We start from the raw sequence: 57,671 nt of genomic DNA, 5'->3' as shown, positions 1-57,671 counted from the left end.
AGTTTAAAACCGTAGAATGCGCGAAAGAAAAAGAAGTGGTGGCTGCATAACGACCCCAAAATATACCCCTTAATTCCCAATATGAGCTTGCAAGTTAATCACCTGACTAAACAGAAGGTTAGCTTGCTTTTTTATGGCCCAAGTTAAATAATATCAGTCGTACTCACACTCTAGTCAAAATAGATTCTGTTCAGCATTTTAAGCACTGATATAACAGGCATGGATAATAACTTGATTGACAAATAGTTTGATTATCAAATATGATTACTATCAAATACTTTGACTATCAAACATTATGAACACTCCTGCCATCTTGCCTTTAAAACATTCTCATCAGTTTGGTTCTCACCACACTAATGGTGAAAAACGAACCTTTTATGTCCTTCTTCTCACCGTCATCGCGATGTTTGTTGAGATCATCTCCGGTAAAATTTTTGGATCAATGGCACTGCTTGCCGACGGCTGGCATATGGGGACGCATGCTGCGGCATTCTGCATCACTCTGTTTACCTATCGTTATGCAAAACGACATGCCCATAATGACAGCTTTTCATACGGGACGGGAAAGGTCAGCGTTTTAGGTGGCTTTAGTAGCGCTGTCGCGCTTGGTATTGTTGCATTAATGATGTTTTCGGAATCTTTGGTTCGTCTTTTTGATCCTCAACAAATTCAGTTTAATGAGGCTATTTTTGTTGCGGTCATTGGTTTAATCGTCAATTTTGCCAGTATGGTGCTATTGCATAATAACAACCATCATCATGACCATTCTCACGATCATCACCATGCCCACCATCAAGACCATAACCTTAGAGCGGCTTATATGCATGTTTTAGCGGATACGCTTACGTCGATTTTGGCCATCATCGCACTCATCGTAGGTAAATATGTAGGCTGGAACTGGTTAGACGCGGTGATGGGAATGGTGGGTGCTATCGTAATTACCAAATGGGCAATAGGACTTCTTAAGCAAACCAGTCCAATTTTGCTCGATACCGCTATTGATAAAAAATACCGCGATTCGGTCATCGCAGCCATTCAGCCCCATGCGGATATTATCGACTTACATATTTGGAAAGTGAGTGCCGACCACCATGCCGCCAGTCTCATTTTACGTTCAAAGAGCAATAAAAATATTGATGATTACAGGCAATTACTAAGTAAGTTTGATAAGATTCACCACCTCACTGTTGAATTGCATAGCGCTAAACCTGCATGAATGATCTGACTTCTCTCAACCAGTTACTGACCGAATTCTATGATAAAATGTCGTCCTGGGAGCAATCCGTTGTAAAAGAAACGGGCTATACTTTGGCACAGGTCCATACTGTTGAGGTGCTGGGTAATCATGGCGCTTTGCGCATGAAGGAATTAGCAGAAAGGCTTGGCATTACCACCGGAACACTCACGGTTCAGGTTGATAAGTTAGTGACGGCAAACTTAATAGACCGTTGTCCGCATCCGGAAGATCGGCGATCAATTGTTGTTTGTCTCACGGACAAAGGTAACCAATTGCATGAACAGCACAATCAGCTACATTTAAATCTGGTGCGAGAGCTCACCCGAAATATCAATTTTTCTGCAGAAAAAGTGTTGATCCAGTGTCTTAAAAAAATGAATAGAGAGTTTTAAAAAAGTTGATAACGTTGAAGAAAATGATAAACCGTCTCACCCTACTAATAACGTTGAGTGCATTCATGCTTTCAATGTTTTCGGTGATGCCTGTTTATTCTTCAACAAAAGCAATGCCTCACAGTCTGAGTAGCTCATCTACTGAAAATGCTACGTATGCAAATCAAAACATGGCATCGGACCACCACTGTCCTGATCATCTTGTCGTCAGCAACGTCTCTCAAGGTGAGTGTTGTGATGACAACGGTATTATTCACACATGCTGTGGAACGGCCTGCTCTGGATTATATTCAACGACAACCAACCATATTGCTCATAGCAACTCCGTAAGTCGATCACCTCGAATACATTATATTCCCCAAAATGCTCCTCCATCTTGGTTTCAGCCCCCCTTCAGACCCCCGATTTCATAACACTATTCAAATCTAAACCAACAGAAATCAAGTGACAGAGTACCTATTGAAAAACCAATACGGCGACGATGTTGATTGACGACACTGAAATTCCGTTGATTTAGTCTATCGCAACAAAAAATGATGACTTAAGGTCCATTTATAAAATGAAACGAGAATAGTAAGCCAATGAACTGGTTACATAAATCGACTATATATGCCGCTGCACTAATCAGCTTTTCTGCCTTTTCTTCAGGTGAAGATACGTCCGATATACCAACGTCAGACTCATCTGATTTTGAGAAAGGTCAACACCTTTTCAGAACCGCTGGTGGTTATGGTTGTTCTACCTGCCACGGACTTTTTGCACAAGGAGGGGGAAATGCTGGTGGCAATATTCGCGGCAAAGGGCTAGACACCTTAAATCTTATTTTGGAAAAAGAACCGACAATGAAGTTACTCGGACCAACGCTTACCACAGAGGATCGCCGGCTACTTTCCATCTATGTTGGCGAGCTTGGTGCACTGAACCTTGTTGAATGGACGATCGAGAAAGAAGAGATTCTTCAGAACGGGGAATTCGCCGCCAATATAGATAATCAACTGGTTATTTTGAATAAGACATTTGAACCCGTTGAGCTAAATCTGCTCGGGTTTATTAACCGTAAGCCCATATCTATTAAACCGTATGAAACCAAGGCGTTTCAATGGAATCCAGACGGGAACACTCTGGATTTAAGACCATCTAATTATGAACTAAAAGTTCAAAAAATTAACGAACTAAAGTAGGACACTAATATGACCAGAATAGTAAAATTCACCCTCATACTTATCGCAATGCTGAGCTTTTCGGTATTCGCAAAGCCCACTGTTGAACTATACAAATCACCCACCTGCGGTTGCTGCACTGAATGGGCGGCCATTATGGAAGAGAAAGGCTACAAAGTTAACGTTCACCACAGCCGTGACTGGACATCGGTTAAGCAAGAATTTGGAATGCCGGGCCAGCTTACCTCATGTCATAGCGCCGTCATTGACGGCTACATGATAGAAGGCCATGTACCGGAATCTGATATCGCTAAGCTACTTAGTGAGAGACCGACAGATATCTCGGGGCTTTCCGCGCCGGGTATGCCTCAGCACTCTCCAGGAATGGCTGCGCCGGGAGCGGAGTATAAGGACTTCAATGTTGTCGCTTTTGATAGACAAGGTAAGATGAAACTTTATAAGAAATATTAAGAACCCTCAATGCCGCTTCTATAGGGCATATAAAACTCGTCATCCTCACGAAAGTGTACTGCGATTCAGTTAGTGCTAATTACTTCACTATTCCCGCGAAAACGGGAATTTTGGTGAGTTTAGATCCCCATTTTCATGGGGATGACATTGGTTTTCGTGAAAATAGGCCAATTTTTGTCGGGATGACAGGTTGAAATAATCTTAACTCAACAGCATTCCAAGAGAGTAGAGGCCAATGTACTCTAGTGATCTAGTGATCTAAAGAATATTTTTAGGCACAATTCGACGAATGTTGACACCCAATTGCTTCGATCTGCTAACCCTATTATCAGGATTGAAATCTTTGGTGATTCGCCATGCATTGTCTGGTTCCATCTCCAATAAGATTGAAGATCTCACATCTTTCGTAATCTCAGCGGATCGGATTATCGTCATACTCTCTGTATTCAAATTCGCGCTGCGTGGGTCAAAATTGTATGTTCCTATCGCAGTAATGTCATTATCCACAGTCATTGTTTTCGCGTGCAAACCAAAAATGGGTTTTGTGGGTAGTGTTTCGTACATATTCCCCGTCATCACCCTCTGTCGGACCTTTGCATCCGGTCTAAACTCAAAGATTTCAACACCCGTATTTAAAAGTGATTGTCGGTCTCGTTGGTATCCACTGAATGCCTCTAGATTGTCATTTGAAGCAAGGCTATTGGTGAGAATTTTTATTTCTATGCCTTTATCTACCAAACTTTTCAGGTATGTCCTGTCTGCCTTTGTGGTCACTAAATAGGGCGTTTGCATAATGATCGATTTTTTTGCGTTCTGAGTTAACTCAATTAATCGATCTCGGGTTAAGCTTCCACCGCCAAGAAACTGGCTACCATCATTTTTACTAGGTATGTCTGACACATACTCAACATCATCAAGCCAGACAAACTTACCTTCTCTGTTTAGTTGTTCGAACGTATCAGGTACCTGTTCTATTTCTGCTCGGATAGCTAAATGAAAGTTCTCAGGATTACAAGCATAGGAGTGTAGCCGAGTAAAATCGGGATTTTCTTCAAAAGGATTATCTTTGACGAGATCTTGCACAGGTACGCTTAGATCATACTGCCAATACTGCTCAAAGGAAGTGTGTAGATCGGTTACCACTTTTCCTGCAAGGAATACATCTCGATCGCGAAAGTTATATTGGTGATCGAAACCAAAATACTCATCCGCTATATTCCGGCCTCCGGTAATCGCAACATGCTTATCTACAATAAAAACCTTATTGTGCATTCGTTGGTTGAATCCATGAAAATCGAACACTAACGTGCTGAGTTTATCAACAATGTTCTTGCCTATATTCGCATTGGGATTGTAGATTTTAATCTCGATATTTTCGTGAGCAGAAAGCATCAATAATTCGTCCCCTCTCGCCTCGATCATGATGTCATCAACTAGGACACGAACTTTGACACCTCTTTCAGCAGCCAATACCAAGTAGTCGCTCGCAATTAAACCAACATTATCCGTCGAAAAAATAAAGTATTGAATGTCGATGGTTTCTTGCGCATGTTCCGTTAACCACGCTCGGGACATCATCGCTTCAGCACCTTGTTCTAGTACGTAAACGCCTGTTTGGCTTTTCATTTTAGATTCGAAGACCGAACTGTACTTAGTCAGTGGTTCTCGCTCAATCACATCTTGGTTTTCACAATAATTGATATCTAAAAGTGGAACGCTATCAGGCGTTGAGTCGCATCCAGAAAGTAGAAAGGTCAACATTATCGCGGAGAGTGTAATCAGCAGGGTTTTTATCATATATTGAGTTTTTAATTAGATGCTGGAGTTTGATGCCCTAAACTTACACGTAATTGAAAGGAATTACTAAAACTTGTTAACTAATTGTACTCTCCGGTAATTTTACGAATACGACACAGACAACCATTAATTTTGGCGGTAAATATGTCGATTGCTGCCCAACTTATGCGGCGATCAAGCCCTTATTTCATTCAACGTTATAATTGTGGTAAATAAGGCAACAGTGAAATGTTCAGACTCATCTATCTCTCTTGGCCTAAAACCCTTAGAATTTAAGCGTGACCGAATCCAAAACACATCAAATAGAGACCTTACATGCTACGCAAAATAATTGATAACACTCTGCCCCTAACCTTTGGCGTGCTATCTATCATGTTGGTTCAACTTATAGACAGTATTTTCATCGGAAGATTAGGCATAGATGCTCTAACTGCTCAAGGGTTAACGCTACCATTTCATACAGTTATTATCGGGATCCAAGTCGGTATTGGCGTTGCAAGTACCAGCATCATTTCCCAAGCGGTTGGATCTAAAAATATTGAAGCGGCAACGAAAACAGCAACCATTGGTGTCATTATCGGTGTACTTGTTTTATCTATGCTCAGCCTAACATTATGGTTAAAACGCCCATTTTTCCTTTCTTTGTTTGGTGACTTTGATAACAGTGCATCAGGTCTAGGCGTTATTAACGCGCTGCTTGATGACTATTGGTCTATTTGGTTAATAAGTGCGGTACTTGGTGCCTTGCTCTATTTTATCTCCGGTGTATACCGCGCCAATGGTGAAACCAAAACGCCAGGATACTTCCTTATTCTCGCTAGCATGATCAATCTAGTTCTTGACCCGATTTTTATGTTCACTTTTGAGATGGGAATAAAAGGGGCGGCATTAGCGTCTTCGGTCTCATTTACCATCTGTATTCTTATCATGGTTTTTCGAGTCCAAAAAAAACAATGGTTCTGCTTTTCTCTATTCGAGCGGAAAACCATAGATTACAGTCGGGCCTTAATGAACATGGCGATACCGACGACGACTAACCAGATATTGCCCTCTGTAAGCGCGATGACCGTCACCTTTTTTATCGCTCAGTTAGGTACAACCAGTATTGCCTTTTGGACGCTGCTAACACGATTGGAAATGTTTTCGTTAGTGCTTGCGCTCTCACTTACCATGTCTATTCCCCCTATGGTAGGTCGCTATATTGGTGAGAAAAACACCGATAAGGTCGCCGAACTCGTCTTTACTGCTGCCCGTTTTGTTCTTGTTTATCACATCGTCATTGCTATCGCAGCGATGCTTGGCGCTTCTTATATTTCGGAGTTGCTCACCGAAGATACCACCTTAAGTTCTACATTGACCTATGCGTTAATATTCGTCCCACTGAGTTATGGGCCCCTTGGTTTGTGTATGGTCATTGTGTCGGTATTTAATGCATTGTGTGAACCCAAAAAAGCACTCATTCTTTCGTCTTTCCGATTGTTTGTGTTCTATATCCCTGCCACCGTGATCGGTGTAACACTGGGTAGTATCGAAAGCGTTTTATGGGGGGTCTTTATTGCCAATATCCTCGCAGGCACCACGGCATGGTTTATGTTCTCTCATCGCGTTCGTAAGCTGAATATGGAGTCCGATTATTGCGAAAATACCTGACGAGCTGTCACACCAGCCTATAAGTTATCACTATTTTGTATAAGAAATTTGATACCTATACCTAAAAAGAACGTTATGATATGCATAATTACGTTCTCTATTTCAGGTTCCTTCCTATGGATATGGCAACTCGACTCGATCTTTTTCTAGATGTTGTTCAACATGGTTCATTTGCTAAAGCGGCTGATTTACGCAACCTTGATCGCTCAGTGTTATCTAAACAGATTAAAACGTTAGAAGAAGATTTGGGCATTCGATTGCTCAACCGGTCCACTCGTTCACTTTCTTTAACTGACGCAGGCACGGAGATTTTAAAGCAAGCGGAATCAATGCGCGAACTGCTCTTAAATACGCAAAGACTTGCCGAGTCTTATCATTCCCAACCAAAAGGCCAGATAAAGATTACTGGACCCACACCATTTGGTTACCTTTATCTTACCAAAGCAATCAATTGCTTTATGAAGAAATACCCAGACATTCATATTAGTCTGCATTTGGACGATAGGCGCTCAGATATTATTGGCGAACAGTACGACATTGCATTTCGTGTTGGTATGTTGTCAGACTCAAATCTCATTGCGAAAAAAATAGCCAGTAACCCAATCGCTATTTTGGCATCTCAGTCTTTTATCGAAGAATATGGTGAACCAAAAACGCCAGAAGAATTAATTAAATTACCGGCCATAATTTACTCCAATGGTGAAACAACCATTAACAAAATCGATTTTTGTCAATCACCTGGTTGTGATGTAATGCAAACGTACACAATGAAAGGCAGGTACAAAGTAAACCAAGCCAAAGCTATCCTTTCTGCGGCTCAAGATGGCCTCGGATACGCTTCTGCCCCTTTATTTACTTTAGAGAGAAACATTAAGGAAATGGGGCTTGTACCATTATTAACAAATTACAAGATGCCTAAAACATACGGTGATATACACGCGATTTATCCCCATAGGAATCAGACCCCAATCGTCAAACTCTTTATTGAAACGGTACAGGAAGTCATTGGAACTCCCCCCATTTGGGAAAGCTATATCGATAACTATTCTTCTTTATATCGCTAGTTATATTGTGGACAATATGTCCATTGTGAATGGACATATAAACGTATTGATAAATAGCAGAACACGCCTATAATTCGCGCTGATTTGTTGGCAAGACGGTCAAATTACTTTGGCATTATTTACGCTATACCAAATCAAACACTGCTATTTCTTAAGATAATTATCTTACCTACCCTACTGGGTAGGTTTTTTTATGCCCGTTAAACAGCGGCAACGACAGAAATTTCGACAAGTAGAGCTTCTCTAGCCATCTGCGCTTGGACACAAGCTCGAGCGGGTGCATGACCTTCTGGAACCCAGTTGTCCCATACTTCATTCATCTGAGCAAAGTCTTCCATCGTTTTAAGGTATATCGTTGCTGATAGCAGTTTCTCTCTTGATGAACCGACACTTTCTAATAACTCGTCTACTTTATCTAACATGGTTTCGGTCTGCTCTTTAATAGTTTTAGTCGAATCTTTTGCAACCTGACCACAGAAGTATACCGTACCGTTATGGATAACAGCGCGACTCATGCGCTGCTTAGTTTCTTTTCTTTCAATCATTTTTATACTCAATTCTAGATACAATGAAGGGGTGATAGTGTAAGGAAATTCACGTCAAAGATCAGCTTTAAAATGTCTGATATTGTTGTAATCGGTTATAGATCATTCTAAGCACGACCCGACCGTTATACCGCCTTTAAAAAGAAAAGGCTTTGAGCAAATACTCAAAGCCAATACAAACGAAACCATCGGATTGGTTGTGATCTAATACATCAAACTGGGCAATAGCAGTGCAATAGATGGGAACAGCACAATAATTGCTAACCTCACCATATCTGCAACCCAAAAAGGTAAAATACCTCTAAAGATGGTGCCTGTACTGATGTCTTTTACTAACCCTGAGAGAACAAATACATTCAACCCGACAGGAGGCGTAATCAAACTGATTTCCGTTACGACCACCACAACGATACCAAACCATATGGGATCAAACCCAAGCTCAACGACAACCGGGAAGAAGATCGGCACCGTGAGCAGCATCATTGACATACTTTCAAATACACAGCCCAAGATAATATAGATGAGCAGGATAATCCCCATCGCCACTATCGGAGACACATTTCCGACTTGGATAAGCTCGATTAACGCGGTTGGTAGGCCAGCACGGTTAACGAAATTAGACAGTATTAATGCACTAATCACGACAGCAAAAAGTGACGCCGACGTTTTGGCGGTATCAACCAGAATATCTCTTAATATGTCATAGCTCAGTTTTCTGCGATAAAGTGCTAAAAAGAAAGCACCTGAAGCACCGATACCGGCCGCTTCTGTAGGCGTAAATACGCCCGCGTAGATACCACCCATAACCAAGACAAAAAGTAACAATGTAGAGAAAATGCCCTTTAATGCCGTCAATCGTTCTTTCCAGTCTGAACGTTCACCCGGTGGTGCACTTTCTGGTGAGCGATAAACGACCCAACGAACCGTAAGCAGGTAAAGTGAAATACCTAGCAAGCCGGGAAGAAAGCCCGCAGCAAACAATTCACGTATGCTACTTTCAGTCAGAAGCCCATAGATAACCAACATGACACTTGGTGGTATCAAAATGCCAAGCGTACCGCCAGCAGCAATTGACGCGGCAGCTAAACTATCCGCATACCCATAAGCACGCATCGGTGGCATGGCGACTTTTGACATGGTTGCCGATGTGGCTAGGCTAGAACCGCAAATGGCAGAAAAACCACCACAAGCAAGTATCGTCGACATGGATAACCCACCGCGACGGTGCCCAACAAACGCATTACAAGCTCTATATAACTCAGCGGACAAGCCCGCTTTCGTCACAAAGTTCCCCATTAGTATAAATAGTGGAATAACCGACAAACCATAATCTTGCCCAGTATCAATGATTCGACGAGCGGCCATAGACATGGCCGCTGTCCAGTTATAGTCATTGATGTACCAAAATCCAATAAATCCAACAACCCCCATGGCAAAGGCAAGCGGTAACCGTAAAAACACCATAATGATAAGAATGGTAAAACCTACAATGGACTCCATCATTCGCTGTTACTCCTTTCTGATATCGGCGTTCCTGAGCGGAAGATTGGTAATCTGGCCATGTATACAACTGCATTCATAAAGGTAAGAAAACCACCAGCAAACCCTGTAATTGAGATTAGATAGGTCACGTAACCCAGTGGAATTTCTAATATCTCAGATACTTCTTCATACTCAAGAGAACGACCCGCTAATTTCCAATTCATCATCGCGACCAATACCAGCGATACTGCACAAATAAGGTTTATGACTGCTTGGCGAACGTCAATCCAGCGGTCTGGGAAATAGGCGTCGAGTAGATCTACGCAAATATTCTCTTCTTTCCAAGACACAAGAGGGAAAGCCATAAAGACCATGACAGCGAGTAGAACCTCAATCATCTCAGTTGAGCCATCAATCGGTGAATTTAGAAAATAGCGTCCGAAAACATCGAAAAATGTAATACCCATCATAAGAAATAAGCTGAGCGCAGCGAGGGTCTCCAACCCTCGCCTTACAGCTATCGAAACATTTTCAGCTATCATAATGATTATAAGCCTTTATTAATTTGCTCTTGGTAATAGTCGAATGCAGCAGGGCCATCAACCTTGCGTTTCTTCGCTGTTTTATACCAGTCTTCAATAATAGCGGTTGTCATACCTTTTACTTCTGCAACGAGCTCTGGTGAAGCATCAGTAAACACATGACCACCTTCTTTAGCTTTGGTATAAGCGTTATTATCGTAATCATCCATCATCTTACCAAATAGACGAGAGAGCTTTTCCCCCGATACCGCTTTAATTGCCTCTTGGTCTTTCTTTGAAACACCTTCTAATGCATCGCGATTCATGACAATGGCAAAACTTCCGCGGTACAAACCACCAGGGAACATAAGTGTATTATTGGCAACTTCCGCTAGACGGAAGCTACTTAGAGCTTCTACAGGTAAGTAAGTACCAACAACAACACCTTGAGAAAGCGACTCATACACCTTAGTGGTAGAGATAAATACTGGCGTAACTTCCATCCCTTTCGCAATGGTAGAGATAACACCACCACCAACCCGAATTTTCTTACCTTTTACATCTGCAAGGGTTTCAACTTTCTCTTTAGTGATAAGCTGACCCGGACCATGTACACCCATAGCCAATACCTCTACACCACGGTGTTCTTTGCCTTTTTTAAGGTATTTTTCATAAGTGTTCCAGTAAGCTTTCGATGCGAGCTCTGAACTTACACCTTCTTTAAAAGTAGGAATTTCTGGAAGCTGTGTTAATTTGAAACGTCCAGCCTTATGGCCGTGGAAAATCCACGTTACATCGCCAATACCATCAGTTACAACATCAATTTGTGATGGTGGTGGAGCCAAATCATATTCAATTTTTACAGTGACACGACCTTCTGTCGCTTCTTCAATCCACTTGCCCCACGTTGGCCAAACGACCTTATTTATCCCGTGATTTGGCGAAGCCCAAGAGCTTATTTTTAGTATTTTCTCTGGTGCGGCATTAGCACCTGTTGAAGCGAGTAACAGTAAACCAGTGCTTACCATAAGAGATATTTTAGATTTGATCATGACACTTCCTTGTTTTACTTATCGTCGTTATTTTATTTATATTCGTTATCTAAATATCACTTTTTAGATACAATTCGATAACATGTTAATAATCTATCAAAAGACATATAGTTAATATGTTAACAAGATCATGTTTGTAACATTTAGTTTACTTTTAATCGGTAGACTTTAGTCTATATACAATTGGTAATCGGTAATGTAAGACATTAAAAAAGCTCCACTTATTAACGGTGGAGCTTTGTTTATTAGAGCGAATAAAAATCTCTGATTCGATTACACCATCGTTGGGTCAGGTTCTAATCCCATCAACTCTCGCCCTAGAATTTGTGCACAAATATCATAATCGGTGTAAGCATGTGCACCTGTCATATGCGAATCACGGAAGAGACGTTGAGCTTCATTGTCTAGGAACCAACTCATACCACCCATCGCTTCAAACAAACGATCCACGGCTTGAATACACATCTTCACTGCATACGCTTGATTTGTGCGCCAATAGGTCAATGTCTCACGAGTTGGATATTCTTTACGCTCACCATGCTCTTTATGATCTTGCCACGTTTTTTCTAACATGGCGCGAGCCGCAAATATTTGATGAGTCGATTCAGCAATACGCATGAGAGCTGGCGTAGCAGTACCTGCATTCGCCCCCGTATAAGCGCGGACACGATTCTTGGTCTTCTCTTTGTAAGCAACCAACATACGCTCGGCAATGCCTAAGCTTATCGCTGCAAACCCGCAAGCAAAATACGGACGATAAGGGGTGTAAAAAATATCGCTATCTGGGTACAGACCAAAGCCTGCTGATTCGCCTTCCATCATGCCTTTCGCTGTCTCGATACGGTGATCAGGGATGAAAACATCTCTCAGTACCAATGTTTTAGTACCGCTCGATTTCATACCAGCGGCATGCCAGTCATCAGTAATTGTGTATTCATGTCTTGGTACCACACCAAAGCAGTAGACTTTGTTACCATCCGCATCAAGTCGGTGGAATCCGAGGATGGCCCAGTCAGCATGGTCGCATCCGCTGCTCCAGCGCATGTCTCCGTTAAAGATGACGCCGCCTTCTGTATTTTCTGTTTTACCAAACGGCGCGATACTACTGCTTGCTGTTGCATCCGGATTCTCTCCCCAAAATTCTTGCTGTGCTTTCTCAGAAAACATGGCCATTTGATGGCTATGCGTGGCAAGTAAGCTACCGCCCCATGCTGTACCACCACATGCACCAGCAATCGCCGCGACACAATCGGTAAACTCAGGTAACGATATTTCAAGGCCACCATATTTTTTAGGTTGAAATGCTCGGAAAAACTTAATTTCTTTTAAGAGACGGATATTCTCTTCAGGTGGTGTTCGATCCATTTCAGCTTGAGCAGCATTGGCTGCAATCGTAGGTAGGATTTCTTTGATTTGCTCTAATAATGAGTTTTCACGTTTCATGGTTACTTCCTTTTAATCTTGCAACTTACCCAACAAATTCACCTAGTGGGTCGAAATAAATAATTTTGGCTTCTGAACATTTGTTATTATCATGTTAAATAAATAGTTATAAAATGGACTAAGCACGACAACAATTGCACTTTTCGCAGAAAGTAATTAACATATTAACTGTTTTGTACAAAAATGTGATCTGACACGGCAACACGAGTTATTACTAAACGTGAATGGGAGTTACAAAGTGGCAGGAGAAATCCCTAACATTATTATTGGGCAAGTTTACGATCAAAAGTATGCAGATGCGGAATTACATTTTGAATACTTGGACAATTTGGCGAGCTTCTTTGGTCGGAATATGCCTGTCCATTATCACGACCGATTTTATCAACTGCATATTGTAATGGAAGGAAAAACGCACGTTCATTTGGATGATAAACACTATTCTTTCAAGGGTATTACGTTGTTTTTCACCCCTCCAGCGGTCCCCCACTCTTTTGTGACAGAAGCCACTTCTACAGGTTATGTCCTCACTATTCAACAGCAACTAGTTTGGCGGCTATTAGACATGGAAAGCGGGATAAACAATATTATGGTGGATCAAATGAAGCCATTTTGTACTAGGCTTGAAACAGACAATCCCATTTTAGATTTTTTGACTCACCTAAAAAGGGAAATGGATTCTGGCGCGATAATGAAAGAGCGTGCAACTCAATCTATTTTGCAACTTGTACTTATCGAGGTAATGCGACTTTCTAATAGTTATAAGAGCGAGACCAGAAACCGCAGTGTGGATGTCACCATTTTCCATAACTTTAACCACCTTGTAGAAAATCAATACCACCAACATTGGGCATTAAGCCAGTACGCAGACAGTATAGGTATCTCTGTTTCTAGGCTTAATGATATTTGCCGTCGAGTCAGTGGGCTTTCCTCTAAAAAGATCATTATTGATAGGTTGATGCAAGAAGCAAGACGCCATTTACAGTTCACACCAAAAAGTGTGTCTGAAATAGGTTACGATCTTGGGTTTAGAGATCCCGCCTATTTTGCACGTTTTTTTAGAAAATACGCTCAGATGACTGCAACGGAGTATCGCAATCATCTTCAAGATTCTGAATTAAAAACAACGTCTATTTAGAATTACGATCTAAAAGACTAGAAAGGTAAAACATGACAAAATTTAAAGACTCTTTGCCACTGCAGTTGATTAAAGCAAGGGACGTAACCCTTGATTACTTTCGCCCTGTACTGTCAGCAAATGACTTAACAGTCCAACAATGGCGTGTGATGAGAATCATCTTTGCTTACGGCGAAATAGATTTTACGACTCTCGCGAGTGACTCTTGTATATTAAGCCCCAGCCTAACAGGTGTGATCAATCGATTAGAAAAACAGGACTATGTTTGCAAAATAAAATCGGAAGTCGATCAACGACGTGTAAATATTCGTCTCACTGACAAAGCAGAAAAATTAGTGAACAGAGTTCGTATCGATGTCGATAAGCAATATGTGTTGTTAAAAGAAAAACTTGGTGACGAAAAATACAATCAGCTTACTGAATTACTTGAAGATTTAATTAATATTAGAGACAACTAATCCGTGAAGACAACAAGAAATGGGCAGTGTGCCACCTTCCGTTTTGAGGCGGTAACACTGCTTTAGTTGGCCTAAAAACAAAAGCAAATCGATTGCTCTCTCCCATTCAACAGATTTAGTTATCAAATAGTCCGATATATTAAAGTCACACAAATAATGTGACGTACATCACGTGTAGCTGATCCTATTGCCGCTAATATTCAATTAAGCGGACAAATAATTTCAACATAATTAGTAATTGATAAATGAGTTACTAATTTTATCCCCATTTTAATCGGAGAAATCGACATGGCAACCCCACATATTAACGCTCAACTAGGTGACTTTGCAGAAACAGTTTTGATGCCTGGTGACCCACTACGTGCTAAGTATATTGCAGAGACATTTTTAGATGATGTGAAGCAAGTATGTGATGTCCGTAATATGTTCGGTTATACCGGTACATACAAAGGCAAAAAAGTGTCTGTAATGGGCCACGGTATGGGTATCCCATCGTGTTGTATTTACGTACACGAATTGATTGCAGAATTTGGTGTAAAAAACGTTATCCGTGTTGGTAGCTGTGGCGCGGTTCGTGACGACGTTAAATTAATGGACGTTGTTATCGGTATGGGAGCATCAACTGACTCCAAAGTAAACCGTATCCGATTTAACAACCATGACTTTGCGGCTATCGCCGATTTTGGCCTGCTTGAAGAAGCGGTTAAACAAGCTCGCATTCAAGACGTCCCAGTAAAAGTAGGTAACGTCTTCTCTGCCGATCTTTTCTACACACCTGAAGCCGACATTTTCGGTAAAATGGAAAAGTTGGGTATCCTCGGTGTTGATATGGAAGCCGCAGGAATCTACGGTGTGGCAGCCGATCTAAATGCTAAAGCGCTAACGATTCTTACCGTATCAGACCACATTATTCGTGGCGAAAAACTAAGCTCGGAAGATCGTCAAAAATCATTTAACGATATGATGATGGTTGCATTAGAAACAGCAATCAACATCTAATTTAATCGCTGTCAGTGTTTGCTGACAGCTCCAGTATTTCCTGAGGGGGCGATCGTGTCTAACGGCAAACTACCCAAGGATGCAGATGGTTTACAACTCAACTTTTGTAAAACATTGGCGTGTGATAACTTTGGTTTGAGTGATGCAGAACGGTACGTTCTACAACACGTAAATCCTAAGCGTCCAACGATGGTTTGTCGGGAATGTGGTGCTTTCCCCCCCTTACTTAATAATCAAGAAGTCCTAAATGAACTGACGCGTCTACGCCAAGTTCATAGTGATGGACTTCCTGCTTGCCGCAGCAAAGAGTGTCATAATTTTGGTCTTTCCGTTCATACCCATAAAAGCCTCTATCACGCTTTTGGATATAGCGGTGACAGGCAACGTTATCGCTGCAAAGAGTGCCAATCAACTTTTGTAGACAAATGGTCCGGTGCTAACAACAAGCTTCAGCTTCAAGAAAATCTGCTCGGCCTTCTGTTTATGAGCTTTTCAGTCCGAGAAGTGTGCCGTAAGTTACAGATTAACCCTAAAACCTTTTATGATCATGTAGACCATATTGCAAGTCGATGTCGCCGCAAGTTAGCGATGTTTGACGCTCGCTGGGTAAACCACGAAGAACATTATCACCTCGCTTCGCACTTTATGCCGTTACAACCAAAAAGCAATAATGGTGTACTATGGTTCGCAACAGGTGAGGCTCAATCTGGGTATATTCTTTCCCAACATATCAACTACTCAACAGATGAAGAACCTACAGGTCCAGTGGATCATGACCCATATAGCTCTGCGGCTCGTTATGTTTCCCGTAGCTATCTGTCCGAAGCGAATGTAGATATTAGTGTGAAGTCACATGATTTACGCGAGCGCATCGATGAGAAATATCAGGTGATTCTTGCGAGAGGAAATGTCGAAGACCCTATGGGTAATATGACTCGTTTTGATTATCCGTCAAAAGGGGCGCTTATTCGCGCACCCTATACCTCATATGCGCATTTTTTGCATATCCTCGAGATGTGTAATGACGACAAACGTATCTCCATTTACCTTCCTCAAGACCCTGTGTTGCGTTCAGCAGCACTTACCCTATGTTTGAAAAAAATTCAGCGTCAAAATGTTGACCTTATGTACGTCGAAGAGGATGAAAGCTGGGATAATAGTAAAGCTATTGAAAAAATTGATATTATTCATATGGGTTGGTGGAAAGATCGTTGGGCCATGTCATTTCAAGAAAACGCAAGTAAGGGGATATGTTACTTAGCAGGTGACAACCCTTCGCCCGACCATTGGTTTCACAAGGCTAGCATACGAAACACCAAATTTTATCAAGATCGTTTCCAAACCTTATTTGGGAGTTTTATTAACGAACCACGCAGAAAACTGAGACCCGGTGGCATTCTGCCAATGTTGGATATATTCAGAGCATGGCATAATTTATGCTACCAAGATAAGGATGGGAATACACCGGCTCAAAGACTTGGATTAACCGATCATCCGCTGACTTTAAAGCAGTTGCTTTCCTAATGAGATCTCTGTTTACTATATAATCGCTTTGCTAGATTGTGAGTCGGCGCTAACTTTTATAGAAATGCGAATCGATTATTGTGTTTTAATTAGTGATTCCTGCCAAAGTATTCATATAATGAGTACGTTGTTTATGTAATTAACATCATGGACTTAGCCTTGGATAAAGCCCACGCCGTTCTAGAAAACGAAATCGAACAGCTCGCCTCACGAATTGAAGCCGAGCCTGAGACTGTATTGCAGCTAGCAAAACAGTCCTTAGTTAGAGCCGACCAAGTTTTGTACCCTGAAGGGGGTATCAAGACTGCGATCCTGATTTCTCGATGTTATTGGTACCTGATGGATTACACTCAGGGTCTCAAAGCGATTAAAGATGCCCACGCGAGGCTGAACCGACTCGATACTGATCTATTCCTTCCTGAAATTTTACATGTGCACGCCTTACAGTTCTGGGGCCAAGCAAAATATTACTCTGCTCAACAATTTTGGATAAACGCGCTAGAACAAGCCGCACTAGTTGGTGAGACTGTCATTGAGATTGAGAGCCTTATCGGCCTCGGAAATGTATGGCGGGTAACCAATGAGCATAAATTGGCCATGTCTACCCACTCATTAGCAGTCAATGTGGCAAACAATGCCCGCATAAACTGGCTTGAAGGCAAAGCAAGGATTTTACTCGCAAGAGACTATTATCTGCTCAACAACTATATCGCGATGCTTTCTGTATTAGATACTGCTGAAGAAGTGCTAAAGCACAATAGCAATGCCACTTGGAAAGCGGAGATATGGGAATACCGAGGGTTAGCGTTGCTCGGATTAGAAAGGGTTAAAAACGCAGAAGAGGCAACGCTCAAAGCGTATGACCTTGCGATGAAACACAACCTATTTTGGTTGCAAACTCAAGCTTACATTAACCGAGCGCGGCTAGAACTTATTCGTAATAACCTAAGTGATGCAAAACAGCTCTTAAGTAAAGCTGAAAAAGCGGCAAAAGAGTTCCAAGATGGTGATTTGCTCGCACAGATTTGCTACCAACAATCTGCGGTTGCAGAAAAACAAGGTGACTTTCAAGACGCGTTGGAATCCTTTCAAAAATATCGACGATACTCGATTAAGTTACTAAAAGATAAAACCAATAGACTCGGCTTGGATAAAGCTCGTGCATCTAAAAGGCAACTGGATAATCGCGCTCGTAAATTAATTAACCGAATAAGACGTCAGGTGGAATTCCATCACGGTGAAAAAGGCTACTCCAATTTAGTTTCAGAAACCTATTGGTGGGAGCAAATGGTTCTATTTAAGAGCGAACTAAAAGCATCGACTCATGCCATCATTCTCATTCAACATGACAACGCAGCGTACCTTGAAGTCTGTATTGAAATAGCGCAATGTCTCTGCAATCGAAATGACCTTATCTCACGTTTGAGTGAAGATAGGATTGGTATGTTAGTAGCCGAAAAAGGAGAACAAGCAGAAGCGCTTTTCCAGTTCATCCTTCAAACATTGAATAACTACCCTTGGGATCGACGAGGACTAACGGGTCAAATACCCGTCGCCGTCCTACACGACATACTTTCTTTCCCATTTACATTAGAGCAACTCGAAGATCAAGAGCAAATGGATAGTCAACATGGATAAACTTCTCAGTAAAGTATCCGATGCGGGTTTAGATCCTTCTTCTGTTACCGGTGAAGAAGCCATAATTTTCTGGGATCACGTCCGTAATCATGTTGCGGCATCTCAAAATGAGAAAGCACACTGCTTCCTCATAAGCGCTGAATACAGAAGTTTACTCAATCAACATCGACAAAGCATATCTGAACTCAAAAATGCATTAGATCTTTTAACGCTACCGAATGATGTTGAAGAGATCATCACAATAAAAACCAGCTTGAGTGAAAGGCTTGTCAATGCAGGGCTATATGATGAAGCCCTTAAAGAGTTTATTGATCTTTCCTCTCTTGCGGTGGAATACAGCTCGATAGATGAATATGCCATCGCGGTTTTAGGCATGGGCAGTCTGTGTGATGCTTATGGTGATCACGCGAAGGCTTATCGCTATTATCAAAAAATAGACAGCATTGATCATGCCATTAGTAGTCGTTCTTTAAGGCTACGCTGTAAACTCAATATGGTGGCATGCCTAATATCGCTAAATCGCATTACGTCCGCAAATGAGCTTCTAAAAGAGTGTGAAGAGCTCAGTATTTTAGTCAGCGATAAAGGGCTAGCCGGTCAGATCATTCTTTATCAGGCAAAGTTACTTAGTCGCCGTAAAGAGCATCATAAAGCGTTGGTCACACTGGCTAAGTCGTATTACTTAATTCACAGATCAAAGTCTCATTGGTTAGCGAATATGCTTCGTCTTGAGCAAGCTCACAACTTAACTGAGTTGGGTAAAACCGATTATGCGAGCATCATTCTAAGAAGTACGACCAAGAAGATCCAACAAACCTCATCACCTTTGTTATTACAAGAATTGTATGATTCTATGAGTCATGTTTTTCGCAATCAAGGTCAATATCAAAAAGCATTAACTTTTGAGAAATTGGGTTATAGAGTATCGACCGATTTGATCAAAAGCATCCCAATTACGGATCTTGGTTCCCACCAGTTGCGTCGATTGTCTCGCTTCGAGCTACAGCTAAAGCTCATTATGTCTGAACAAGAAAATAAAGAGCTAAAAGAGACGACTGAGAGCCAAAAAGATGCGGTTGCCAAGCTTCAACAAGACGTATTTACTGATCCGCTAACTGGACTACATAACCGTCGTTGGTTGGATGTAAAACTGAAAGACCTATTACTGCACGACACTCCGTTTGCATTTTTGGTTATCGATATAGACCACTTCAAATCAGTCAACGATGAACTTAGCCACCTAATTGGTGATAAAGCCATTGTATGTGTCTCTTCTGAGCTAAAATCTCACTTTAGATTTAAAGGCGCATCATGTGTGCGCTTTGGCGGCGAAGAGTTTCTCGTTATTTTAGAGCACGCCACCACAGAAAGAGCGGTAATGCACGCAGAGCACTATCGAGAGCATATCTATGGTTATGGTTGGAGTGCCATACTGGGTGAACGAGGGTTAACCGTCAGTATCGGTATTACACTACATCGAGATGGCGAAAACACTCAAAGAACATTCTATCGCGCAGACAAAGCGCTATATAAAGCAAAAGCTAACGGTAGAAACCAAGTCTGCCTTGAAGATTAATCCGTTTTATTCCATCACAGAAAGAAAAGAGAAATTCCAAATAACGCACCTAATGTGCCAATAATATTTTTCTTGGTTATTGGCTCACCATTCCACGCATAGATCATCAAAATAAACAACGGACTCGTCGCGATTAACGTTTGTGCTACGGCAGGATTAGCGTGCTTTAAGGCTATCTGCTGTAACCATAAAGCTAAAAATGTACCGACAAAGATAGCCGCTAACAGCCACCTTCTGTCTCTGCTTTTAAGCTGCTTCAATTTAGTCAACATCGAAGCCACTGGACGTTTTTCAACAAAAACCACCACCGCAAACACCACCATAACCCCGATGCTCAAACGGATCAGCGCGCCTAATAAAGGAGGAATATCTCCCGCGACCAACGCATAGTGAGAGATGACAACCCCTGTCGCCTGACATACACTCGCGAGCAACCCAAAACCGATACCACTAATAGAGGTTGGTTGATTATTCACATTGGGTTGAAAAATAACGTAGCTCACCGCAACTGTCGTGACAAAGACACCTAACCAACTCTGTCCACTAAGTGCACTGCCAAGCACCATCAAAGCCAAAACTCCAGATAAAGGCGGCGCAAGAGATTCCAGCAAGAGCGTTTTGTTGGCGCCTATTCTTTTCAGAGCCGCAAAATAAGCGCTATCACCAATAGCGATACCAATAACACCCGATATCGCCAGTATCCAAAAATGCGACGGACTCAGTACAAGTTCAGGAAGAGGCAATACCGGAAGAACGAACAACATCATAGTAGAAGCGGCGATACCTTTTACTATATTCATCTGCATCGCACTAAATTTGTGACTAAACTGACTATAAATCCACGTCGCTACCGCCCATGCCAAGGCAGCAAATATGGCCGCCATTTCTCCTACATATTGCAATAGAATCCCTTACTTTTATTAATTAAATCAATCATAAATATTCAGAAACATGACTATAATAACTATAAATGATACGGTTTTCTCTGTTAAACTGAAAATTAAACATAAACGTAACTTTAATAGTAAAGTATTAACAAACACAAGGAATAGACAATGCTTGAGACCGTGGCGCTAGTTATACTGGTGTGTGTTGTTTTGATTATTTTTTACGGAATTATCGTTATACACGATATCCCTTATGAAATAGCCAAAGAAAGAAATCACCCTCATCAAGATGCCATCCACATATCTGGTTGGGTAAGTCTATTCACTTTACATGTGTTATGGCCTTTTTTGTGGATATGGGCAACGCTATGGAGAGAAGATCGAGGTTGGGGTTTTACCAAACTCATTGAAGAGCAACACGACCTAGAACATAAGATCACAATGTTGTCCGATCAAATAGCAACCCTTCAAAACCAAGTGAGTCAATTGCAAAACGATAAAAACACTCCGAAGACAATGCCAGCTATAGATCCTACTATTCAAGAAAGTAATAATACAAATCAGGAGCAGTCTAACTGATGGAAATACTACTGATACTGACTTATACCGCATTGTGTATTGCGATATTCAAGATATTCAAAATTCCTCAAAATAAATGGACCATTCCAACGGCGGGACTCGGTGGCATCGTTATAGTCGGCTTTCTTACTCTAGCGATGAACTATAACCACCCGTTTACTTCTACAGGCGGTCAAGTCTTTACCACTACTCCAATCGTGTCTAGTGTGCGAGGTAAAGTTATTGAGGTTCCTATTGAAGCCAATAAGCCGATCAAGAAAGGAGACATCCTTTTCAAAATAGATCCAACGCCATTTGAAGCAGATGTCATCAACAAGCTTGCCCAATTAGCAGCAGCAGAACAGAACGTCTTGCAACTGGAAGCCATTTATCGTGGTGCGCAGGCAACAAGTCTCCAAGCCGCCGCACAACGAGATAAACTTGATAGAGAATACAAAAGATACGCTGCTGGCTATAAAAAAGGCGCATTCACCGCTCAACAAGTTGATACTCGTCGCCAATCTTATTTGGCTTCAGAAGCCGCATTACTCGCCGCTAAAGCAAGTGAAAGCCAAGCAAAACTAGCTTTCGAATCACAAATAAACGGCGTGAACACCACTGTCGCCAGCGCACAATCTGAGTTGGAACAATCTCAGTTCAAACTCGACGAAACAGTTGTACTCGCTCCTACAGACGGCTATGTATCCCAAGTAGCATTAAGGCCTGGCATGATGGCAGTACCATTGCCGTTGGTTCCTGTAATGACATTTGTCCACTCTGAGGAGAAATTTTATATTGGAGCATTTAGACAAAACGCATCACAGCGATTAAAACCAGGATATGAAGCTGATTTTATATTTCGCGCCTTGCCAGGCAGAGTATTCCAAGGTGAAGTCATCGAAATGTTACCCGCAATTGCAGAAGGGCAAGTACAAGCTAACGGTTCATTAATCAGTAGCGAAACGTTGAATACTGCGGGTCGACTATTAGTTAAACTGAAGGTCCACGATGACCTGTCCGAATTTAATCTACCACTTGGTAGTGCCGCGGAAATTGCTGTTTATTCAGAGCACCTAGAGCATGTTTCAATGATGCGGAAAATTTTAATTCGTATGAAAAGTTGGCAAAACTATTTGTACCTAGATCACTAAACTATTTTTCAGTCATTCTTGAATGTATTGTGTTAATAAATCCGCTTGTATCAAGCGGATTTATTTGCCCTAAATTAGGGATAGTTAGACATGTCAGTAACAAAACTATTCGTAAGTATCATTAATAAAGTAGTAATCCATTTGAAGGTGACTTTTTTTCGAGTTTATTGGTCATCAAACAGGACACTATTGTATAAATTCGCTAACATAAAGAATAATGATACAAATTTATAATTACCTCGAATCAGTTTGGTTAAAAAATGACTAAAGAAGACTTCCAAAAAGCGGCTGAAATACTCAGGACCGCAGTACCTCTAATGATCAAACATCAGGTACCGACAACACCACCAAATTATGCTTTGTGGTACACCTATGTTGAAGAAACGCAACCAAAGCTTAATGTTGAACTAGATGAGATCATCGCTGAGTACGGCATTTGTCTCCCAAGTCACAATAAAAGCCTTTATAAAAGATACATCGCAGGGAAAACAGAATCCGATATACACGAGTTAAGGTCTAACCTAGAGATTCTGGTTAACGAGATCTTTCTTTCCATGAAAGACACCCTTGCCGATACAAGTTCGTTTGAGAAATCGATTGAAAGAAGTTTCTCCAATCTCGAGAAAATTGATCACGAAGGGCTAACATTCGATGAACTGCTGTCACTTGTTAGAAAGTTTGTTAATGAATCAGAAGCAATAAGAAGTTCTACTAGCCACTTCAACGAGCAACTTAATACCGCAAGTTCAGAGATATCCAACCTGCGAGAAAAATTGGAAAAAGTTCAAAAAGACGCACTTCACGATAGTCTGTCCGGGCTTTTGAACCGAGGTGCTTTTGATAAAGATATCGCCGCCTATTGTGCTTCAGAACAATCCTATCCTCTCTGCTTAGTTCTAATCGATATCGATAGCTTTAAGAGTTTAAACGATGACTATGGCCATGTATTTGGTGATACGGTGATTAAAGCCATCGCAAAACGACTACAATCTAGCTGTAGAGATGGCATTGCCGCTTACCGTTATGGTGGCGAAGAGTTTGCCCTACTTATACCAAATAAACCACTTAGAATCGCTAGGCAATTTGCTGAGACCGTTCGTCGCTCTATAGAACGAATCTCCGTCAAAGATAAACGTTCAGGTGAGCAAGTTAAAAATATTTCGGCTTCTTTTGGGGTTGCTCAATTCGAAGAGACAGAAAGCCCTATCTCTTTAATAGATAGTGCAGACCAACAACTGTATAAAGCGAAAAGCTTAGGCAAAAATAGAGTCATGCCTATCTAAACGTTTTGTTACGTCATTAAAGAGCCTACTTATGGCTCTTTTTTTGTACCCGCTTGACAATAAAGATATAGCAGGTAATAACACCACACTATCTACTTCCGAATAAAGGTTGTTCATATAGCCAATAATACGACATCCACCCATTTAATTCACAACAACAATCATTCCTCATCCCGTATAGAATTGAGATAGGTTGGCGACCAAAGAGTTGAAACTTAACGGACTAATGTCACAATTTAGACCATTGTTAACAAACTATTTCTTTTTATTCCTATTAGTTAGCGTTTTTTCTCCTGACGTTGTTGTTTCATTGTCTAAACTAGAATTAAAGTATTTTATGATGGAGTCAGTGGAACTTATGAAACTAAAACCAACATCTTTTTTCATCCTCTTTTATTTCATTTCTCTTTCTACCAGTGCAGCAGAATCAACTGGTCATGTTATTGAAGGATTAACTTCATCAACCGTTGGCTATGCCTCTTTAATTATATTTGCGATAGCTTACAGCTTAGTCATGGCGGAAGAGTACCTACAGCTGAGAAAGTCAAAACCTGTGTTACTGGCTGCAGGCCTAATCTGGATAATGATCGGTTATGTCTATCAACAACATGGTCAAATAGAAGTCGCCAAGCAAGCAATAGAACACAACTTGTTAGAGTACGCAGAACTCTTGCTATTCTTATTAGTGGCTATGACCTACATCAGTGCGATGGAAGAGAGACGCCTATTTGATGTACTACGGTCATGGATGGTCGGGAAAGGTTTCAATCTTAGAACACTTTTTTGGTTAACGGGGATCCTGTCATTTTTCATATCTCCTATCGCAGATAATTTAACCACAGCCTTGCTGATGTGTGCTGTTGTAATGAAAGTGGGTGGGAATAACACTAAATTTATCAACATTGCCTGTATCAACATAGTCGTCGCAGCAAACGCAGGTGGTGCATTCAGCCCTTTCGGCGATATCACTACTCTGATGGTGTGGCAGGCTGGTTTAGTCTCGTTCTCGCAATTTTTAGCACTCTTTATTCCTTCCGTTGCCAACTATCTCATCCCGGCTCTGGTGATGTCCTATTTTGTTCCGAAAGATCAGCCAGAAGCCATTCATGAATACGTTGAACTGAAAAGAGGTGGGAAACGAATCGTTGGCCTATTCTTACTCACCATTTTAACGGCGGTAGGTTTTCATGGCCTCTTACACTTTCCTCCAGTGATAGGCATGATGATGGGCCTTGCCTATCTACAATTTTTTGGATTTTTCTTACGCAAGACACTGCCCGCTTCTATCGCTAGAAAAAAAGCCAAAGCCGTTGCTGCGCATGATGAAGCAGCACTGAAAAGGTTAGGTTCAATTATTCCATTCGATGTATTCAGGCGAGTTTCTCATGCCGAGTGGGACACACTTCTGTTCTTCTATGGCGTAGTCATGAGTGTCGGAGGTTTGAGCATACTTGGCTATCTAGGCTTAGTCTCCGATATCATGTATAACCAATGGGATCCTGTTTGGGCTAATGTGGTCGTTGGATTACTCTCTGCCGTAGTCGATAACATTCCCGTCATGTTCGCTGTACTCACCATGGACCCAGACATGTCTTTAGGAAACTGGTTGCTTGTGACACTAACCGCCGGCGTAGGTGGTAGCCTACTTTCCATCGGATCAGCAGCAGGCGTTGCCTTAATGGGAGCCGCTCACGGCAAATACACCTTCTTTGGGCACCTAAAATGGACACCGATAATTGCTATCGGATACGTAGCCAGTATTGGCTTACATCTATTGATTAACAGTGCAAGTTTCTAATGCACTGAGCGATGAAGTAGGTAGGCTCTCTAGAGTGAGCGCTTACTTACTTAAAGTATTCACTTTCTTTAGAAAACTGTCTCTCAAATGTTCCTGATCGTATTCAAGGTGATAGGTATTGTGGAATCCAACCTTGAGCTCGACGCCATTACCGCGAATAAAAACATTATAGCCATCGTAATCAGAATAGGCTTCCAGCCCTTCATACATTTTTCCGAATTCAGTCGGCGTACCATTGTTCATCACCATTTCGTACGCGCGCAATACTTTGCTAGGATCCAGTTCATTTTTCACAATAAATACCCTATTAATAAGAAATGCAGATAAAATAAGTATGGTAACGAGTAACCGAATTTACCATTGAATCATCTATTTTTAACCCACAATTTTAATTGCTAAATAGAATGTAAGTTAATTCATAACGTTAGTATTTTATGATAGCGTTGAGATCACTCAGTTTTTCACGCTCAGTTAATTTTTAGGAAAGATTTACTATGCAAGACAAGATCTCGACGACCAACTTAGCAAAACAGAATAACGTGGAGTCAAAAGCGTTGTTTTCTGAGTTTAATCAGTATGGCTATATCGTCAGACATGAGAATAAATGGTTATTGACCGACTTAGGTAAGCGTTTTGGTGGCGAGTACGTTACACATACAGAATACGGACAATTTATTGTCTGGCCTAAAGATCTTGTTATTGATAAAAACTTAAGCGCTGGAACGCGATTGACGGCGACACAAATAGGTGACAAAGTTGGTTTGCACGCAAAAAAAATCAATCAAATTTTAAACGAATTGGGCTGGATAGATAAAACAGCAAGTGGCTGGTCACTATCTGAGCTTGGTCTAAGAGCGGGTGGTGAACAGCGAGAAGACAAAAACACCTCCGCTCTTTATACGTTGTGGCATGATACGACACTTAAAAATCGCAACTTCAAAAACTCCATTAGGGAGTTCTCGGGGGTGGATTCGGATTCTCTCTCAACCGACAAATCTTTTTCAAGTTTTAAACAAAAGTTTGAGGCTAAACATAGAACCTCGGATGGTCATTATGTGCGTTCTAAAGGTGAGTTAATTATTGATAACTGGCTTTATATGGCTGGATTAGTCCACGCGTACGAGAGAAAGCTCCCGATAGAGGAAGAATTTACCAGCAATTTTTATCTTCCTAACGGCAAGGTTTATATTCAGTTTTGGGGAAGCGATACAGGGCCAATTGATGCAATAACGAAACAGAAAAAGCGCCTTGCTTATACTGATCATGGTTTCAATTTAATTGAAATAGAAAGTGATGAAATTGATAAACTTGATCAATTGCTTCCCCATGCCTTAAGAAAGCTTGGTATTAAAGCGCATTAAATCCGTTATCATTTTTAATATATTGACTATAAAAGAAGTGCACTTAACGAAACAACGTATAAAAAAGCAGCGTCAAATGCTGTTTTTTTATACGTTGATCTGAAATCAAAACTCTTTAGGTGCAAACCCTGTTACTGCGTCTAATTTTAACTCTTTGCCGAGTTTAGTCAGTGGATGAACAACCACAATACCTTTAATTTTCTTCTTAAATAGACCCAAATCCGCTTGTTCTTCTTTGGTCAACTCTCGTTGAAAAGGCATATCAAGTAGACTCTTACGCTCTTTGTTAAGGTCATAACTCTGCTTATGCTTTATCTGATTAAGCTTTTTATTTAGTTGCTCTACTTCTTTCTCAAATTGAGCGATAACTGGCTGATCTCGTCTAGAAACCGCTGCACTCAATTTATTTTTACACTTATCTAGACGATCATTCAGTTGTTGTATCTCTTTCTTAACGCTCATTTGTCTGCACCTATAAAAAATCAACGCTCTTTCTACCACTATCTAGCCAAAAAATGAATAACTATTTCACGACCTTAAGCATTCTTTTTGAATTCTGGTAAAGAAATTCTAATCAATCAACTGGTTGCACTAGATCAATAATAGCTAAAGATTTTAGCCTAGTCGTCGATAACAATACATGCAACATATATCTGCATAACGCCGAATATATTCGCTACAACTATTAAATGCACCTATCAGTACCTGTCAAATTGAGTTAATCATTATGAATATTACGATAAAGACGAGATTATACATTTTAGCCATCCTCCCGTTACTGATTATTGCAATTGGGACCATGTATTTTACCCGAGTTGAACTTTTCAACCTAAATCAAGCTCACATGGACTCTTCAAGAACCTACATGACGGAAAGCAAAAAGATTGAATTAAAATCTTACATGGAAATAGTAGATTCTGTACTCGTGTCGCTTAAAGAAAGAAATGCGCCAATTGAAGAAGTTATATCTGAACTTTCCCGAATTAAGTTTGGTGAAAGTGGATACGTATATGGCTATAACAGTAAAGGGGACCGATTGCTGTTAGGGCAAAGTACTAGTGGTATAGGCAAGAACTATTGGAATCTAAAAGACGTTAATAACTTCCTTTTGCTGCAAGATATTATTAAGCAAGGGACAAGTGGTGGTGGTTATACAACCTACTACTTTCCAAAACCAGGTGAGAATGAAGCATCGCCAAAATTGGCTTATTCAATCTACGTATCTCAATGGGATCTAGTTATTGGTACGGGCTTCTATATTGATGATATTGAAGCAACGGTTATCGATATGGAAAAGACATCTCAAATCCTTGTCGACGATGCTTTGATCGGCATAGGTATAGCGACGTTTATCATCGTGATCATTGCTGGTCTATTTGCTGTGTTTGTAAATCAGAGCATTATTCGCCCTCTTAACGCCTTCGATCGTTCTATTGCCTCGTTTGCGAATGGTGATGCCGACTTAACAGCAAGAATGGAAGAATTTACGATCCCAGAGTACAACCGTCTAGGCAACAATTTTAACTTGTTTGTCGCAAGCCTTCAGTCAATCATCAAAAGCGTCACTTTAGTCAGCGGTGAAGTCGTCAGCGAAACCAGTAACATGATAGGTAGAGCCACACAGGTCGATTCATTGGCAAGCCAGCAACGAGAAGAGACCGAGCAAGTAGCGACAGCAATGACAGAGATGACAATGACAGCAACTGAAATATCGAGTAACGCAGTTCAAGCGGCGGAGTCAGCGAAAGAAGTTGAAGGCAGTGCTCATAAAGCGATGGAGATAGTGGTTTCTGCCGCTCATTCGGTTGAATCACTGGCTAATGACGTTGAGCAAGCCAACGAGGTCGTCTCTAAATTGGAAGGCGATGTGCAGAACATCTCAACATCATTAGAGGTGATTCAAGATATCGCTGAACAAACGAACCTACTCGCTCTGAATGCTGCGATCGAAGCCGCACGTGCCGGAGAACAAGGTCGAGGCTTTGCTGTTGTAGCAGATGAGGTTCGTAAGCTAGCAAGCCGAACGCAAGAAAGTACGTTAGAAATCCATCAGATGATTAATCAGCTTAAAGCCGCTTCTGATGCCGCGGTACAAACCATGGATAAGAGCAAATCTAAAAGTGCAGACACCGTGGCAGAAGCTAACGCGGCAAGTAATGCGTTGAGCAAGATACAAGAATCGATCAATGTCATCATGGACATGAATGAACTCATAGCGACGGCAACAGAAGAGCAAAGTCAGGTGGGTCATGAGATATCTGAACGCGTTGTTATTATTTCTGATAAGAGCCATCAATCGGCACAGTTTGCCAAGGAAAACCAAGCGGGTAGTGGTCAATTAAATGCCAAGGCAACGGAACTGTCTCATCTCGTTGGCCGATTCACTGTCTAATTTTTTACAGTGTAAATCGTTATCTGAAATGCCAGGACAATGTGATGCTGTTCGGTTAGTGCTAAATACTTCGTTATTCCCGTGCAAACGGGAATCTTGGTGATATTAGATCCCCATGTTCATGGGGATGACGTTGGTTTTCGTGAAAATGAGAATCTGGATTAGGTACATCGTGCTTATTGTTTCCATACATTAACGGCGATGGCTTAGAAGAGCAGAGCAAACTATATTTAACCACTTTCTGAGAAGGTGGTTAAATATTCTAACGTAGAGTAATAACTATTTTGCTTCTTTTTCTATCGCAGTCATTAATACTGAGGTATCCATCCTACCCAACCCTTGCGCAGAAAGTTCTTCATATTGTTTAATTATTTTGTTGGTTAACGGCAGCGATATACCTTGTCTATCTGCTTCATCTAAACAAAAACCTAGGTCTTTGATCATCCAATCAATAGCAAAACCAAAATCAAAACTACCTTGCGCCATCGTGGTTGCGCGATTTTCCATTTGCCAAGAGCCCGCGGCGCCGTTTTTCAAACAGTCGACGAGTGTTGGAATATCCAACCCTGCCTTTTCAGCGAGTATCAACCCTTCCGAAAGACCATTAAGTACGCCAGCGATGCAAATCTGGTTCACCATTTTAGCGCGTTGACCTTGACCAACTTCCCCCATCAAAACAGACGATTTTCCATAGGCATTGAATACAGGTTGTAATGTATCAAAGACCGCTTGATCTCCACCGCACATGATGGTTAGAACGCCATTCTCAGCTCCGGCTTGACCACCTGACACTGGTGCATCCATAAATGCAATTCCAGCGGTCTGGCAAGCTTTTAAGAGCTCCTCTGCTAGATTTGCGGACGTCGTTGTGTGGTCGATCAAGATCGCGCCTTCATTCATGGCAGAGATTGCACCGCTACTGGCTGTGATAACACTGCGCACATCGTCGTCATTCCCCACACAACAGATAACCACATCCGCGTTTTGTACGCACTCAGAAACGGTGGTCTTATAATTACCACCGTACAGTTTGGCCCAATCCTGTGCCTTCTTTGTAGTACGGTTATATACGGTTACGTCGAACCCTGCTGTCTGAAGATGTCCAGCCATGGGGTAACCCATAACACCCAATCCAATAAAACTAATCCTCATTACTTTTCCTTATTTTTAGCTGAACGATGAAATAACACGTTAACAAAGCCACCAACATTATTCATTCTTTTCTCTCCAATATCCGCAAAAAAAGAGCAAAATTCAATTTTCAATTAACAGCACTTAATCAATAAGTTAGTTAACCAATTTTTAGATTCTACGGAAACATGATCAAGGCTACCATATGACAAAACTTTCCAGACAATTAACAAAACTAAGTACGTTTGAGTTCAACATGGTGATCATTCGATCCTCTTATGCCTAACAATGGCCATCCACTACCGCCATACGACTAATTCAGTTGTAATGTAAACTATGCCATTTACTTTAGTTCGAAGACAAAAAAACCGAGCATTATTAGCTCGGTTTTCATGTTGTAATAACGTTTAAGTTTGACTCTATTCGGCGTCTAACTCAGCATTGTGATAGACCTGTTGTACGTCATCGCACTCGTCAAGTAAGTCTAAGAATTTTTGAAATTTAATTGCATCATCACCGGTGATAGGTGTATTTGTTTGGGAAACAAAGGTGATTTCTTCAACATCAAGAACAAGGTTTGCAAACTCGCTGTTCAAGGCTGTCTTTACCTTGAAAAATTCAGTGTGCGGTGCAAATACAGTAATAACACCGTCTTCTAGTTCGATGTCAGTTACATCAACATCCTGCATCATTAATGCTTCTAAAACGGCATCTTCATCATCACCGTTGAATTGAAACACCGCCTGATGATCGAACATATGTGCCGTGGTGCCTGGACTACCAATTTTCGCACCTGTTTTTACAAAGCACTGGCGTACATCTTGAAAGGTACGGTTTCCATTATCAGTTAGGCAATCCACTATGACGCTAGCGCCTCCTGGGGCAAAACCTTCGTAACGGGCTGCTTGGTAATCTTCACCGCCACCACCCGTTGCTTTATCAATCGCTTTGTCTATTACATGTGCTGGCACTTGATCTTTCTTTGCTTTAGCGATCAAGTGTTTTAGAGAGAGATTCATGTCCGGATCACCGCCGCCATTCTTGGCGCTCATGTATATCTCTTTACCATACTTGGAATAAACTTTTATTTTCGCGCCTTGTGTTTTTGCCATTGAGGCCTTGCGCACTTCAAAACTTCTTCCCATTGGGGTCTTCTCTCTGCTTCAATTTATTTGACGAATTTTAGCAAAATGTAAATTCAATTTGCTAAGGAGCTGGAAGGTTATACCACTCCCATGGCTCTTTTATATTTTGCTACTGATTGCTCAAAACATGTTTTTTCATCTTCGTTTTTGAGCTTTTCTCTTTGAATTAACATCTCATTTGGGCCGATTTTAGCCTGCTTTAGCTGCCAAACCAAATACGACGCTTGTTTATCAATCTCAATCTTGTTTTTCTCTTCCACAGAGAGCAAAGATAAATTAACTGGCATGATGTTCTCAATAGAGTTTATTTTGTGGTGCTGCAATATATCACAGGGAATGGAAACGAGTGAAGACTCAAGATTAACGAAATAGAGAAATGACAGCAATCAATCCTCTTTATGTCAAAAAGGGGGTTTAATGTAGAAAAATCAGGGGCGGTAATAACCCGCCCTTGCGTGTGCATTCAAGAGACCATTAATGAAATAAGCCCAGTTCCTCGGCTTCTTCCAATGTTAAACCGCTTTCACGAATTTCGCGCATCGCTTCAATACGACGACGAGCTTCGGCTGATTTAATCTGTTTTTCTGTATGCTTGGCGTCTTCTTCCTTGAAGTCCCAATGGGATGCTATATTTGCCATTTCATCATGGTCAATAGAATTAATAGACATAAATACCTCCGATTAAAACCATGTCCGAGGACATAACTTTTGTAGCAAATACCACGATCATTGTTAAGAAGAACAATCTTAGAGTGTGAACTGCTACAGAGTTATGACAACAAAATTATATTTCTATCAGTATGGCTTTGATTATCAGATTTTCCACGTTTATTCTTAAGAATCGTTCTACAAACACTTGCCCGAACTTAAAAAAATCGGTTGCGTTCCCCATCCAATTCCCCGCATTACCTATTAGAGATAGTAGTCTGTTTTCAATGAATGGTATCAGTCGCCAGACATTTCTAAGAAAAGCACGGGAAGTATTGAACAATTTGGGGCGTGGATGGTAAAACGGATACGGTCAGAACGATGATCAAGGTGATTTAAAGATACATGTGAATGATACTACTGAATTTTAGGCAAAAAAATAGCGAGTATCGCAACTCGCTAAAAAATTCATAAATGAATGTAACTCTATGAGCTAATATATACCTTTCCTCAGAAAGGATAAAAGGTTGTCTATTCGTATTGAACTATAGCTAATAGGGATTATTTACTGTCAGACTAATGTCAATCTTCTGTCCGAAGTTAATCAAATACCTATTGCGACGTCGTCTAACGTACGAAATACCTCTTCGTCAATATGACCTTCGAATACGGATTTACAAACCTTCTTACGTACGGCTAAAGCAGAAATTAGCTTTTCGATAGACAGATGTTTCGACGAAGACTGAGAATTATATAGTTCTATCGTTTTACTTAACACTTGATAGCTCACCACTTCATCAGCAACACGAAGCCAATCAAGCTTACCTATAAGCTCCTCACACTCTTCTTTAATTGATGATGGCGAATGACCAGTCATTGCAGAAAGAGCCGTTATACTTCTTTCTAGAGCTTCTGAAGAGGTATATTTGGATAGAGTTATCGTTAGTTCATCTGCATTTACTTCTACGAGGTGTTTTCGAACTTTAACTCGACGCCCTAGTTTACCTTTAGGCTGGCGTTCTTTTCGTTGAATTGGTTCAAACTCGCCATCGATTATTTCAGACAACTCCGCAAGTTTTTGCTTTGAAACCATTTCATTTCGTAATGGGTTGGGAAGCGTTGGTGCCATATTCCTTTTTCCGGCATTGGTCGTTCTTGCACGCGAGAAACGCAATACTTCTTCCACATCACATTTAATATCAACCAAATAATCTGAAACCTTACCTTTTGCTTCCATCATCGATATCGTTAAGTGATAACCCCAAAGGTTCACCGTAAAATGGGGGTCATTTTTTTCATCGTCGGAAATTTTCTTCAACTCACGAATAAGTTCAGATGAAAAACGTCTCCACTCGATATTTCTTGCAAGCTTTTGATTCAACTCACTTAATAGCATGCTATCCGTATATCTTCTTGACATGCGACTACGAAAATATGAATAGAGTTGGAATACCAATGTGTGTTGCTTAAGTATTTCAGGAGGAAATAGGAAAAAGTAATCTTTCGTGAGTAGTTCTTCATAGAATGAAGGTTCCCACACCAAAATATAAAGGTTCGGCTTTATTTTTATTTCACCCGCCGCATTTTCCGAAGGTGCTTCCTCTGATGCGGTAATTGTTCGTGCTAAAAATCGAAATCGATCACTTTTAAAGCCTTCCGGCATATTGTCGCTAAGCCAGCGACCTGCCAATTCATGCAGTTGAAAATCGGTGTATTCTATTCGATCAATGCTTTCACGGATGGAATCTCGAGCTGGTCCACTATCTTTCTTCCCACGCATTGAAAGAATGTCGGTTATGTACAATGGGGTTTTATTCGGGGCTTGCTTAATATTGAGCTGGTATTCTTCTTGGTGATGTTCATGATATTGCACCGTAAGAGTAAACAGAGCGAACAACGTCATAAGATCATCGACAGTCATGATATTTTTCGATGACCGTGTTTCAATGATAGCTCGAGATCCAGAGATAGAAACCATTGATTTCTGATAGTTTTTACGAGTTCTAGGTGGTGCCAATGCTTGATCTATAATTCCAGCCCAGTTTGCTGGAGATACGATAAACTGATCGGCTTCATCTTTAAGTGCTGGAGGTGTTTGTAGGCCGTATTCACTTAAGAGACGTTTATTTACTTGAGTTTGAGCCAATGCTTTAGATCTTTTTTGTTTCTCAGTCTGTTTAGAACTTTCCGTCATTAAACTTGTTGCACCCAAGACGGATACGAGCTGACTTGGGTTAACGAATATATGAAGCATCGTTTTACCGGCTAATCCTTCTTCAAATCTCACGGGGATCTGTTGAAATAAACCAATACTTACTGCCGCTCTTAGTCTTTGTTGAATTGCCGCTCTCGTTAAATGTCGGTCCGTAGCTTCAACAATTTCAGTTGTTGAAACGTAACCATCTTTGCTTGAAAAGCTTCTTAAGGAGATAAGATTGAGTAGCTCAATAATACTTTTAGTGACCCCTTTGAAGTGCTGATATTGTTCGATCCAATCAACCGCATGCTCTGATACGGCAAATAAATGCCCATCTTTATGAGTCCTAGGTAATTTTATGAGCAATTTGTCATTTGGTTTGACTTTCGGGTTCACTAATCATTATCCGTAATATTACTATCGTTCCACAAGAGTAAAGAAAAATAGATCATAAATAAAGGCTTTTTTATGGTTATTTAAATAGATGATCTTAATGATTAAAGTGATCTATATTGATTATATGATCTAATGATCCGAGCCTTGATTTGCCTGTAACCTATTGTTTAAAAGTAATATTTTTTTTATGGGTGTAGAAGCATGATCATGTAGTCAACAGACCTATGATCAACGTAGCTTCAGAAGTATGATCAAAGTATTGTGAAACGATGATCATTAGTTTATCGAACCTATGATCATCACTCGATCGGAAATATGATCAACGTCCTTATACAGGTTATCCACAAAATAATGATTTTTTTTGTGCCCATTTATTAAATTGGATTAGAAAATCGAGTTTGAAATGCACAGAAGAATGATCAAGGTTGTCGAATGTTTCTATTTGATGGTTATCTAATCAGTCTTTAATACTTGTACCAATTAATAAAATATTTATAAATAAAATGCGTTACCTACGTCTATATCGAAACGATGATCAAGGTTGGTATTTGTAGATTGACCGTTTCGCCTGATTGATATTCGTTAGGTATTGTGGTCTCTATCCTATATTGAATAAGCAATCCCCGTAACTTATACGGTAAGTTACATTCTTCCGGAGTTTTACATAGCTTGATCATTGATCCGTAAGCAGATCGGTTTAGTTAAGATCAAAAACGATGTTTGTACGGTCGTTTCTTTCCTTGATCATCGTTCCATTACTTAATAATTACTCGAAACGATGATCAAGGAACTTTCTTGATCATCGTTCCGGATATGGCGTATTCATTTATAAGTCGGCTATACTCACTTATCTAGATGACAAAAGCCGTAAGTTGAAGGCCATTTTACATCGTTCCGAAGAATAAAGGCTTTTACACTGTAAATGCGTGACGTGGTAACACTTTTAATCTGAGTTTATTTGAGAGTGGTAATAGTTTAATGTTGCACCTATTTATCGCGTTTAGTCTGCTTTTATAGCCGATATCTGCTTAATAAATGTGAGGTTGCTCTAAAATGAATGTTCAGCTATTTATTGTTTATGTTATTAAATCCTGTACAATATTTGCAAACCATTTTGCACGGATGATTGCCGATGAAACGAGATCAAACCATAGAAAATCTCTACAGGTTAGCTGAACAAACGAAACAAGTTCAAGCAGACAGAATAGAGATTGTTCTTGAAGAAAGAAGTGAGGACCATTTTCCTCCAATGTCGAAAGCGCTTATGGAAACTCGGTCGGGGTTAACGCGTAGGAAACTAGATGACGCAATTAATAAGTTAGAAGCCGGTGGTCACCAGTTTACCAAGAATAACGCGAATCATTACTCCATTTCTTTGGCTGAAGCCCATATGCTGATGGATGCCGCAGGCGTACCTAAGTTTCACGAGAGAAAACTAACGCGAGCGTCCAAATCTAACTTGAGCAACAAACCTTGGGTTATTAATGTGCAAAATCAAAAAGGGGGAACAGGTAAGTCAATGACCGCTGTTCACCTAGCGGCGTGTTTGGCGTTGAATATAGATAAGAGATATCGAATTTGCTTAATCGATTTGGATCCCCAAGGTTCGTTAAGGTTATTTTTGAACCCTCAGATCAGTATGGAAGATCACGATAATATATATTCAGCTGTCGATATCATGTTGGACAATGTACCGGATGATACCGTTGTTGATCGGGAATTTCTCAATAAAAATGTTTTGCTACCCACGCAATATCCAAATCTAAAGACTATTTCTGCTTTCCCTGAAGATGCGATGTTTAATGCAGAAGCTTGGCAGCATTTGTCGCAAAACCAATCTTTAGATATTGTTCGTCTGCTTAAAGAAAAACTCATTGATCCTATTTCTGAAGATTTCGATATTATTATGATAGATACAGGACCTCACGTTGATCCACTTGTTTGGAATGCGATGTATGCGTCTAATGCACTGCTGATTCCTTGCGCCGCTAAGCGGTTGGATTGGGCCTCGACAGTGAACTTTTTTCAACATCTACCGACGGTTTACGAAATGTTTCCTGACGATTGGAAAGGCCTAGAATTCGTGAGACTTATGCCTACGATGTTTGAAGATGATAACAAAAAGCAGGTATCTGTATTAACAGAGATGAACTACCTTCTTAATGATCAGGTAATGATGGCAACCATACCGAGAAGCCGTGCGTTCGAAACTTGTGCAGATACGTACAGCACGGTATTTGATCTTACCGTTGGTGACTTTGAAGGTGGTAAGAAAACACTTCATAACGCCCAAGATTCAATACAAAAAGCAGCTCTAGAACTAGAGCGTGTACTACATAGTAACTGGAACTCACTTAATCAGGAGTAATAAACCATGGCGATAAAAACTTCTGAGTTAAACGCGAAATTATTTGGCAAAGCCAACAAGCGCCGCGCGACAACTCCTCAAGAAGCACAGACAGCGGCTAAGGAAAAAGCGCAAACTATAGAGCTCAGTGTTGCTGGTCAGGAAATGGTCGAGTTCGAACTCGTTCAGATTCCGGCTGAAGATATAGAAAGTAGAACAACCGTATTTGCTCAAAATGCGCGTGAGCAATCATTTTTAAATGAACATGCTTTATCCGATGTTCTTGTGACGTTAAAAGAACGTGGTCAACAATATCCAGCCGTTGGTCGAAAAACTAAAGATGGCAAGATAGAAGTACTAGATGGTAGTCGTCGTCGAATGTCATGTATTTTAGCGAAAAAACACTTCCTAATATATGTGGCAGAGGCGATAGGTCCTGAACACGCTAAGTTTCTTTCTGATGTTGCAAACGCTCATAAGCCTCTTTCGTTATATGAACGCGGCAAAGAGATGTTAAATAAGTTAGAGAGTGGCGAAGCAAGTGATCAGAAAACGTTGGCTGAAATTTTTCAATGTAGTGAAGCACTTGTGAGTGGCGCGTTAAAAGCCGCTGCGTTGCCTTTAGAGTTGTTACAAGCGTATCCTAATGTGAGTGAATTAGGACGACCGACGATTGTTAAACTACATAAACAATTTAATGAATTGGATGAGAATGGACGGCAGTCATTGCTCGATAAGTGTAAGTCTAAAGAAGGTTTTGCGTGGCAACGTAGTGAAGCTCAAGGGGTCGCTCGCTTAACCAAGGATGTAACAGAGCATATAGAAAGCTGGATCGAAGAACTGGCACCCAAAAAACATGAGATTATCACAAAGAAAGAGTTGATAAAGGGGAGAGCTATGTATACGCGCAAAGGCAGTAACTTAGCGATAAACCTTAAAAAAGTAGATGATAGAGCCATGCAAGATATCCTTGCGTTCATAGAGTCGAAATTAAATTAAGACAATAAAGCCGCGCTAGCGGCTTTTTTTTTGTGCTGTGATAACATAAAGCATTGTTTCTCTCTGGTGTTTATCAAATGACCTCTCCCCTATCCTATCTAAAATCTTTGTCCGCTGTAGCTGAAACAAATGGGCACCGTTATTTGGTAAGACTTAAAGGCGATGATTGTTGGCAAGATGAACTGTTAGAAAGATATCTCTCCAGTCGTTCGTCAGATTTATGCTATAAGTTGGGAGGGAAAGCATTGGTTGGGGCCAAATTATTATCGGCTAAGCAAGGTGCTCAATTATTAGGTCGAGAAGTCGAATGCCTTATTTATGATGACAATGATGGCTTTGACGCCAATAGTTTTACCGCTGCTTCTGGTGCGCTTTGCTATGGTGGGATCTTGTTCCTCTTGCTATCAAATAGAGATGGCTGCATGTCTGGACAATGGTTGGAGGCGGCACTCGTCGACTCGATTACAGTCTTTGAACATAAAAAACCACCTGCATTACCCATACCTTCAAACCCTTCTGCTCTCGAAAGCCAGTTCTATGAACAAGAGAATGCGATATCACTGATAAAAAAAGTAATAAGTGGGCATAGAAAAAGACCACTTATTCTTACTGCTGATAGAGGGAGAGGAAAAAGTTCGGCACTAGGTATAGCGGCAGCACAACTGATCAATAGTAAAGACGTCCGTATCGTTGTTACCGCACCCTCTCGAAAAGCGGTTGACCCTGTATTTGTTCACGCGAAACAACATTTAACGACCATCACTAACGAGAGTAAAAATTCGCTTTCGTCAAACCAGTCTTTCATTCAGTTTATCTCTCCTGATGAATTAATCAGGTCTAATATTGAATGCGATTTGGTATTGGTAGATGAGGCGTCGGCGATACCCGTTTCGATGTTACTGCGTATTACTTCTCTCTATCATCGCGCTGTATTCTCCTCGACAATTCACGGTTACGAAGGTTGTGGTAGAGGATTTACGCTTAAGTTTTTTAAGTGGCTAGACGAGAACCGACCTGGTTGGAAAAAATGTCATATTGAGCAACCAATACGATGGAATAAAGGCGACCCATTAGAAGCATGGGTTTTTGATACATTTTTGTTGAACACAGAAGTTTATCCAAAAAGCGCTGAACGCTTTATTGGTCAGACACAGAGTTCGATTATCAGTAAAGAACAGCTACTGAGTTCCCCTACTCTATTTAAGAAGATTTTTTCTTTGTTGGTTAGTGCTCATTATCAAACCTCACCAAATGACATGATGCAGATATTGGATGATGAATCCATTTTTCTATTTGTTCGAATGAGTAGGGGCGATGTTGTTGGTTGCATAGTGGCAAAAGTCGAAGGAGAGCTCAGCCCTGAATTGATTCAAAGCGTGATGAAAGGAATTAGAAGACCTAAAGGGCATTTAGCACCGGTTATTCTTGCGGGTCAAATGGGATTTTCACAAGCCGCCATCTGTCGCTCTTTGAGGGTCATGCGCATTGCCGTCGCACAGGAGTTTCAACACTCTGGTATCGGTAGCCAGATGTTGTGCGATCTGAGATCTCAAAAAGAAATTCAGTTTGATTACCTTTCTACTAGTTTCGGTGTTACCTCAGAGTTGTATCGTTTTTGGCTCAGCAATCGTTTTTACCCGGTACGTTTGGGCTCTAGCCTTGATCATGCTAGTGGCACATATTCGTTATTGATGCTCAGTTCTGATGCAGAAACTAACTGGTTAAGGGAGGTTGAAGGTCGTTTTTGCCAAGATTTTATTGCGTTGCTACCAGAGACGTTTCAACAATTATCGGCTTCTTTCGTTTTGGTTTTATTGCGTTCGTGTAATATGAGATCTACTTCTGTGTCTCTTTCTCAAGTTAATCTAGTTCAGTTTTATGTTGAGGGCGGTAGCGGGTATGAGAGCGTCGTCTATCCATTGAGCAAGTTGTTATTAAAGTACATCGACACGAAAGAGATCCATCCAATACTGGTGTCAAAATTGTTGCAAAAAAAATCATGGAATGAGATTGCGACGATTTACTCATTTAGTGGGAGAAAACAATCCGAACAACTTTTTAGACAGAGTGCCGCCATACTGCTTTAATTTACACTGTAAACTTGTACTTGATTTACACTGTAAATCTTAATTCTTATCTGAATTATCAATAAAAAAGTGATTCAAACAGGGTTTTTCGCAAAGTTTGACAAAGTGTCTCATACTTTAAGATAAACTCTTAATATCAAATAAAATGAGCTATGTTCTAAAATGTGGAAAGAGTTAACTCGATTATCTGAAGACTCCAACAGCGTCATTGCTCAACTGCCCCGAGGCGAGGAAGTTGGGCCTACGTTTAGTATTGACGGCTTAGAAAAAGTCTTAACTGAGCTAGAAGTTAGTAGCTTTTTTTATGATGCTGATGCTGCTGGACGATTTGTGCGAGCTGCTAGAGAAAATAAAAAATCGGCGTTTGAAGGCGTTACTGTCGCCTTTCGTAAAGATGCAGAAGCTAAAGTTGAATTATCAGATAGTGATATGCTCGCGACAATGCATGTTACTGGCCCTTTTGGGGGGAAACAAATTAGCCCTGTAGAGATCATGCAGGCGCTTGCTAATGCACATGTAACGAAGGGTATTAATAAGCTCGCGCTTAAGAAAGTGCTTTCGTTGAGTACTGACTTGTCGAAGGGTGAAGTCGTTGAACAACCAGTAGCCCGAGGGTTACAACCAGTAAATGGTAAAGACGCACAATTTGTCCCTATGGTTGAAGACGCGAATACTCGAATACTAGCTCCTCAAGAAAAAGACAATAAAACCCATAAAGTTGATATGCGTGACCTTGGTGAAACCATTACAGTTGAACAGGGTCAAGCGATAATGAAACGCATCCCTGCGACGAATGGCAAACAAGGTTATACGGTAGTCGGTGTCTCCATTCCGCCTCAAGCAGGCAGTGATAAAATATTGAAAGAAGGGAAAGGTTCCAATATCGATAGGGACAACCCAAACTTGTTGCGTGCTAGCCAGTCAGGGATGCCAATTATCAGAGAGTCGACAATCGACGTCGATCCTTCTCTTATTTTGAAAAATGTTGATGTTACAACTGGCCATATCAAATTTAAAGGTAGCTTGATCGTTTCTGGAAATATTGAAGCGGGAATGATCGTACGTGCTACTGGTTCAGTGACCGTTGGTGGGTTTATAGAATCAGCAGATGTGCAAGCTCAAGAAGATATCATTGTAGGTAAGGGCATTATTGGACACGCCGTAGACGAAGGTGAAGATAAAGCCTGTGTGGTTAAAACAAACGGGAACATCAAATCGAAATATAGTCAGTTTGCTTTTCTTCAGGCAATGGGGAACATTGAATTAGAGCTTTACTGTATGAGCTGCACAACGATGTGTACGGGTGACCTAACCATCAAAGACGCTAACAACAAACATGGTACGCTTAGTGGCGGCATTGCACGAGTGGGCGGTAAAGTAGAATGTATTAATTTGGGTGTAGAAGGTGATACCGCGACAACGATACAGGCCTTCGTTAAATATAATAAGTATAAGCAAGGTCTAGCGGAGCTGAAAGAACGTTACAAAGTAGTACAAGACAAAACGATGGACGCCATTCGGCAAGAAATGGAGTTGATGAAAAGGCCCAAAGAAGAGCGCTCAGAACGAGAAATCGTCGGGATTCAAAATCTAAAGAAAAAAAACAACGTATTGATTGAACAAACTAAAACTAAAATAGAGAGCGCCGAATCTGAGCTTGAAAGGTTATTGGAGCTAAATACGATAAAAGCCAACAAGGTCTTTACTCGCGTTTCAATTCAGTATGGGGATGAGACATATTTGACCAGAAAAGACAAAGGTGTCAGCGTATTTTCATATGACCGGAATAAGATTCATTGTCGGACGATGGTTGAAGGTGTTGAACAAGACGAAGAACTTTAATTCTTTCAATAAGAGATAATAAATGAGAGAAGAGGAAGTATTGCGCTTCCTCTTTTTTTCTACTCTAATTTTTTAACTTACGGCTCTAACTTTACCTTGCTTAAGGTCTTTTAATACCTGAAGTTTTGGACCGTCCGCGATGATAGAACCTTTTTCCATCACGATTACCCGATCAACAATATCCAGCATAGAGGTTTTATGCGTTATCAAAATGAGCGTTTCATTTTTATTCATCTGCCCAAGCTGATTTTTAATATACATCTCGGTACGATTATCCATTGCACTTGTTGGTTCATCCATTAGAAGTACTGGAGGGCGACCCAATAATGCCCGAGCAATTGAAACAGATTGTCGTTGTCCACCAGATAACAACAAGCCTCCTTCACCAACTTGCCTTTCAAGGCCCGCTGGATCTTGTTGAGTAAATACGGTCACACCAGCGCGATTAGCCGCATCCATTACCTCTCTATCATCAACGAGCGTCTGTCCCAACGTAATGTTGTCTCTTATTGAACCAAAGAATAAAACGCTTTCTTGAGGTACACAGCCTATATTGCGTCGTACATCGACATGATGCAATTGGGCTATGTCGGTATCATCTATACGTACATGCCCCTCTGTGGGCTGATACAGACCCATAATAAGGCGCTCTAGAGTGGTCTTGCCTGAACCAATACGACCTATTATCGCCACTTTTTCCCCAGGTTGAATCGTTAGGCTCAGATCTCGAATAGACGCAATCGTCGAGTCGGGGTAGTGGAAGGTTACTTTATCAAGTTCAATTTTACCCTGTATTATCGGTCTATGGATGTAGCGCTTGCCTTCTTCTTGCTCGTCGGGCATTGCCATGACTTGTTCGATGATGGTCATTGATGACTTAGCTTGATTGTAACGAGTCGAGAGAAGGGATAGCTGTACAAGTGGACCAATTGCTCGTCCGCTTAACATAGTGGCAGCAATCAATCCGCCCATTGTCAGCTCGCCATCAGCAATCAAATATACGCCGAGGATAATCATTCCGATATTACAAGACTGCTGAACAAACCCTGCCATGTTCTGGATAGTGTCGGTAATTCTGCGGGTTTTAATGTTCCAATTTGCCATATGGGCAACGGATTCTTCCCAGCGATATTGAAACTGACTTTGTGCACCAAATAACTTAACGGACTCAAGCCCTGCTAGGCTTTCGATTAGGTTTGCATATTTCTGAGAGGCTAATCGAGAACCCTCTTCAATACTCTTTCTCAACGGACCCTGAATAATCAAAGAGTGAATGATAAGAATAGTCACCCCTGCGATTGGGATGATGACTAGGTTTCCGGCCAATAACCAAATAATGCCTAAAAATAATAGAGCAAAAGGTAAGTCTATAAGCGCAGACATCGTTGCTGAAGTGAAGAACTCCCGAATGGATTCAAATTCTTGTAAGTGTCGAGCAAAAGCACCTACTGATGGAGGTTTCGACTCCATACGGATACCCAACACTTTGCTGTATAGCTTCGATGAAATGAGTATATCTGATTTTTTTCCCGCCACATCAATGAAATAACTTCGAAGCAGCTTGAGCACAAAGTCAAAAATGAAGACAACAAAGATACCCGAAGCTAAAACCCATAATGACTCAAAGGCTAAATTTGGCACTACTTTGTCATAAACGAGCCGAGTAAACATAGGTGCAGCAACGGCAAACATGTTGACCAGTATAGAGGCGATTAATACATCTCTATAGATATGTTTTGACGCAAATAATGTTCCCCAAAACCAATGCCCATCTCTTGTTTTCAATATCTCTGGTGAGCGCTCGTCATATCTGAACTGCTTTTTCACCAAGAAATATCGGCCAATGTACTGTTGGTTTAGCTCTTCTACGGGAATGGACACAGGCATCATGTCTGAGTCGGAGGTCACTATTTCAGCCTCACCATCGTCACTGTTGATGCTGACTAATACGCATGCATCACCTTCTTTGAGAAGGAGAATCGCCGGTAGAACGAGATCGGATATCTCGCTGAAAGGAGATCGGTTCTCCTTTGCGACCAATCCTGCTCGTTCTGCAGAACGAGGTAAAAGAAACGGAGTCAGTAAACCATCAGATAACGGTAACCCGTTGATAAGAGCATCTGGCGAATTTGCTAAGCCATAATAACGACTGACATAAATCAGTGAATTTAATAGTGGATCTCGCATTTAATGCGACCTCAAATATAATTTTTGTTATTTATCGACAATAAAGCCTTGGAATACTTCAATAAAGTGCTCAGATAAGAAGTCTAATTGAGTCTTGGTTTCTACCCTAGAAGCGATGGTTGTTATACCCAAATTGTGCGCAGTACGAGAGATAGACGTTAGTGTATAGCGTTGTTTTTCATCTTCAATTTGATGGGTATAGAGATAATCTAACTTAACGTACTTAGGTCTAAACTCATTGATGTAATCGAGCGAGTGGAAGTGACGCCCATAATTGTCGACGCCAAACTCTGAACCACTACTGCGAATGGCATGGCAAAGTAATGCAGTATGGTGTTGATGGGAGATAAAGCAGATTTCAGGTATTTCGAAATGGAGTTTTTTGGCTGCATTAGGAAATTTGGTAAGAATTTTGGTTAGCCAGCGAATAAAGCTTGGTTCAGAAATACTGCTCACGGTCAGGTTGATTGCAAGTGTGTCGTTGATAATCTGATTTTCTAGGTTATCAATCATGTTTTCAATAACAAATTGGTCAAATATGTAGCCAGCGTTGAGTTGGTCAAGGGCAAACAGGTACTGGTTTGCGGTATAGCGAATGCCGTCTTTTTCAATCGAGGAGAATACTTCGCGATGGAATGTTTTACCGTCGTTGCTGTTTGCTGATTGGAACTTAAATTCGACATTGCGGTTGCTGATGGCTTCTTCAACCAACTCTTTCCACTGCTGTTTACCAAGTAAAATATGATCATTTACGTCAGAAACAATGGCATAGTTTCTCTCTGGATGCGCTACAGCTTGAGACAACGCGTTATCAACAAGAGAGAGAACCTCAGACGATGATTTGTTCACCTCGTTGTATACAAGGCCCAGAGCCATATCGACAGGGGCAGTGCCTGTTGGATCTGCACGCACACTTTGTACATTATCAACAATATTCTTAGCCAACATATGCAACTCTTCATTTTCAATATTAGGGAAAATGAAGGCGAACTCTTCGGTGCTAATTCTCGCAATAGTCACGTCGGGAGAGTGTGTGGTAAGTTTCAAATGATCGGCAAGCTCTCTTATTAGTGTATCTCCAGCCTCATAGCCAGACTCGTCGTAAGCATCTTTAATAAACTTCGCTTGCAATAGCGCTATACCACCTTTGGAAGACTCAGTCAGCCATTGAGTGAGCTGGCCCATAAAGAAAGAGCGGTTACCTAGTTGAGATACCGGGTCCATATAAGCCCGTTCTCTTAGCTGCTCCGCTTCTTTGGCTTGTGCCCTAAAGCTTTTTTCGACTTGCAGTGACATCGTGTTTATACCGTTAACGACCGCGACTAAGTCTTTGGTTTTTGGTTTTTTAAGCGGCTCACCAAATTTGTTCTGGGCAATTTCTTCCATCTTGATAATGATAAGCGAAAGTGGACGTAGGCTTCTTTTTAGCATGGCAGAAATAAGTAACATACCCAGAGTGAAAGCGACAAGAAATGCGACACCTAGGTTTTTGAGAGCCTCCCAAAGTTGCACATAAGCAGCACCTGGATGACTAATAATCTCTATTTCGGCTAATTGTAACCAACCACTTGTGACGACTCGTCGGTCATGGAGCTTGGTCAAAAAATGCATATCAATAAACCAATCGGGTACACCATTAGCTTTCACTGGGTAGGAGCGAATTATCTCCTCTTCTGTATCCAAGAAGGTCAATTTCACTATTGAGTATGAGCTACCGTCAAACAAGGCGTTGATAACGGACTCCACAGCAACACTATCTTTTTGCTCAAGATAAGGAGCAAGTGCAAGGCCAACGGTATTGATAGTGTTATTCATTTCTGAGCGCTGTTGTTGCATCAGAAAGTTACGGGTTGTCGTGAACTCTATCGCTAAGACAAAGCCAACTAGTAACAAGAAAACAGCCAACATACCTGCGACAAGTTGTTTATGTAATGTCATGGTGGTTACTCATTGTAATTTAGTTTTGGTTTATTAAGTTTCAATGACTTATTTCGCGAGCGAAGATCATTCCATAAGCTTAAGCGAGAAGAGTTACCTGCTAATTGCCCGCTCGCTTTTTCCTTCATTAGCCATAGGTTTTTACCATTGAAACTATAAATTGGCAGTAAATCTCGCCTCTGGGTAGCGGGCTTAATTACTGGATTAATGTTGTCTAGGATTACAGGAACTGAACTCGATTTTTCATAGTAGGCTAGAACCATATGAAACTGATTCAATTCAATCGCTTTTACGTAAACGAGCCGTAGCTTTTTGTCAGAAACACCGAGCTCGAGTAACGAAAAATATTTTGCGATGGTGAAATCTTCACAATCTCCCGCGTTGCTGCCGATAAATTCAAGTGGTGTGGCCCAATAATCTTTCTTGGCCCATAAATCGATATCATTCACAAAGTTAAGTTGATTAAAAAAGTTGTTCACACCAGTAAGCTTATTGCTTTCAGACTTATTTTTAAGTGACGCCATTTCGGAACGCCAAGTTTCTGTCCGTTTTCCTGCTCTTGCTCCATATATTTTTGAAACAGCGTTAACCCAACGCTGCTCTTCTGTATTGAGAGCCGATGATGTCATAGAAAAAAACATCAATATTAATAGCGGAATAATGGTTTTCACGGTGACTTATTCACTACTTACTATCTGAGTGTCGTACGGCATGATAGTCATTATTCCCTAAGTGCGGTTTTTTGTGCTGTTAGAATAGGTTTTAACAGATAGTCTAAAACGGTGCGTTTTCCGGTAATGATATCGACGGAAGTTGTCATCCCAGGGATAATAGGCAAGCCAGCCTCTGTACCAAATTTATGGTCATCTGTTCTAATTTTTACCATATAAAAGCTATTCCCTTCCTCGTCTTGGATAGTGTCCGCGCTGATATGCTCTAAGGTTCCTTCTAATCCGCCATAACGGGTGAAGTCATATGCACTAAACTTAACTATAGCAGGTAAGCCTGGTCGTAAAAATGCGATGTCCTGTGGCGCAATTTTCGCTTCTACCAGCAGTGTATCCTCTGTTGGTACTATCTCTACCAAATCCATACCCGGTTGAATAACGCCACCAACAGTATTGATGTGTAGTTTCTTTATTGTGCCTGTTATCGGCGACAATACGACGGTTCTATTGACCTTATCCTCTAATCCGATAGTTGATTCGGTAAGTGCTGACAACTTGTCTTGTGCCTGATTTAACTTTTCTTGTTGTTCCGAACGAAACTTCAATGCGGCGTCAATCCTACCTAACATAGACTCTCTAACGGAAGAAGTCAGACTTGGGATTTTTAGCTGAGTAGAGGTAAGTTCTCTGCGAGTATCGTTAAGTTGACGTTGTAATTTAAGCAATTCAATTTTAGGAACTACACCTTCATCGGCCAATGGCTTGGTTATATCTAACTCTCTTTTGGCGAAGTTATAACTGGTCTGTAGGTTTTTTGCCCTAGCTCTTAGCTCAATAAGCTCTTGTTCTTTTTGTTTTACTTGTTGATCTATAACGGAAAGTTTATTATTCAGATTGTCTAAATCTTGTCGGTATTCGGCACGTTGACGCTTGGCTAACAGAGGTCGTAATTCGGTTATAATTGGCGGAAAGGCGAGCTTGTCGAAATTAATGGTTACGCTATCTTCCCAGTTAGAGTTATCAAATTCTTCTTGAATTTGTACACTGGTGATTGAGGCAGATAATTGCAAGACACTCGCGGTTAAGTTTGATACTTGTTGTTCTCGTTCTCTGAAGTCAGAACGAAATCGCGTATCGTCAATCAAGATGAGCTGTTGACCTTCTACTACCGATTCACCTTCTCGAACCAAAAGACTTTTTACCAACCCGCCTTCTAGGTTCTGTACGACCTGAAGTTGAGAACTCGGAATAACCTTACCTTGTCCTACGGTGACTTTGTCTAGCTGAGCCCAAGATGCCCATACAATGGCGGCAATAAAAAACAACACCATGACCCAAAGAAGTATTCGGGCACTACTTGGTGTGTTTAGAAGCAAAGCGGCGGTTTTGTCATCCACATAGTCTAACTCTGCATCTTTTAGCATCTTAAACTTCTTACTGCTCATCTGCTTTCCTTGGCAATACACGGAATATACGGGTGGTTATTTTAACGACATTTAACATTGATTTTATTAGCTGTTGGGTAGAATGTTAAGCAATAATACAATTTTATTTTTTTACTCAAATAGTTAGAGTGAATTGAAGTAAGGAGTAGCATAGTTTAATTGTTGATAGAGTAAAGGAATTCAGTATTTATTTGATTATCAAAGAGTGCTCTCAAATTTCACTCAGCCAGAAAAGAAGATTCTTGTTTTCATCGCTTGATAAGCGCAAAATTAGTAAAAATTATTCGAGGACATAATATGGAACTGAAGGATATTCGTCGTGAATATACTAAAGGTGGATTACGCCGAAAAGATTTGGAAAAGAATCCGATCGATCAGTTTAACCTATGGTTAGAGCAAGCGGTTAAAGCTGAGTTGGTTGATCCTACTGCGATGACCGTCGCAACGGTAGACAAGCACGGTCAACCTTTCCAACGTATTGTGTTACTCAAAAATGTCGATAATGATGGTTTCGTTTTCTATACCAACTTGGGTAGCCGTAAAGCACATCAAATAGGGGTGAACGCGAAAGTGAGTATTCACTTCCCTTGGCATGCAATTGAGAGGCAGGTTCATATTACAGGAACGGCGGTCAAATTATCGGCACTAGAGAACATGAAATACTTCTCTTCGCGTCCTAAAGAGAGTCAGATTGCGGCTTGGGCCAGTAAGCAGAGTAGTCGATTGTCGGCTCGTGGCCTACTTGAAGGCAAATATTTGGAGTTAAAACAGAAATTTGCTAACGGAGATATACCTATTCCTAGCTTCTGGGGAGGTTTCCGTATTGTTCCTGAAAGTATTGAGTTTTGGCAAGGTGGTGAGCACCGTTTACATGATAGATTTATCTTTACAAACGATAGGGATGGTTCTTCAGGTGGCGATGCTTCTCAAGATGATATCTCGTGGTCAGTTGATCGATTAGCCCCTTAGATAATGTGTTTTTGAATCTGAATCTCCCCTTAATAAGGGGAGATTCTCTGATGTTATCTACCCTTATTAAGAGTGAGTCTCTTTAAAGCTGGCGAAGTATCCGGAAACCAACGTAATTTGATGCCGTATTAGGTGCAATAAAGAGTTGGCTGTGGCTCGTGGCCTGATTTGGAGAGAAACTCCAAGAGCCACCCTTAGTGACACCTCTTGAATCGTTCGTCCACTCCCAAACATTGCCAACTACGTCATAGAGCCCGAAGCCATTAGGAGCAAAGGTTTTAACCGGTGACGTACTTGTATTCGACCACTTGGTACCACCCCATCCTGTGTTTGCCTGACCTGCTCCAAATGAATTACCCCACCAATAGGGCGACTGACTGCCAGCAAGTGCTGCAATTTCCCATTCGGTTTCGCTCGGTAGTCGATATTTAAATCCAGTTTGCTTTGATAACCACTTAGTGTAGGAAATCGCATCTGTCTGGCTGATACATACTGCAGGAGAGTTTGCTTTCTGCTTAAACCCTGGGTTACGCCAGTAACTATCGGTAATTGGTACAATTTGAGACTCTTCTACCGTTGTGCAAATCTTCTTAAGTTCTGCGTCGGTTTGATAGCCTGTAAAATTAACAAAAGTTTCAAACTCGCCAACTGTTATTGGTGTTGCGGACATGGCGTAAGCTTTGTTGACGTTTACTTGTTTAGCACTGTTCTCACCGATGAGGTATTGGCCTGACCCAATAACGACCATTTCTGGCGCTTTGGATTTGTTCTGTAATGCATCGGCGAACTTTCGGCCGGAATGAGGAACATTTTCTTTTTCTCGCAATATAGCTCTTAACGTATGGTCGCTCGTTACATTCAGTTCTTGATGGAAAGATCGGTATCCTTCTTTTTCAACAGTCACCATATGGTTACCGACAGGTAACATGATGTCGAGAGGTGTACTGCCATAACGGACACTATCTACCGCAACTTTATCTTCGTACTGGTTTGAACGAATGGTGAGTGTTACCCACTGAACCTCTTTTTTCTGTTCGTTGTTTGGCTTTGCGCTCTCATCAAAACAGTAGCGAGACTCTACATCCAATAATTTACACGGAATGTTCTTAGCAGGACGCGCTTCCATGGCGACGTCTAAGATAGTTTGGTAGCGACTGTCATCAGCAAAACCATCTTTAGATGTTTTTTGTCCTACTACATGGATGTTTAGCGACACATTGGTTAAATGTTGCTTGATCAGTTTTTGTTCGGTCGTATTGGCAATGAGTTGATTTTGATATTTGCTAACGGCTTTTTGCAAGGCGAGATTTTTAGTTTGGTCAGCGCATTGTGCAATGGTCATGTTTTCTTGACAAACATTGGTGAAACTGGTTTTTAGCTCGTCTTGTTGTGTAAGCTCTTTACGCAAGCGTTCAATTCGTGCCCTTACTTTCTGGTCCGCGAGCTTATCCAAATCGGCATTCAGTCTTTTTTGGTCGATTTCAAAAAGAGAAAGATCAGCGTATAGCTCTTGCAATTTTTGTTCGGATTCGAGACGAACCTGTTGATTCGCTTTGACATCTGCCCAAGCGCTCTGATAAGCACCTTGGCTTGGTCTTAAGTCGAAATCAGGCTCATTAGTGACTCGATTGTAATCTCGATCGAGCGCTTTTTTTGTCTGCTCAAGCTTTTTACTCAGTTGAACAGATTGCCTTTCAAATCGGCTTTGTTCATCTTGAGCTTTTTTGATAGCTGTTTTTTGCTCTGCTACTTGTTTGGCAGAAGCGTCCATTTCTGTTCTTTTGGACTGTAGCGTATCGTCTGCTTGCTGAACTGTTACGGTAGCAACGGTTTCCGTTGCTAACACCGCAAAAGGAATAAAGCACAGAGACAATGCTAGTAGTAATGCAGGTAAACCTTGTCGCATGATCGTAATTACTTTAATGATTAATCGGGTAATTTATCCATTCTATACGAAAACGCCACTTTGTCAGAACATATCATTGCATGATAATGGACAAAATGGCGCTTAATAATCAGCTTTGTGAATTCCGGCAGGTAATCACAGCGTTAACATCACAGATAAAATAGCGGTAATGTAACTAACTTAGCTTTCTTTACTGTTGAGTAGTTTTACCCAAACCGTGTCGCTACCGTTAATCGTGATGACACGATTGTAAGTTTCGTAGCCTTCTTTTGATACAGTAACTTGGTGACGACCTGCTGGTAATACGATCTCGACAGGCGTACTTCCGTACTTAACACCATTGATGGTCACGGAATCATTGTATTGATCTGAACGAACCGTCACATTTGCCCACTGTTTGTTTTTATTGTCCGTTTTCGTTGATGCTTGGCCTTTTAAGCAATATCTCGATTCAACGTTCAACAATTTACATGCTGCGACGGCTTCTGGTTTCGCCTGCAGCTGAGCTTGCATCTGTGTGCTGTAAGAATTGCTACCAGCAAAGCCACTTTTAATCAATTGGCTCTCTTGGACGTGGATGTTCAATTGAACACCATCAAGGTTTTGCTTAGCAAGCGTTGTTTCTGTTAATCCTACCAATAGTTTAGATTTGAAGGCTTTAACTGCTTTTTGCTTCGTCAGGTACTTACCCTGATTTGCACATTCGCCAAGTGTCATTGTGGTAGAACAGGTTGTCGTGTAGCTTGTTTCTAACACATTGCTTTCTCGAAGCTCCGCATTGATACGTTTTACACGAGCCTCAATATGAGATTCTTGTAAGTTCTCATATTCATTATTAAAGCGGGCTTTTTTCTGTTTTACCTGAGAAAGTTTCACTTCGCTTTCCGTTATCTCTTGACGGTTAGCCAATTGACTTGCTTGGGTTTCTTTTAGCGCTGCCCAAGATTCTTGATACTCTTTTTGGAAAGAGGTTAAATCAGTATCGGGATCATCAAGAAGCCTCGAATATTGCTTATCAAGAGCAACTTTTGAGCGATTTCTCTTCGCTTCTCTATCCGATGCATCTCGCTTTAGAGACGCACTTTCCTGTTGTAAGCGTTTGAGATTTGCCGATTCGGAATCAAATTCTTGATTTACAGCATCGATGTCGGCCTTCTTTTGGTCAATTTTTCCATCTATCGCAATGACAGGATCCACTTGTTGTGTTTCTTCTGTTGCGAAGGATACTGGCGACCAAAAGGGAATTAGCGCAAGAAAAAGCGCTGGGATACGGCGTGTGATCATAAGTCCCTGCATAACATTTTAGATTAAGGCAAAATGAGCTAGATTAATAATTAAAATTGCTACTCAGCTTTCACTTCTCTGAGCTCTTCAATAACAGTCAATAAGCATAGCATTATTAATGATATTCTTTAAAGCTTTATGCTAATTTTTGAGCTGTAGAGAATATATTACGAGTTGACCATCACAAAATATCCATCTTAAGATTAGAGCAAACATTAGCCGTAAATTATGTGCACTTGATCATCGTTCCGTATGTTGGACAACGGTAACGCTTTTGACTCCTTATTTAATTCATGATTAGAATGCAAGACTATACTGTAAAACGATTGATGATTTTAAGGTGTCTTTGCCGTGGCGATACTTGACGAGAAACGTAAGGCGTTGATAATGTCAGCATCTGAGTTTACGCCTAAACCTGCTGAATTAGTGACGCTACCCAATTATATGAATAGCCATGACCATGACTATTCTCAGGTTGTAATTGGGTTAAAGGGTCAGGCCGAATTTAATGTTAACGGTGTTGGTAACTTAGTAAAACCGGGGCAGGGGGTAGTCGTTACCGCAACGACGGATCATGCTTTTGGTGGTGTGAATAATAATTCTGATATCTTAGTTCTAAACCTACCTACATTAACTGATGACAGCCCTGTTCTACTGCAACGACTAAACCATCTTTCTCAGTCAGATGTTTATTTTCAGTTAGACAATCAAATTCGTCAGCTAATAAAGATGTTGGTTATGGAGATGGAAGAGTACCCACAAGATTTATTGTTGAGCCGTGCATGTAACGATACGGTTTTGGCTTTATTGCAAAGACACTCGTCGACCTTTCAAACGAGTAATAGAGACGCAAGGTTAGATATCGATGTTGTCGATAGATACATCACTCATCATCTTCGAAGAAAAATCTCGGTAACACAGCTTGCAGGCAGCGTTTTTCTGGGCGAGAGTCAGTTTCACACGCTGTTCAAATCGCAAACAGGGATTACGCCACACCAATATGTGCTTAACAAACGGATTGATTTTGCTAAAGAGCTTATTGAGCAAGGTAAGTATTCATTAAGTCATATTGCCGACTTGGCTGGCTTTTCTGGTCAAAGTACCTTTACCCATGTATTTACTCGTCTTCACGGTTTTTCGCCCTCGCAGTATAAAAAACGCATCCATAATAAATAATTTGTATCGAATAAATTAAAAATTCAGGTGAGATTTGTTCAAATTTTGTTAATAACCGAAGTTTTTGACAAATAAACAGGAGTTTTTGACAACTACTGCCTTCCTCAGCAAAATACACTGCGGCTATCTAAAGAAACGTTAGAGATTTTTCTGATGTTGAGATTGAGGAATGTGGATGTTTAGAGCAACTGATGTGCTGACGACAGGCCTCGTTGATAAACCTATTGACGAGATCTGGTCACTTATCTCTCCACTTTATATGGTGGACGAATCTAGATGGCTAACAGAACTACTTCCAATGGCCACGCCTTCGGAAGACGAAAAAAAGCAAATTCAGCAGAAAACAACCGATTTGATCGAATCTATTAGAGCAGACAAAAAATCAATTCAAATGGTTGATGCTCTATTGCTTGAATACAGTTTAGATACTCAAGAAGGAATATTGTTGATGTGCCTTGCAGAAGCATTGATGCGTATTCCAGACAGCGCAACCGCCGATGCATTAATAAAAGACAAATTGACGGTTGCAGATTGGAAGTCCCACCTACAAAACTCAGACTCTGTATTTGTTAACGCTTCAACGTGGGGACTCATGCTGACGGGTAAGGTTGTTGGTTTGTCGCAATCAGAAACCAAAAGTCCAGCAACTGCGGTTTCAAGGCTCGTCAATAAAATGTCTGAACCTGTTATTCGACAAGCCATGCACCAAGCGATGAAGATCATGGGACATCAGTTCGTATTGGGTCGAACGATCAAAGAAGCGCAGAAGAATGGTAAGGCGAATCTAGACAAAGGTTATGATTTCTCTTTTGATATGCTTGGTGAAGCCGCGCTCACAACCCTAGATGCACAGAAATATTTCAATGAGTACCTGAGTGCGATTCAAGCTATCGGAAATAGTAGTCCTCGCGCTGACCTGACTACCGCGTCAATTTCTATCAAACTTTCCGCGTTACATCCAAGATATGAAGTCGCGAATGAAAACCGTGTGATGAGTGAACTCTATACATCGATTCTCAAGCTTGCGGTGCAAGCCAGAGCGTTGGGTGTTGCTATTACCATTGATGCTGAAGAGATGGATAGGCTTGAACTTTCGTTACATCTGTTTAAAAAGCTATACCAGAGTACCGAAATAAAAGGGTGGGGCAAGTTTGGTCTTGTGATCCAGTCCTATGCTAAACGTGCGTTGCCTGTTTTGGTGTGGCTTAATAAATTAGCAAAGGATCAAGGAGATGTTATTCCAGTACGTTTGGTTAAAGGTGCCTACTGGGACAGTGAAATAAAATGGGCTCAACAATCTGGCTATAAAGATTACGCGGTGTACACACGAAAGGAGGCGACAGATGTGTCTTATCTTGCGTGTGCGCGTTTCTTATTGAGTGAACATGCTCACGGAAATATCTTCCCTCAGTTTGCTAGTCACAACGCGCAAACTGTCACCTCAATTGCAGTGATGGCGAAACATACGGACTATGAATTTCAACGATTACATGGAATGGGAGAATCCCTATACCACCATGTTATCGCTACGTATAAATCGAATGTTCGTATTTATGCACCGGTAGGTAATCATAAAGATTTGCTTCCTTATTTAGTGCGGCGCTTATTGGAGAATGGGGCGAATAGTTCTTTTGTACATAGACTCGTCGACGCCCGATGCCCTGTAGACTCTTTGACAGAACACCCTGTAGATATGTTGTTGGGTTACGCCACATTACATAACAATAAGATTCCGTTACCGTTAGATATATTTCCGGGGCGCAAAAACTCGTCAGGAGTGAATGTAGATATTGAAAGCCAATTGATACCGTTTGAGAGTAAAGTGAGCGCTTACTTTGACGAGAAATGGACCGCAGGTTCGGTTATTGATGGGTATTCAATATACGAAAGCATGATCAAGGTTGAGACCAACAATGTTCAGGTAACAACACCTTATGATCGAAGCAAGTTAGTGGGGAACGTTCAGTTTGCCACCCTTGATCATGTTTCCAAAGCGATTGCAGCATCAGAGCATGCTTTCGACATGTGGCAAGGAGTCTCAACTAGCCAGCGTGGACAATATCTAGAGAAGCTAGCCGATTTGTTAGAAACGAACCTCGCGGAACTCGTCGCCCTATGTCACCACGAAGCTGGCAAGACGATTCATGACAGCATCGATGAGGTTCGCGAAGCGGTAGACTTTTGTCGTTTTTATGCGAAACAGCATAACGTATTTGAACCGGAAATTTTTACCGGATTCGATGGTTCAATACAGACCATTACCCGGGGTGGTCGTGGTGTTTACGTTTGCATAAGCCCCTGGAACTTCCCATTAGCCATATTTTTAGGGCAGATTACGGCCGCGTTAATGGCCGGAAATACAGTGATAGCTAAACCAGCTGAACAGACGTGTTTGATTGCAGCGAAAGCGTTTGAATTGATTAAACTCGCCGGTTTCCCAAATGGTGTGGTGCAATTACTGCTTGGTCGAGGCGCTGATATAGGTGCAGCACTGACGAGCCACCCAGCTATTGCAGGAGTGGCTTTTACTGGCTCTACGGAAACGGCAATGCGCATCAATCAGTCGCTCGCGAAAAGAGACGCCGCTCCAGTTCCATTTATAGCCGAGACGGGTGGTCAAAATGCGATGATTGTTGACAGTACGGCATTGCCGGAACAAGTGGTGAGAGATGTTATACGTTCAGCATTTGCATCTGCAGGGCAGCGTTGCTCAGCTTTGCGTGTACTTTATGTGCAAGAAGATATCGCCGATAGGATTATAGAACTTATTCAAGGCGCGATGGATGAACTGCACGTTGGGTTACCTTATCGACACAAAACGGATGTAGGGCCAGTCATCGATACTGTTTCGAAAGAGAAGCTGTTAGAGCATATCAGTAATATGAAACAAACCCAGAAATTGGTCAAAGAACTTAGCCTTTCTACTGAGTGTGATTCAGGTGATTTCGTACCGCCGTGTGCGTTTGAGATCGATAGTATAGGCGCGCTGAAGAAAGAACATTTTGGTCCAGTACTACACATCATTCGATTTAAAGCCCATGAAATACAACAGATTGTGAGTGAGATTAACCAAACTGGATATGGTTTGACACTGGGTATTCATAGTCGAAATGAAACTACATATCGTTGGATAGAGAAAAATGTACGCGTTGGTAACTGCTATATCAATCGAGATCAGGTGGGTGCGGTTGTCGGTGTTCAACCGTTTGGTGGGCAAGGGCTATCTGGTACTGGGCCTAAGGCCGGTGGGCCACATTATCTCTACCGGTTTACTCAAGCGAAAACAGAAAGAGGAGTCGTATAATGAGCGATATACAAAAGAGCGTTGATCACTCTTTCACTGCTTGGGAAGAGTGGAACCTAACGAATATAGAATATCGTTCTGAGTTGCTTAGTAAATTTGTGGATAGTTTACCCAGTCGTGTTATTGCCGCGGGTAGATTTCAACTAAGTCAAAGTCAAAAGGTGACGTCGACGGTTTATCAACTTGTTGGACCAACAGGCGAAACGAATGAGCTATATGTAGCAGGTAGAGGCGTCGCTATATTAGCAATGGATTCTACCCACGATAGAGCCCATTGCGCTGCAATTGCTTTTCTTGTTTCTATGTTGGCTGCAGGTAATAGCGTTATCGTTTGTTGCGATGACGAAGCACTGACTCAGTTGTTAGCAATGAAATTAGTAACAGAAAGTTTGCTTAGTAATATTGTTCAATGTCTTCCTTTCGACAGC

Annotated in this window: 47 protein-coding genes (2 of these 47 running past the window's edge); 27 read left to right on the top strand and 20 right to left on the bottom strand. The window is 41.2% G+C overall.

Annotation, left to right across the window (positions count from 1 at the left end; genetic code table 11):
- From hpaC to AACW90_RS01205, 5 genes are all read left to right on the top strand, one after another.
- Positions 1-50: the 3' end of a 4-hydroxyphenylacetate 3-monooxygenase, reductase component gene (gene hpaC, locus AACW90_RS01225; RefSeq protein WP_390229644.1), read on the top strand. The gene continues 463 nt to the left of window position 1, outside the view; 50 of the gene's 513 nt are visible here — the last part of the coding sequence; its start codon lies beyond the left edge, outside the window; its stop codon occupies positions 48-50.
- Positions 51-310: 260 nt separating this feature from the next.
- Entirely contained in the window at positions 311-1,216 is a 906-nt protein-coding gene (dmeF, locus tag AACW90_RS01220) for a CDF family Co(II)/Ni(II) efflux transporter DmeF (RefSeq protein ID WP_390230810.1), read from the top strand.
- Positions 1,213-1,629: a MarR family winged helix-turn-helix transcriptional regulator gene (locus tag AACW90_RS01215; protein ID WP_390229642.1), complete on the top strand. Its 417-nt coding sequence runs from the start codon at positions 1,213-1,215 to the stop codon at positions 1,627-1,629. Before dmeF ends, AACW90_RS01215 begins: the two co-directional genes overlap by 4 nt.
- Before the next feature lie 581 nt (positions 1,630-2,210).
- The gene (locus AACW90_RS01210; RefSeq protein WP_390229639.1) at positions 2,211-2,810 is read left to right on the top strand and encodes a hypothetical protein; all 600 of its coding nucleotides are present in this window, start codon (positions 2,211-2,213) and stop codon (positions 2,808-2,810) included.
- A gap of 9 nt (positions 2,811-2,819) precedes the next feature.
- On the top strand, positions 2,820-3,260 hold the full coding sequence (locus AACW90_RS01205; protein ID WP_347999810.1) for a DUF411 domain-containing protein: 441 nt from the start codon (positions 2,820-2,822) through the stop codon (positions 3,258-3,260).
- A 258-nt stretch (positions 3,261-3,518) separates the two neighbouring features.
- On the opposite strand, the gene AACW90_RS01200 is transcribed toward AACW90_RS01205, so the two are convergent.
- Positions 3,519-5,057: a phospholipase D family protein gene (locus tag AACW90_RS01200; protein WP_390229635.1), complete on the bottom strand. Its 1,539-nt coding sequence runs from the start codon at positions 5,055-5,057 to the stop codon at positions 3,519-3,521.
- Positions 5,058-5,372: 315 nt separating this feature from the next.
- Between AACW90_RS01200 and AACW90_RS01195 the strand changes: the two genes are divergently transcribed.
- Positions 5,373-6,707, top strand: coding sequence for an MATE family efflux transporter (locus tag AACW90_RS01195; RefSeq protein WP_390229632.1), 1,335 nt, complete (start codon positions 5,373-5,375; stop codon positions 6,705-6,707).
- Positions 6,708-6,823: 116 nt separating this feature from the next.
- Positions 6,824-7,771 (top strand): LysR family transcriptional regulator, encoded by a 948-nt coding sequence (locus AACW90_RS01190; RefSeq protein WP_390229629.1) that lies wholly within the window; start codon positions 6,824-6,826, stop codon positions 7,769-7,771.
- A gap of 200 nt (positions 7,772-7,971) precedes the next feature.
- Here AACW90_RS01190 and AACW90_RS01185 read toward each other — a convergent pair whose 3' ends face one another.
- The 5 genes from AACW90_RS01185 to AACW90_RS01165 form a co-directional block, all read right to left on the bottom strand.
- On the bottom strand, positions 7,972-8,316 hold the full coding sequence (locus AACW90_RS01185) for a RidA family protein (RefSeq protein WP_195705829.1): 345 nt from the start codon (positions 8,314-8,316) through the stop codon (positions 7,972-7,974).
- Positions 8,317-8,520: 204 nt separating this feature from the next.
- Positions 8,521-9,819 carry a TRAP transporter large permease gene (locus AACW90_RS01180; RefSeq protein WP_275138124.1) on the bottom strand — a complete coding sequence of 433 codons (1,299 nt, stop codon included), beginning with the start codon at positions 9,817-9,819 and terminating at the stop codon, positions 8,521-8,523.
- The gene (locus AACW90_RS01175; RefSeq protein WP_195705827.1) at positions 9,816-10,340 is read right to left on the bottom strand and encodes a TRAP transporter small permease; all 525 of its coding nucleotides are present in this window, start codon (positions 10,338-10,340) and stop codon (positions 9,816-9,818) included. The genes AACW90_RS01180 and AACW90_RS01175 overlap by 4 nt, the downstream gene beginning before the upstream one ends.
- 5 nt (positions 10,341-10,345) lie before the next feature.
- On the bottom strand, positions 10,346-11,371 hold the full coding sequence (locus AACW90_RS01170) for a TRAP transporter substrate-binding protein (RefSeq protein ID WP_390229624.1): 1,026 nt from the start codon (positions 11,369-11,371) through the stop codon (positions 10,346-10,348).
- A gap of 273 nt (positions 11,372-11,644) precedes the next feature.
- Positions 11,645-12,814, bottom strand: coding sequence for a p-hydroxyphenylacetate 3-hydroxylase oxygenase component (locus AACW90_RS01165; RefSeq protein ID WP_195705825.1), 1,170 nt, complete (start codon positions 12,812-12,814; stop codon positions 11,645-11,647).
- 238 nt (positions 12,815-13,052) lie between these two features.
- Between AACW90_RS01165 and hpaA the strand changes: the two genes are divergently transcribed.
- The 6 genes from hpaA to AACW90_RS01135 all read left to right on the top strand — a co-directional run bounded on the left by hpaA (position 13,053) and on the right by AACW90_RS01135 (position 20,144).
- Complete coding sequence (gene hpaA / locus AACW90_RS01160) at positions 13,053-13,949, top strand: 4-hydroxyphenylacetate catabolism regulatory protein HpaA (RefSeq protein ID WP_390229620.1); 897 nt, start codon at positions 13,053-13,055, stop codon at positions 13,947-13,949.
- A gap of 32 nt (positions 13,950-13,981) precedes the next feature.
- Positions 13,982-14,407 (top strand): homoprotocatechuate degradation operon regulator HpaR, encoded by a 426-nt coding sequence (hpaR, locus tag AACW90_RS01155; protein ID WP_390229618.1) that lies wholly within the window; start codon positions 13,982-13,984, stop codon positions 14,405-14,407.
- Between the two features lie 288 nt (positions 14,408-14,695).
- Entirely contained in the window at positions 14,696-15,406 is a 711-nt protein-coding gene (gene deoD, locus AACW90_RS01150; RefSeq protein WP_390229615.1) for a purine-nucleoside phosphorylase, read from the top strand.
- A 54-nt stretch (positions 15,407-15,460) separates the two neighbouring features.
- Positions 15,461-16,930: a lactate dehydrogenase gene (locus AACW90_RS01145; protein WP_390229612.1), complete on the top strand. Its 1,470-nt coding sequence runs from the start codon at positions 15,461-15,463 to the stop codon at positions 16,928-16,930.
- Positions 16,931-17,089: 159 nt separating this feature from the next.
- Positions 17,090-18,568: a hypothetical protein gene (locus AACW90_RS01140; RefSeq protein WP_390229609.1), complete on the top strand. Its 1,479-nt coding sequence runs from the start codon at positions 17,090-17,092 to the stop codon at positions 18,566-18,568.
- Positions 18,561-20,144, top strand: coding sequence for a GGDEF domain-containing protein (locus AACW90_RS01135; protein ID WP_390229606.1), 1,584 nt, complete (start codon positions 18,561-18,563; stop codon positions 20,142-20,144). Before AACW90_RS01140 ends, AACW90_RS01135 begins: the two co-directional genes overlap by 8 nt.
- Before the next feature lie 14 nt (positions 20,145-20,158).
- Here the strand turns inward: AACW90_RS01135 and AACW90_RS01130 are convergent, their stop codons facing one another.
- On the bottom strand, positions 20,159-21,028 hold the full coding sequence (locus AACW90_RS01130) for a DMT family transporter (protein WP_390230807.1): 870 nt from the start codon (positions 21,026-21,028) through the stop codon (positions 20,159-20,161).
- 171 nt (positions 21,029-21,199) lie between these two features.
- Here AACW90_RS01130 and AACW90_RS01125 point away from each other — a divergent pair, with 171 nt between their 5' ends.
- From AACW90_RS01125 to nhaD, 4 genes are all read left to right on the top strand, one after another.
- The gene (locus tag AACW90_RS01125) at positions 21,200-21,610 is read left to right on the top strand and encodes a DUF3302 domain-containing protein (protein ID WP_390229603.1); all 411 of its coding nucleotides are present in this window, start codon (positions 21,200-21,202) and stop codon (positions 21,608-21,610) included.
- Positions 21,610-22,740 carry an HlyD family secretion protein gene (locus AACW90_RS01120; RefSeq protein ID WP_390229600.1) on the top strand — a complete coding sequence of 377 codons (1,131 nt, stop codon included), beginning with the start codon at positions 21,610-21,612 and terminating at the stop codon, positions 22,738-22,740. Before AACW90_RS01125 ends, AACW90_RS01120 begins: the two co-directional genes overlap by 1 nt.
- 260 nt (positions 22,741-23,000) lie before the next feature.
- Positions 23,001-24,023 carry a GGDEF domain-containing protein gene (locus tag AACW90_RS01115; RefSeq protein WP_390229597.1) on the top strand — a complete coding sequence of 341 codons (1,023 nt, stop codon included), beginning with the start codon at positions 23,001-23,003 and terminating at the stop codon, positions 24,021-24,023.
- Between the two features lie 358 nt (positions 24,024-24,381).
- Positions 24,382-25,821, top strand: coding sequence for a sodium:proton antiporter NhaD (gene nhaD, locus AACW90_RS01110; protein ID WP_390229593.1), 1,440 nt, complete (start codon positions 24,382-24,384; stop codon positions 25,819-25,821).
- Between the two features lie 42 nt (positions 25,822-25,863).
- Here the strand turns inward: nhaD and AACW90_RS01105 are convergent, their stop codons facing one another.
- Positions 25,864-26,115 carry a DUF3081 domain-containing protein gene (locus AACW90_RS01105; RefSeq protein WP_390229590.1) on the bottom strand — a complete coding sequence of 84 codons (252 nt, stop codon included), beginning with the start codon at positions 26,113-26,115 and terminating at the stop codon, positions 25,864-25,866.
- Between the two features lie 200 nt (positions 26,116-26,315).
- Between AACW90_RS01105 and AACW90_RS01100 the strand changes: the two genes are divergently transcribed.
- Positions 26,316-27,182, top strand: a complete 867-nt coding sequence (locus AACW90_RS01100) for a glycerol kinase (protein WP_390229587.1) — start codon at positions 26,316-26,318, stop codon at positions 27,180-27,182.
- Between the two features lie 105 nt (positions 27,183-27,287).
- Here the strand turns inward: AACW90_RS01100 and AACW90_RS01095 are convergent, their stop codons facing one another.
- On the bottom strand, positions 27,288-27,644 hold the full coding sequence (locus AACW90_RS01095; RefSeq protein ID WP_195705811.1) for a YibL family ribosome-associated protein: 357 nt from the start codon (positions 27,642-27,644) through the stop codon (positions 27,288-27,290).
- Positions 27,645-27,909: 265 nt separating this feature from the next.
- Between AACW90_RS01095 and AACW90_RS01090 the strand changes: the two genes are divergently transcribed.
- Complete coding sequence (locus AACW90_RS01090; protein WP_390229583.1) at positions 27,910-29,574, top strand: methyl-accepting chemotaxis protein; 1,665 nt, start codon at positions 27,910-27,912, stop codon at positions 29,572-29,574.
- Positions 29,575-29,853: 279 nt separating this feature from the next.
- Here AACW90_RS01090 and AACW90_RS01085 read toward each other — a convergent pair whose 3' ends face one another.
- The 5 genes from AACW90_RS01085 to AACW90_RS01065 form a co-directional block, all read right to left on the bottom strand.
- Positions 29,854-30,726 carry an NAD(P)-dependent oxidoreductase gene (locus AACW90_RS01085; RefSeq protein WP_390229580.1) on the bottom strand — a complete coding sequence of 291 codons (873 nt, stop codon included), beginning with the start codon at positions 30,724-30,726 and terminating at the stop codon, positions 29,854-29,856.
- A 398-nt stretch (positions 30,727-31,124) separates the two neighbouring features.
- Positions 31,125-31,850, bottom strand: a complete 726-nt coding sequence (locus AACW90_RS01080; RefSeq protein WP_275138141.1) for a YebC/PmpR family DNA-binding transcriptional regulator — start codon at positions 31,848-31,850, stop codon at positions 31,125-31,127.
- A 77-nt stretch (positions 31,851-31,927) separates the two neighbouring features.
- Positions 31,928-32,137, bottom strand: coding sequence for a DUF3283 family protein (locus tag AACW90_RS01075; RefSeq protein ID WP_195705807.1), 210 nt, complete (start codon positions 32,135-32,137; stop codon positions 31,928-31,930).
- Positions 32,138-32,324: 187 nt separating this feature from the next.
- Complete coding sequence (locus AACW90_RS01070; RefSeq protein WP_275138143.1) at positions 32,325-32,519, bottom strand: PA3496 family putative envelope integrity protein; 195 nt, start codon at positions 32,517-32,519, stop codon at positions 32,325-32,327.
- Positions 32,520-33,102: 583 nt separating this feature from the next.
- On the bottom strand, positions 33,103-35,091 hold the full coding sequence (locus AACW90_RS01065) for a replication initiator protein RctB domain-containing protein (protein WP_390229575.1): 1,989 nt from the start codon (positions 35,089-35,091) through the stop codon (positions 33,103-33,105).
- 1,132 nt (positions 35,092-36,223) lie between these two features.
- Between AACW90_RS01065 and AACW90_RS01060 the strand changes: the two genes are divergently transcribed.
- The 4 genes from AACW90_RS01060 to AACW90_RS01045 all read left to right on the top strand — a co-directional run bounded on the left by AACW90_RS01060 (position 36,224) and on the right by AACW90_RS01045 (position 42,366).
- Entirely contained in the window at positions 36,224-37,459 is a 1,236-nt protein-coding gene (locus AACW90_RS01060; protein ID WP_390229572.1) for a ParA family protein, read from the top strand.
- A 6-nt stretch (positions 37,460-37,465) separates the two neighbouring features.
- Positions 37,466-38,437, top strand: coding sequence for a ParB/RepB/Spo0J family partition protein (locus AACW90_RS01055; protein ID WP_390229569.1), 972 nt, complete (start codon positions 37,466-37,468; stop codon positions 38,435-38,437).
- Between the two features lie 77 nt (positions 38,438-38,514).
- The gene (locus AACW90_RS01050; protein WP_390229566.1) at positions 38,515-40,524 is read left to right on the top strand and encodes a tRNA(Met) cytidine acetyltransferase TmcA; all 2,010 of its coding nucleotides are present in this window, start codon (positions 38,515-38,517) and stop codon (positions 40,522-40,524) included.
- A gap of 162 nt (positions 40,525-40,686) precedes the next feature.
- A complete protein-coding gene (locus tag AACW90_RS01045; protein WP_390229563.1) occupies positions 40,687-42,366 on the top strand; it encodes a flagellar assembly protein A in 1,680 nt (559 codons plus the stop codon).
- Positions 42,367-42,438: 72 nt separating this feature from the next.
- Here AACW90_RS01045 and AACW90_RS01040 read toward each other — a convergent pair whose 3' ends face one another.
- The 4 genes from AACW90_RS01040 to AACW90_RS01025 all read right to left on the bottom strand — a co-directional run bounded on the left by AACW90_RS01040 (position 42,439) and on the right by AACW90_RS01025 (position 48,604).
- A complete protein-coding gene (locus tag AACW90_RS01040) occupies positions 42,439-44,553 on the bottom strand; it encodes a type I secretion system permease/ATPase (protein WP_390229560.1) in 2,115 nt (704 codons plus the stop codon).
- Between the two features lie 27 nt (positions 44,554-44,580).
- The gene (locus tag AACW90_RS01035; RefSeq protein ID WP_390229557.1) at positions 44,581-46,491 is read right to left on the bottom strand and encodes a bifunctional diguanylate cyclase/phosphodiesterase; all 1,911 of its coding nucleotides are present in this window, start codon (positions 46,489-46,491) and stop codon (positions 44,581-44,583) included.
- 5 nt (positions 46,492-46,496) lie between these two features.
- Positions 46,497-47,132 carry a transglutaminase-like cysteine peptidase gene (locus tag AACW90_RS01030; RefSeq protein ID WP_390230804.1) on the bottom strand — a complete coding sequence of 212 codons (636 nt, stop codon included), beginning with the start codon at positions 47,130-47,132 and terminating at the stop codon, positions 46,497-46,499.
- An 80-nt stretch (positions 47,133-47,212) separates the two neighbouring features.
- Positions 47,213-48,604 carry an HlyD family type I secretion periplasmic adaptor subunit gene (locus AACW90_RS01025; RefSeq protein ID WP_390229554.1) on the bottom strand — a complete coding sequence of 464 codons (1,392 nt, stop codon included), beginning with the start codon at positions 48,602-48,604 and terminating at the stop codon, positions 47,213-47,215.
- A 297-nt stretch (positions 48,605-48,901) separates the two neighbouring features.
- On the opposite strand from AACW90_RS01025, the gene pdxH reads away from it, so the two are divergent.
- Positions 48,902-49,573: a pyridoxamine 5'-phosphate oxidase gene (gene pdxH / locus AACW90_RS01020; RefSeq protein WP_390229551.1), complete on the top strand. Its 672-nt coding sequence runs from the start codon at positions 48,902-48,904 to the stop codon at positions 49,571-49,573.
- An 82-nt stretch (positions 49,574-49,655) separates the two neighbouring features.
- Here the strand turns inward: pdxH and AACW90_RS01015 are convergent, their stop codons facing one another.
- Together AACW90_RS01015 and AACW90_RS01010 are read right to left on the bottom strand one after the other, a co-directional pair.
- On the bottom strand, positions 49,656-51,479 hold the full coding sequence (locus AACW90_RS01015) for an SUMF1/EgtB/PvdO family nonheme iron enzyme (RefSeq protein ID WP_390229549.1): 1,824 nt from the start codon (positions 51,477-51,479) through the stop codon (positions 49,656-49,658).
- Positions 51,480-51,659: 180 nt separating this feature from the next.
- Complete coding sequence (locus AACW90_RS01010; RefSeq protein ID WP_195705795.1) at positions 51,660-52,763, bottom strand: PEGA domain-containing protein; 1,104 nt, start codon at positions 52,761-52,763, stop codon at positions 51,660-51,662.
- 387 nt (positions 52,764-53,150) lie between these two features.
- Between AACW90_RS01010 and AACW90_RS01005 the strand changes: the two genes are divergently transcribed.
- The 3 genes from AACW90_RS01005 to AACW90_RS00995 form a co-directional block, all read left to right on the top strand.
- Positions 53,151-53,939 carry a helix-turn-helix domain-containing protein gene (locus tag AACW90_RS01005; protein WP_390230801.1) on the top strand — a complete coding sequence of 263 codons (789 nt, stop codon included), beginning with the start codon at positions 53,151-53,153 and terminating at the stop codon, positions 53,937-53,939.
- Between the two features lie 175 nt (positions 53,940-54,114).
- The gene (putA, locus tag AACW90_RS01000) at positions 54,115-57,243 is read left to right on the top strand and encodes a bifunctional proline dehydrogenase/L-glutamate gamma-semialdehyde dehydrogenase PutA (protein ID WP_390229545.1); all 3,129 of its coding nucleotides are present in this window, start codon (positions 54,115-54,117) and stop codon (positions 57,241-57,243) included.
- A protein-coding gene (locus AACW90_RS00995) for a 1-pyrroline-5-carboxylate dehydrogenase (RefSeq protein ID WP_390229542.1) crosses the window boundary here: on the top strand, positions 57,243-57,671 show its 5' portion. 261 nt of this gene lie beyond the right edge of the window; only the first 429 of its 690 coding nucleotides appear in the window; the start codon lies at positions 57,243-57,245; the stop codon falls past the right edge of the window. Before putA ends, AACW90_RS00995 begins: the two co-directional genes overlap by 1 nt.

The organism is Vibrio frigidus (assembly GCF_042465995.1).
GTDB lineage: Bacteria > Pseudomonadota > Gammaproteobacteria > Enterobacterales > Vibrionaceae > Vibrio.
Note: the sequence above shows the minus strand (reverse complement) of the source record. Positions and strands in the feature narration are given on the sequence as shown.

Excerpts from the sequence above, each read along its gene's own strand:
- AACW90_RS01010 (WP_195705795.1), bottom strand. The coding sequence starts at position 52,763 with ATGATCACACGCCGTATCCCAGCGCTTTTTCTTGCGCTAATTCCCTTT.
- AACW90_RS01120 (WP_390229600.1), top strand. The coding sequence starts at position 21,610 with ATGGAAATACTACTGATACTGACTTATACCGCATTGTGTATTGCGATA.
- AACW90_RS01015 (WP_390229549.1), bottom strand. The coding sequence starts at position 51,479 with ATGCGACAAGGTTTACCTGCATTACTACTAGCATTGTCTCTGTGCTTT.
- AACW90_RS01035 (WP_390229557.1), bottom strand. The coding sequence starts at position 46,491 with ATGACATTACATAAACAACTTGTCGCAGGTATGTTGGCTGTTTTCTTG.
- AACW90_RS01185 (WP_195705829.1), bottom strand. The coding sequence starts at position 8,316 with ATGATTGAAAGAAAAGAAACTAAGCAGCGCATGAGTCGCGCTGTTATC.
- AACW90_RS01195 (WP_390229632.1), top strand. The coding sequence starts at position 5,373 with ATGCTACGCAAAATAATTGATAACACTCTGCCCCTAACCTTTGGCGTG.
- AACW90_RS01030 (WP_390230804.1), bottom strand. The coding sequence starts at position 47,132 with ATGTTTTTTTCTATGACATCATCGGCTCTCAATACAGAAGAGCAGCGT.
- AACW90_RS01060 (WP_390229572.1), top strand. The coding sequence starts at position 36,224 with ATGAAACGAGATCAAACCATAGAAAATCTCTACAGGTTAGCTGAACAA.
- AACW90_RS01050 (WP_390229566.1), top strand. The coding sequence starts at position 38,515 with ATGACCTCTCCCCTATCCTATCTAAAATCTTTGTCCGCTGTAGCTGAA.
- AACW90_RS01215 (WP_390229642.1), top strand. The coding sequence starts at position 1,213 with ATGAATGATCTGACTTCTCTCAACCAGTTACTGACCGAATTCTATGAT.
- AACW90_RS01090 (WP_390229583.1), top strand. The coding sequence starts at position 27,910 with ATGAATATTACGATAAAGACGAGATTATACATTTTAGCCATCCTCCCG.
- AACW90_RS01080 (WP_275138141.1), bottom strand. The coding sequence starts at position 31,850 with ATGGGAAGAAGTTTTGAAGTGCGCAAGGCCTCAATGGCAAAAACACAA.
- AACW90_RS01045 (WP_390229563.1), top strand. The coding sequence starts at position 40,687 with ATGTGGAAAGAGTTAACTCGATTATCTGAAGACTCCAACAGCGTCATT.
- AACW90_RS01175 (WP_195705827.1), bottom strand. The coding sequence starts at position 10,340 with ATGATAGCTGAAAATGTTTCGATAGCTGTAAGGCGAGGGTTGGAGACC.
- hpaR (WP_390229618.1), top strand. The coding sequence starts at position 13,982 with ATGACAAAATTTAAAGACTCTTTGCCACTGCAGTTGATTAAAGCAAGG.
- AACW90_RS01005 (WP_390230801.1), top strand. The coding sequence starts at position 53,151 with ATGTCAGCATCTGAGTTTACGCCTAAACCTGCTGAATTAGTGACGCTA.
- AACW90_RS01135 (WP_390229606.1), top strand. The coding sequence starts at position 18,561 with ATGGATAAACTTCTCAGTAAAGTATCCGATGCGGGTTTAGATCCTTCT.
- pdxH (WP_390229551.1), top strand. The coding sequence starts at position 48,902 with ATGGAACTGAAGGATATTCGTCGTGAATATACTAAAGGTGGATTACGC.
- AACW90_RS01125 (WP_390229603.1), top strand. The coding sequence starts at position 21,200 with ATGCTTGAGACCGTGGCGCTAGTTATACTGGTGTGTGTTGTTTTGATT.
- AACW90_RS01200 (WP_390229635.1), bottom strand. The coding sequence starts at position 5,057 with ATGATAAAAACCCTGCTGATTACACTCTCCGCGATAATGTTGACCTTT.
- AACW90_RS01205 (WP_347999810.1), top strand. The coding sequence starts at position 2,820 with ATGACCAGAATAGTAAAATTCACCCTCATACTTATCGCAATGCTGAGC.
- AACW90_RS01055 (WP_390229569.1), top strand. The coding sequence starts at position 37,466 with ATGGCGATAAAAACTTCTGAGTTAAACGCGAAATTATTTGGCAAAGCC.
- AACW90_RS01075 (WP_195705807.1), bottom strand. The coding sequence starts at position 32,137 with ATGCCAGTTAATTTATCTTTGCTCTCTGTGGAAGAGAAAAACAAGATT.
- AACW90_RS01115 (WP_390229597.1), top strand. The coding sequence starts at position 23,001 with ATGACTAAAGAAGACTTCCAAAAAGCGGCTGAAATACTCAGGACCGCA.
- AACW90_RS01130 (WP_390230807.1), bottom strand. The coding sequence starts at position 21,028 with ATGGCGGCCATATTTGCTGCCTTGGCATGGGCGGTAGCGACGTGGATT.
- AACW90_RS01070 (WP_275138143.1), bottom strand. The coding sequence starts at position 32,519 with ATGTCTATTAATTCTATTGACCATGATGAAATGGCAAATATAGCATCC.
- AACW90_RS01170 (WP_390229624.1), bottom strand. The coding sequence starts at position 11,371 with ATGATCAAATCTAAAATATCTCTTATGGTAAGCACTGGTTTACTGTTA.
- AACW90_RS01180 (WP_275138124.1), bottom strand. The coding sequence starts at position 9,819 with ATGATGGAGTCCATTGTAGGTTTTACCATTCTTATCATTATGGTGTTT.
- putA (WP_390229545.1), top strand. The coding sequence starts at position 54,115 with ATGTTTAGAGCAACTGATGTGCTGACGACAGGCCTCGTTGATAAACCT.
- AACW90_RS01100 (WP_390229587.1), top strand. The coding sequence starts at position 26,316 with ATGCAAGACAAGATCTCGACGACCAACTTAGCAAAACAGAATAACGTG.
- nhaD (WP_390229593.1), top strand. The coding sequence starts at position 24,382 with ATGAAACTAAAACCAACATCTTTTTTCATCCTCTTTTATTTCATTTCT.
- deoD (WP_390229615.1), top strand. The coding sequence starts at position 14,696 with ATGGCAACCCCACATATTAACGCTCAACTAGGTGACTTTGCAGAAACA.
- AACW90_RS01085 (WP_390229580.1), bottom strand. The coding sequence starts at position 30,726 with ATGAGGATTAGTTTTATTGGATTGGGTGTTATGGGTTACCCCATGGCT.
- AACW90_RS01040 (WP_390229560.1), bottom strand. The coding sequence starts at position 44,553 with ATGCGAGATCCACTATTAAATTCACTGATTTATGTCAGTCGTTATTAT.
- AACW90_RS01095 (WP_195705811.1), bottom strand. The coding sequence starts at position 27,644 with ATGAGCGTTAAGAAAGAGATACAACAACTGAATGATCGTCTAGATAAG.
- AACW90_RS01025 (WP_390229554.1), bottom strand. The coding sequence starts at position 48,604 with ATGAGCAGTAAGAAGTTTAAGATGCTAAAAGATGCAGAGTTAGACTAT.
- AACW90_RS01165 (WP_195705825.1), bottom strand. The coding sequence starts at position 12,814 with ATGAAACGTGAAAACTCATTATTAGAGCAAATCAAAGAAATCCTACCT.
- AACW90_RS01190 (WP_390229629.1), top strand. The coding sequence starts at position 6,824 with ATGGATATGGCAACTCGACTCGATCTTTTTCTAGATGTTGTTCAACAT.
- AACW90_RS01210 (WP_390229639.1), top strand. The coding sequence starts at position 2,211 with ATGAACTGGTTACATAAATCGACTATATATGCCGCTGCACTAATCAGC.